Annotated in this window: 49 protein-coding genes, 1 rRNA gene and 1 riboswitch (1 of these 51 running past the window's edge); of the genes, 26 read left to right on the forward strand and 24 right to left on the reverse strand. The window is 40.8% G+C overall.

Annotated elements, in window-relative coordinates; translation table 11 throughout:
• Positions 1 to 22 precede the first annotated feature (22 nt).
• From AACV01_RS08265 to btuB, 3 genes are all read right to left on the reverse strand, one after another.
• Positions 23 to 1,565 (reverse strand): 16S ribosomal RNA (locus AACV01_RS08265).
• A 397-nt stretch (positions 1,566 to 1,962) separates the two neighbouring features.
• Positions 1,963 to 2,829 carry a glutamate racemase gene (gene murI / locus AACV01_RS08270; protein ID WP_012368686.1) on the reverse strand — a complete coding sequence of 289 codons (867 nt, stop codon included), beginning with the start codon at positions 2,827 to 2,829 and terminating at the stop codon, positions 1,963 to 1,965.
• Positions 2,774 to 4,627: a TonB-dependent vitamin B12 receptor BtuB gene (gene btuB, locus AACV01_RS08275; protein ID WP_126656226.1), complete on the reverse strand. Its 1,854-nt coding sequence runs from the start codon at positions 4,625 to 4,627 to the stop codon at positions 2,774 to 2,776. The genes murI and btuB overlap by 56 nt, the downstream gene beginning before the upstream one ends.
• A 69-nt stretch (positions 4,628 to 4,696) precedes the next feature.
• A riboswitch (cobalamin riboswitch) is annotated at positions 4,697 to 4,899 on the reverse strand.
• A gap of 113 nt (positions 4,900 to 5,012) precedes the next feature.
• Here btuB and trmA point away from each other — a divergent pair.
• Positions 5,013 to 6,110 carry a tRNA (uridine(54)-C5)-methyltransferase TrmA gene (trmA, locus tag AACV01_RS08280; protein ID WP_049196677.1) on the forward strand — a complete coding sequence of 366 codons (1,098 nt, stop codon included), beginning with the start codon at positions 5,013 to 5,015 and terminating at the stop codon, positions 6,108 to 6,110.
• A gap of 121 nt (positions 6,111 to 6,231) precedes the next feature.
• Here the strand turns inward: trmA and AACV01_RS08285 are convergent, their stop codons facing one another.
• Together AACV01_RS08285 and fabR are read right to left on the reverse strand one after the other, a co-directional pair.
• Complete coding sequence (locus AACV01_RS08285) at positions 6,232 to 6,633, reverse strand: YijD family membrane protein (protein ID WP_004249699.1); 402 nt, start codon at positions 6,631 to 6,633, stop codon at positions 6,232 to 6,234.
• Positions 6,633 to 7,313 carry an HTH-type transcriptional repressor FabR gene (fabR, locus tag AACV01_RS08290; protein ID WP_004246383.1) on the reverse strand — a complete coding sequence of 227 codons (681 nt, stop codon included), beginning with the start codon at positions 7,311 to 7,313 and terminating at the stop codon, positions 6,633 to 6,635. Before fabR ends, AACV01_RS08285 begins: the two co-directional genes overlap by 1 nt.
• Before the next feature lie 200 nt (positions 7,314 to 7,513).
• Here fabR and sthA point away from each other — a divergent pair, with 200 nt between their 5' ends.
• Entirely contained in the window at positions 7,514 to 8,911 is a 1,398-nt protein-coding gene (sthA, locus tag AACV01_RS08295; protein ID WP_161682690.1) for a Si-specific NAD(P)(+) transhydrogenase, read from the forward strand.
• Here the strand turns inward: sthA and oxyR are convergent.
• The 5 genes from oxyR to argC all read right to left on the reverse strand — a co-directional run bounded on the left by oxyR (position 8,903) and on the right by argC (position 14,599).
• On the reverse strand, positions 8,903 to 9,820 hold the full coding sequence (gene oxyR, locus AACV01_RS08300; protein ID WP_004249700.1) for a DNA-binding transcriptional regulator OxyR: 918 nt from the start codon (positions 9,818 to 9,820) through the stop codon (positions 8,903 to 8,905). The two genes, sthA and oxyR, sit on opposite strands and share 9 nt — an antisense overlap.
• 229 nt (positions 9,821 to 10,049) lie before the next feature.
• Positions 10,050 to 11,432 (reverse strand): argininosuccinate lyase, encoded by a 1,383-nt coding sequence (gene argH, locus AACV01_RS08305; protein ID WP_064497124.1) that lies wholly within the window; start codon positions 11,430 to 11,432, stop codon positions 10,050 to 10,052.
• A gap of 92 nt (positions 11,433 to 11,524) precedes the next feature.
• Positions 11,525 to 12,736, reverse strand: a complete 1,212-nt coding sequence (locus AACV01_RS08310) for an argininosuccinate synthase (protein WP_004246387.1) — start codon at positions 12,734 to 12,736, stop codon at positions 11,525 to 11,527.
• A gap of 64 nt (positions 12,737 to 12,800) precedes the next feature.
• Positions 12,801 to 13,574 carry an acetylglutamate kinase gene (gene argB, locus AACV01_RS08315; protein WP_004246388.1) on the reverse strand — a complete coding sequence of 258 codons (774 nt, stop codon included), beginning with the start codon at positions 13,572 to 13,574 and terminating at the stop codon, positions 12,801 to 12,803.
• A 20-nt stretch (positions 13,575 to 13,594) separates the two neighbouring features.
• Positions 13,595 to 14,599, reverse strand: coding sequence for an N-acetyl-gamma-glutamyl-phosphate reductase (argC, locus tag AACV01_RS08320; protein ID WP_012368682.1), 1,005 nt, complete (start codon positions 14,597 to 14,599; stop codon positions 13,595 to 13,597).
• Positions 14,600 to 14,699: 100 nt separating this feature from the next.
• Here argC and argE point away from each other — a divergent pair, with 100 nt between their 5' ends.
• Positions 14,700 to 15,863, forward strand: coding sequence for an acetylornithine deacetylase (gene argE, locus AACV01_RS08325; protein ID WP_004249893.1), 1,164 nt, complete (start codon positions 14,700 to 14,702; stop codon positions 15,861 to 15,863).
• A 91-nt stretch (positions 15,864 to 15,954) separates the two neighbouring features.
• Here argE and poxB read toward each other — a convergent pair whose 3' ends face one another.
• Positions 15,955 to 17,679, reverse strand: coding sequence for a ubiquinone-dependent pyruvate dehydrogenase (gene poxB / locus AACV01_RS08330; RefSeq protein WP_004246391.1), 1,725 nt, complete (start codon positions 17,677 to 17,679; stop codon positions 15,955 to 15,957).
• Between the two features lie 564 nt (positions 17,680 to 18,243).
• Here poxB and AACV01_RS08335 point away from each other — a divergent pair.
• From AACV01_RS08335 to AACV01_RS08345, 3 genes are read left to right on the forward strand one after another with little or no spacing between them, the layout of a single operon-like run.
• Positions 18,244 to 19,065: a DUF3100 domain-containing protein gene (locus AACV01_RS08335; RefSeq protein ID WP_004246392.1), complete on the forward strand. Its 822-nt coding sequence runs from the start codon at positions 18,244 to 18,246 to the stop codon at positions 19,063 to 19,065.
• Positions 19,062 to 19,511, forward strand: a complete 450-nt coding sequence (locus AACV01_RS08340) for a hypothetical protein (protein ID WP_004246394.1) — start codon at positions 19,062 to 19,064, stop codon at positions 19,509 to 19,511. Before AACV01_RS08335 ends, AACV01_RS08340 begins: the two co-directional genes overlap by 4 nt.
• Positions 19,511 to 20,692: a M20 metallopeptidase family protein gene (locus tag AACV01_RS08345; RefSeq protein ID WP_004246396.1), complete on the forward strand. Its 1,182-nt coding sequence runs from the start codon at positions 19,511 to 19,513 to the stop codon at positions 20,690 to 20,692. Before AACV01_RS08340 ends, AACV01_RS08345 begins: the two co-directional genes overlap by 1 nt.
• Before the next feature lie 75 nt (positions 20,693 to 20,767).
• Here the strand turns inward: AACV01_RS08345 and AACV01_RS08350 are convergent, their stop codons facing one another.
• Positions 20,768 to 21,781: a LysR substrate-binding domain-containing protein gene (locus AACV01_RS08350; RefSeq protein WP_004246397.1), complete on the reverse strand. Its 1,014-nt coding sequence runs from the start codon at positions 21,779 to 21,781 to the stop codon at positions 20,768 to 20,770.
• 768 nt (positions 21,782 to 22,549) lie between these two features.
• Here AACV01_RS08350 and proP point away from each other — a divergent pair.
• Genes proP through AACV01_RS08365 form a run of 3 tightly spaced genes read left to right on the forward strand, consistent with a single transcriptional unit; the run spans position 22,550 to position 26,516 of the window.
• Positions 22,550 to 24,052 carry a glycine betaine/L-proline transporter ProP gene (gene proP, locus AACV01_RS08355; RefSeq protein ID WP_161682692.1) on the forward strand — a complete coding sequence of 501 codons (1,503 nt, stop codon included), beginning with the start codon at positions 22,550 to 22,552 and terminating at the stop codon, positions 24,050 to 24,052.
• Between the two features lie 10 nt (positions 24,053 to 24,062).
• Positions 24,063 to 25,493: a deoxyribodipyrimidine photo-lyase gene (phrB, locus tag AACV01_RS08360; protein WP_161682694.1), complete on the forward strand. Its 1,431-nt coding sequence runs from the start codon at positions 24,063 to 24,065 to the stop codon at positions 25,491 to 25,493.
• A 39-nt stretch (positions 25,494 to 25,532) separates the two neighbouring features.
• Entirely contained in the window at positions 25,533 to 26,516 is a 984-nt protein-coding gene (locus AACV01_RS08365) for a glycosyltransferase (protein WP_161682696.1), read from the forward strand.
• Between the two features lie 56 nt (positions 26,517 to 26,572).
• On the opposite strand, the gene ppc is transcribed toward AACV01_RS08365, so the two are convergent.
• The 5 genes from ppc to metB form a co-directional block, all read right to left on the reverse strand.
• Positions 26,573 to 29,209: a phosphoenolpyruvate carboxylase gene (gene ppc, locus AACV01_RS08370; RefSeq protein WP_004246402.1), complete on the reverse strand. Its 2,637-nt coding sequence runs from the start codon at positions 29,207 to 29,209 to the stop codon at positions 26,573 to 26,575.
• Between the two features lie 472 nt (positions 29,210 to 29,681).
• Positions 29,682 to 29,843, reverse strand: coding sequence for a hypothetical protein (locus AACV01_RS08375; protein ID WP_004246404.1), 162 nt, complete (start codon positions 29,841 to 29,843; stop codon positions 29,682 to 29,684).
• A 78-nt stretch (positions 29,844 to 29,921) separates the two neighbouring features.
• On the reverse strand, positions 29,922 to 30,440 hold the full coding sequence (locus AACV01_RS08380) for a TIGR00645 family protein (protein WP_004246405.1): 519 nt from the start codon (positions 30,438 to 30,440) through the stop codon (positions 29,922 to 29,924).
• 122 nt (positions 30,441 to 30,562) lie between these two features.
• Complete coding sequence (locus tag AACV01_RS08385) at positions 30,563 to 33,001, reverse strand: bifunctional aspartate kinase/homoserine dehydrogenase II (protein ID WP_161682698.1); 2,439 nt, start codon at positions 32,999 to 33,001, stop codon at positions 30,563 to 30,565.
• 9 nt (positions 33,002 to 33,010) lie between these two features.
• Positions 33,011 to 34,171 carry a cystathionine gamma-synthase gene (gene metB / locus AACV01_RS08390; protein WP_017628678.1) on the reverse strand — a complete coding sequence of 387 codons (1,161 nt, stop codon included), beginning with the start codon at positions 34,169 to 34,171 and terminating at the stop codon, positions 33,011 to 33,013.
• A 285-nt stretch (positions 34,172 to 34,456) separates the two neighbouring features.
• Here metB and metJ point away from each other — a divergent pair, with 285 nt between their 5' ends.
• Complete coding sequence (metJ, locus tag AACV01_RS08395) at positions 34,457 to 34,774, forward strand: met regulon transcriptional regulator MetJ (protein WP_004246409.1); 318 nt, start codon at positions 34,457 to 34,459, stop codon at positions 34,772 to 34,774.
• A 133-nt stretch (positions 34,775 to 34,907) separates the two neighbouring features.
• Here metJ and AACV01_RS08400 read toward each other — a convergent pair whose 3' ends face one another.
• Both AACV01_RS08400 and rpmE read right to left on the reverse strand, forming a co-directional pair.
• Positions 34,908 to 35,159, reverse strand: a complete 252-nt coding sequence (locus AACV01_RS08400) for an ArsR family transcriptional regulator (RefSeq protein ID WP_237585006.1) — start codon at positions 35,157 to 35,159, stop codon at positions 34,908 to 34,910.
• A gap of 577 nt (positions 35,160 to 35,736) precedes the next feature.
• Positions 35,737 to 35,949 carry a 50S ribosomal protein L31 gene (rpmE, locus tag AACV01_RS08405; protein ID WP_004246411.1) on the reverse strand — a complete coding sequence of 71 codons (213 nt, stop codon included), beginning with the start codon at positions 35,947 to 35,949 and terminating at the stop codon, positions 35,737 to 35,739.
• A 203-nt stretch (positions 35,950 to 36,152) separates the two neighbouring features.
• Here rpmE and priA point away from each other — a divergent pair, with 203 nt between their 5' ends.
• The 9 genes from priA (at position 36,153) to AACV01_RS08455 (ending at position 45,114) form a co-directional block, all read left to right on the forward strand.
• Positions 36,153 to 38,354, forward strand: a complete 2,202-nt coding sequence (gene priA, locus AACV01_RS08410; RefSeq protein WP_004249709.1) for a primosomal protein N' — start codon at positions 36,153 to 36,155, stop codon at positions 38,352 to 38,354.
• Positions 38,355 to 38,606: 252 nt separating this feature from the next.
• Positions 38,607 to 39,638: a DNA-binding transcriptional regulator CytR gene (cytR, locus tag AACV01_RS08415; protein ID WP_004249710.1), complete on the forward strand. Its 1,032-nt coding sequence runs from the start codon at positions 38,607 to 38,609 to the stop codon at positions 39,636 to 39,638.
• 70 nt (positions 39,639 to 39,708) lie between these two features.
• On the forward strand, positions 39,709 to 40,503 hold the full coding sequence (ftsN, locus tag AACV01_RS08420; RefSeq protein ID WP_004246415.1) for a cell division protein FtsN: 795 nt from the start codon (positions 39,709 to 39,711) through the stop codon (positions 40,501 to 40,503).
• A 110-nt stretch (positions 40,504 to 40,613) separates the two neighbouring features.
• A complete protein-coding gene (gene hslV / locus AACV01_RS08425) occupies positions 40,614 to 41,144 on the forward strand; it encodes an ATP-dependent protease subunit HslV (RefSeq protein ID WP_004246416.1) in 531 nt (176 codons plus the stop codon).
• A 12-nt stretch (positions 41,145 to 41,156) separates the two neighbouring features.
• Positions 41,157 to 42,497: an HslU--HslV peptidase ATPase subunit gene (gene hslU / locus AACV01_RS08430; RefSeq protein ID WP_004246417.1), complete on the forward strand. Its 1,341-nt coding sequence runs from the start codon at positions 41,157 to 41,159 to the stop codon at positions 42,495 to 42,497.
• Positions 42,498 to 42,595: 98 nt separating this feature from the next.
• Positions 42,596 to 43,513: a 1,4-dihydroxy-2-naphthoate polyprenyltransferase gene (locus tag AACV01_RS08435; protein WP_020946557.1), complete on the forward strand. Its 918-nt coding sequence runs from the start codon at positions 42,596 to 42,598 to the stop codon at positions 43,511 to 43,513.
• 108 nt (positions 43,514 to 43,621) lie between these two features.
• Positions 43,622 to 44,140: a ribonuclease E activity regulator RraA gene (gene rraA / locus AACV01_RS08440; protein WP_004246419.1), complete on the forward strand. Its 519-nt coding sequence runs from the start codon at positions 43,622 to 43,624 to the stop codon at positions 44,138 to 44,140.
• 575 nt (positions 44,141 to 44,715) lie between these two features.
• Positions 44,716 to 44,967 (forward strand): helix-turn-helix domain-containing protein, encoded by a 252-nt coding sequence (locus tag AACV01_RS08450; protein WP_041701484.1) that lies wholly within the window; start codon positions 44,716 to 44,718, stop codon positions 44,965 to 44,967.
• Positions 44,968 to 44,970: 3 nt separating this feature from the next.
• Positions 44,971 to 45,114, forward strand: a complete 144-nt coding sequence (locus AACV01_RS08455; RefSeq protein ID WP_155195850.1) for a hypothetical protein — start codon at positions 44,971 to 44,973, stop codon at positions 45,112 to 45,114.
• A gap of 13 nt (positions 45,115 to 45,127) precedes the next feature.
• Here AACV01_RS08455 and zapB read toward each other — a convergent pair whose 3' ends face one another.
• Positions 45,128 to 45,370, reverse strand: a complete 243-nt coding sequence (gene zapB, locus AACV01_RS08460) for a cell division protein ZapB (RefSeq protein ID WP_012368679.1) — start codon at positions 45,368 to 45,370, stop codon at positions 45,128 to 45,130.
• 296 nt (positions 45,371 to 45,666) lie between these two features.
• Between zapB and AACV01_RS08465 the strand changes: the two genes are divergently transcribed.
• Both AACV01_RS08465 and glpK read left to right on the forward strand, forming a co-directional pair.
• On the forward strand, positions 45,667 to 46,482 hold the full coding sequence (locus AACV01_RS08465; protein ID WP_004246421.1) for an MIP/aquaporin family protein: 816 nt from the start codon (positions 45,667 to 45,669) through the stop codon (positions 46,480 to 46,482).
• 42 nt (positions 46,483 to 46,524) lie between these two features.
• Positions 46,525 to 48,057: a glycerol kinase GlpK gene (gene glpK / locus AACV01_RS08470; protein ID WP_004246422.1), complete on the forward strand. Its 1,533-nt coding sequence runs from the start codon at positions 46,525 to 46,527 to the stop codon at positions 48,055 to 48,057.
• A gap of 109 nt (positions 48,058 to 48,166) precedes the next feature.
• Here the strand turns inward: glpK and emrD are convergent, their stop codons facing one another.
• Positions 48,167 to 49,351 carry a multidrug efflux MFS transporter EmrD gene (gene emrD, locus AACV01_RS08475; protein ID WP_004246423.1) on the reverse strand — a complete coding sequence of 395 codons (1,185 nt, stop codon included), beginning with the start codon at positions 49,349 to 49,351 and terminating at the stop codon, positions 48,167 to 48,169.
• A gap of 338 nt (positions 49,352 to 49,689) precedes the next feature.
• On the opposite strand from emrD, the gene fpr reads away from it, so the two are divergent.
• Entirely contained in the window at positions 49,690 to 50,433 is a 744-nt protein-coding gene (gene fpr / locus AACV01_RS08480) for a ferredoxin--NADP(+) reductase (protein WP_161682700.1), read from the forward strand.
• A 60-nt stretch (positions 50,434 to 50,493) separates the two neighbouring features.
• Here fpr and AACV01_RS08485 read toward each other — a convergent pair whose 3' ends face one another.
• Positions 50,494 to 50,922 carry a DUF805 domain-containing protein gene (locus AACV01_RS08485; RefSeq protein WP_046334943.1) on the reverse strand — a complete coding sequence of 143 codons (429 nt, stop codon included), beginning with the start codon at positions 50,920 to 50,922 and terminating at the stop codon, positions 50,494 to 50,496.
• Between the two features lie 111 nt (positions 50,923 to 51,033).
• On the opposite strand from AACV01_RS08485, the gene AACV01_RS08490 reads away from it, so the two are divergent.
• Complete coding sequence (locus AACV01_RS08490) at positions 51,034 to 51,669, forward strand: DUF1454 family protein (protein ID WP_071233998.1); 636 nt, start codon at positions 51,034 to 51,036, stop codon at positions 51,667 to 51,669.
• A gap of 106 nt (positions 51,670 to 51,775) precedes the next feature.
• A complete protein-coding gene (gene tpiA, locus AACV01_RS08495) occupies positions 51,776 to 52,546 on the forward strand; it encodes a triose-phosphate isomerase (RefSeq protein ID WP_004249716.1) in 771 nt (256 codons plus the stop codon).
• A 95-nt stretch (positions 52,547 to 52,641) separates the two neighbouring features.
• Here tpiA and AACV01_RS08500 read toward each other — a convergent pair whose 3' ends face one another.
• Together AACV01_RS08500 and pfkA are read right to left on the reverse strand one after the other, a co-directional pair.
• Positions 52,642 to 53,646: a sulfate ABC transporter substrate-binding protein gene (locus AACV01_RS08500; protein WP_004249900.1), complete on the reverse strand. Its 1,005-nt coding sequence runs from the start codon at positions 53,644 to 53,646 to the stop codon at positions 52,642 to 52,644.
• A gap of 293 nt (positions 53,647 to 53,939) precedes the next feature.
• Complete coding sequence (pfkA, locus tag AACV01_RS08505; protein WP_004246429.1) at positions 53,940 to 54,917, reverse strand: 6-phosphofructokinase; 978 nt, start codon at positions 54,915 to 54,917, stop codon at positions 53,940 to 53,942.
• 538 nt (positions 54,918 to 55,455) lie between these two features.
• On the opposite strand from pfkA, the gene fabG reads away from it, so the two are divergent.
• Together fabG and AACV01_RS08515 are read left to right on the forward strand one after the other, a co-directional pair.
• Positions 55,456 to 56,211, forward strand: a complete 756-nt coding sequence (gene fabG / locus AACV01_RS08510) for a 3-oxoacyl-ACP reductase FabG (RefSeq protein ID WP_060555800.1) — start codon at positions 55,456 to 55,458, stop codon at positions 56,209 to 56,211.
• Between the two features lie 313 nt (positions 56,212 to 56,524).
• Positions 56,525 to 57,671, forward strand: the 5' portion of a protein-coding gene (locus AACV01_RS08515) for a phosphoethanolamine transferase (RefSeq protein ID WP_161682702.1). Its footprint extends 221 nt past the window's final position; the window shows 1,147 of its 1,368 coding nt (coding positions 1-1,147); its start codon is at positions 56,525 to 56,527; its stop codon lies off the right edge, out of view.

Here is a 57,671-nt window from a genome sequence, read left to right on the forward strand (position 1 = left end):
CACATAACACGTATCTCTTAGGTAAGGAGGTGATCCAACCGCAGGTTCCCCTACGGTTACCTTGTTACGACTTCACCCCAGTCATGAATCACAAAGTGGTAAGCGCCCTCCCGAAGGTTAAGCTACCTACTTCTTTTGCAACCCACTCCCATGGTGTGACGGGCGGTGTGTACAAGGCCCGGGAACGTATTCACCGTAGCATTCTGATCTACGATTACTAGCGATTCCGACTTCATGGAGTCGAGTTGCAGACTCCAATCCGGACTACGACAGACTTTATGAGTTCCGCTTGCTCTCGCGAGGTCGCTTCTCTTTGTATCTGCCATTGTAGCACGTGTGTAGCCCTACTCGTAAGGGCCATGATGACTTGACGTCATCCCCACCTTCCTCCGGTTTATCACCGGCAGTCTCCTTTGAGTTCCCACCATTACGTGCTGGCAACAAAGGATAAGGGTTGCGCTCGTTGCGGGACTTAACCCAACATTTCACAACACGAGCTGACGACAGCCATGCAGCACCTGTCTCAGCGTTCCCGAAGGCACTCCTCTATCTCTAAAGGATTCGCTGGATGTCAAGAGTAGGTAAGGTTCTTCGCGTTGCATCGAATTAAACCACATGCTCCACCGCTTGTGCGGGCCCCCGTCAATTCATTTGAGTTTTAACCTTGCGGCCGTACTCCCCAGGCGGTCGATTTAACGCGTTAGCTCCAGAAGCCACGGTTCAAGACCACAACCTCTAAATCGACATCGTTTACAGCGTGGACTACCAGGGTATCTAATCCTGTTTGCTCCCCACGCTTTCGCACCTGAGCGTCAGTCTTTGTCCAGGGGGCCGCCTTCGCCACCGGTATTCCTCCACATCTCTACGCATTTCACCGCTACACATGGAATTCTACCCCCCTCTACAAGACTCTAGCCAACCAGTTTCAGATGCAATTCCCAAGTTAAGCTCGGGGCTTTCACATCTGACTTAATTGACCGCCTGCGTGCGCTTTACGCCCAGTAATTCCGATTAACGCTTGCACCCTCCGTATTACCGCGGCTGCTGGCACGGAGTTAGCCGGTGCTTCTTCTGCGGGTAACGTCAATTGACAAGGGTATTAACCTTATCACCTTCCTCCCCGCTGAAAGTACTTTACAACCCTAAGGCCTTCTTCATACACGCGGCATGGCTGCATCAGGCTTGCGCCCATTGTGCAATATTCCCCACTGCTGCCTCCCGTAGGAGTCTGGGCCGTGTCTCAGTCCCAGTGTGGCTGATCATCCTCTCAGACCAGCTAGAGATCGTCGCCTAGGTGAGCCTTTACCCCACCTACTAGCTAATCCCATATGGGTTCATCCGATAGTGCAAGGTCCGAAGAGCCCCTGCTTTGGTCCGTAGACATTATGCGGTATTAGCCACCGTTTCCAGTAGTTATCCCCCTCTATCGGGCAGATCCCCATACATTACTCACCCGTCCGCCGCTCGTCAGCAAGAAAGCAAGCTTTCTCCTGTTACCGCTCGACTTGCATGTGTTAGGCCTGCCGCCAGCGTTCAATCTGAGCCATGATCAAACTCTTCAATTAAAAGTGTTTGATGCTCAAAGAAATCGAAAACTTAGCTTATTCATTATATGAATTAACTTGTTAGTCACTCTTCAAGACTTGATACATCTAATTTTTTAGAAGATATCGTCTCTGCGAGTGCCCACACAGATTGTCTGATAATTTGTTAAAGAGCAGTGCAACTATCGCTGCCGTTTCCGGTCTTCTGCGTTGTTGCGAGGAGGTGCATTCTACATCTTCCTCATTCAGTGTCAAGCGCTAATTTATCAGGCTTTTCACTTTTTCTTTTGTTCTCTCAACCGGTTCGCTTAGCGCCCTGTGCCGTGACAACGAGGGCGCATTATAGGGAGTTTTGTGAAGCTGGCAACACTTTTTTTTGATTTTTTTACCGACCGTTTAATTTTCCAACAAATTTAACTTAAAGCGCCAATTTTCTGAGCATTTTAAAGCCAAAATCGGCTAAAACCGGTTTTAATAATTCACTATACTCATCTTCTTTAAGACAGTAAGCAAAACTAATTTCTTTTGAACCTCTGATTTTATCTTGATTTACAACTAACCACGCAGTTCTTCTTGCAATTGCACCACCAGAATCAATAATTCGAGTACCATCAGGCAAAACAGAAAGTAACTCTTCTTCTAATAGAGGAAAATGGGTACACCCTAATACTACCGTATCTGGTGGCTCTTTCATTTTAAGCCAAGGGGCTAAAATTCTACGTAGCTCATCGCATGACACCTTTTCGCCATGCAGTTTTTTTTCAGCCAACTCCACCAGCTCTGCTGAACCTAATAGATGCACTTTACACTCTGTCGCAAAGCGTTCGATAAGCTCATGAGTATAAGGTCGCTTAACCGTTGCTCTTGTGGCTAATAGACCGACCACACCATTACAGGTAAGTTTTGCTGCAGGTTTAATCGCAGGAACAACACCAACAATGGGGATATCAGTAAATTTAGCACGTAAAGCAGGCAGACTTACTGTACTTGCTGTATTACAAGCGATCACAATCGCTGCTAACTCATGCTGTTGCGCGACAGCACTGACGATACGAACGACACGCTCAATAATAAACTCTTGTGGTTTCTCACCATAAGGAAATGCTTCATTATCGAAAACATAGATATAGTGAGCATCCGGCAGTTTTTCACGGATCTCTCGATAAATAGATAAACCGCCAACCCCTGAGTCAAAAACTAAGACAGTGGGATTAGCGGTAGATTGTGCATCAGAAGTTGTAGCTTCCGGTGAGGAAATATTCACGTCCTGGCGTGCGATAGCCATAAGCTGTCTCATAATCTTTATCAAACAGGTTGGCTATTCTACCACGAATTGAGAGATGAGATGTAATAGGATATGACGCAGTTAAATCCCAAAGACTTACCCCACCTAGTTTTATTCTTTTCGTAGGATATTGGTTAAAGTCCGTATCATAGCGCTTTCCTATATATTGATAATTAATTCCAATATCTATATCTGCGATATTCCAATCTACTTGATACTTAAGCTGTTGCTTTGCTCTTCTGCTTAATAGTTTATTATCACTATCTCTAGCATCAAGGTACTGCAATGTTAATTGATGATGTAATAATCCAGTATCCATCTCACCAACCCATTCAGCACCTTTTATTTTAGCTTTATTGTAATTAATGTAAGTGTTATCTCTAAAAGCAATCAGATTATCAATATCATTTTGATATAGAGATAAACGCCAATCAATCCCTTGAGTTAACCCTTCAACGCCCACTTCCCACTGCTTACTTTTCTCTGGTTTTAAGTTGGGATTACCTTTTGTGTTCCATGCAGGATTATCCGCATAAAGTTGCCCCAATGTAGGAGCCTTAAATGCCGTACCATAAGAAGCAATTACTCGATAGTTATCGACGAACTCCCAACTTGCACTGGTTTGCCATGTAGTATGCCAGTTAAATTCATCGTGGTGATCAGAACGAATAGCACCTTCGACGATAACTGAACTAAGTTGTTTTTGAGATGTGAGATATAGCCCAGTATTATCAATTGTTCTTTGATGAGGTACTGATGCTGAATTCGCTTCAATCGTTTGTCTTTGCCAATCCATTCCAGCGCTGATCATGCCACTTGGAATTAAAAAGGTGTTCCCCCATTGAACATTATATTGTTTAGAATTATCTACAGAAGAGCCCTTACCATCACGGCCATTTGTTGAAATGTAGTTATAGTCTTTAGTTTGGCTATACACCGTAATTAATTGACTAAAATAGGAATCACCACTGAACTTAATACCCGCTTCATAATTACGATTATAAGTTTTACTTTGATCTGTATTACCGGGATAAGATGCAACATAAGTAGTACGATTATCATAACCATACCCTTTCATGTAGCCTTGAAAGTTATCATTAAAAATATGGTCGATACCAAACCAATAGGATTTATTCATAAATCCATGTCTGTCATGAAAAGGGGCGGCAACAGGGACAGAATCATCCGTTGCATGTATTCCCTTAGTATAAGTATATCCACCTGCCGCAGATAATGTGGTTCTCTCACCTACCTTTTGTTGTATTGAACCATTGTAATTTTGATATCCATGGCTTCCTATTCCTGCATTTAACGTTAAGCCATCATTTGGGCGTTTCGTTATAAAATTAATGACCCCACCAATCGCATCGGAGCCATAAACAGCCGAACGAGGGCCTCTTATATATTCAATACGTTGTACTAAAGAAAGAGGCAGTTGACTCATATCGTAAGAGCCAGAAATCCCTGCTTGGTTAGTACGTACACCATCAATTAATATTAATACATGTCTTGAGTCAGTTCCTCGCACAAAGACTGAACTCATCTGCCCTATACCACCACTTTGTGCTACATCAATCCCTGGCATTCTACGCAATACATCAAGCACACTATTGCTCTGCCAGCGATCGATCTGTTCACGATCAACAATAGTCACTGGCGCTAAAATAGAGGAGGTAGGTTGTTGAAAACGATTAGCAGTCACACTCAATGTATTATCAGCCTGTGCAAATAGGTTGAAACTGCTCGTCATAACACTTAAAGCAACACTTGAAAGAAAAAATACTTTTTTATTATTCATGAAATCTGCATCCAACAGAAATAAGTAGCAGGATGCCGCCAAAATTAAATAAAACGCGTACTTAATTTTACATGCGACAAATGTTCGGCAGGTCTTCGGACTCTAGGTTAAATACTCTGAGCATTTAAGATAATGACTTCCCACAGCACTGATTTTGGTGCATTGCAGTGTCTTTTATTATCCTTGATCCTATTACCGCTGCGCGTCAGTTCTGGCTTTGCACCAGATTCCCTTTTCACTCCATATCGGAGACCGAATCGCTATGCTACGATGCCAACTTCACTGAGTCCAGAAATTGAACATGAAGAATACTGGACATCTTCATGAGGATCTCTACAATTTCGCTCGCTTAACTTTATTACTGCCAAAAACAAGGCGAGATACCATGCAAAATTCATTACCAACGCAAACATACCAGTCTCAACTGAATGAAAAGACCGAACGCCTACAAAAGATGATGGCTCCTTTTAATGCGCCTAATGTGGAAGTTTTTTCATCACCAGAACAACATTATCGTATGCGTGCAGAATTTCGCATCTGGCATGAGCAGGACGCTCTGTATCATATTATGTTTGATCAAGAGACTAAGCAGCGTATCCGCGTTGACCAATTTCCAGTGGCGAGTCAACTGATTAATCAGATGATGGTAGCTTTATTGGCAGAAATAAAAGATAAACCAACACTGCGCCATAAATTATTTCAAATTGATTATCTTTCAACCTTAAGCAATAAAATCATTGTATCGTTGTTATATCACAAAAAAATTGATGAGACTTGGCAACAAGAAGCGACAGCATTACGCCAAACATTAATTGCTCAGGGGTTTGATGTGCAATTAATTGGCCGTGCATATAAAACTAAAATTATGCTCGATAATGATTTTGTCGATGAAGTATTACCTGTTGCTGGTCAACAGATGATCTATCGTCAAGTAGAAAATAGCTTTACCCAACCTAATGCACAGGTCAATATTAAGATGTTGGAATGGGCACTATCAGTCACTGAAAACTCAACCGGTGATCTGTTAGAGCTTTATTGTGGTAACGGCAATTTCTCTCTCGCCCTTGCGCGTAATTTTAAGCGAGTGCTGGCCACTGAGATAGCGAAGCCTTCAGTGCATGCAGCGCAATATAATATCGCGATGAACCATATTGATAATGTTAAAATTATTCGTATGTCAGCAGAAGATTTTACTCAAGCAATGAATGGCGTAAGGGAATTTAAACGCTTAGAAGGGATTAATCTACAAGATTACCAATGTGAAACTATTTTTGTTGACCCACCACGCAGTGGTTTGGATGAGAAAACTATTGAGTTGGTTAAGAATTACTCGCGCATTTTATATATCTCTTGTAATCCGCAGACTCTGTGCCAGAATTTAGAAACGCTGATCAAAACTCACAAAATCAGTAAGTTAGCACTTTTTGACCAATTCCCTTACACCCATCATATGGAATGTGGTGTGTTATTAGAGAAAAGATAACTTTTAGTTTTAGAAGTTATAGCAGAAATTACCACCAAAACCCCAATAAAAACAAAACACCAGTAAGTGCACTTACTGGTGTCAAAATCTCGCTGTGTTTACAACCAAAAGCTGATAACAATTAATATTGCTCTGCTTGCGATGCTTTCTCAGCGTCTTCTTCCTGTTCACGTAGACGTTTACGCTGTTTAATTTGACGATAAATCCATAGAGCAATAATCACAATACATACAGAAGAGAAGAAGTTAGAGCCCATTTCAGGGTTAGAGGTTTTTAAATAAGCATTGTAACCAAATAGCCCTAATAAAAAGAATGAGAAAATTAACTTAGGCATACCATCAGTCATTGGTTGATTTAAATAACGTTGGTATAAGCAGTAAACAGCTAGAACTAAACTAATCAGTGGAAAAATAGACCAAGGTCCAGTAAGTGGGTTAAATAAAGTTGAGTAACTACCATGTAAAGCAACACCGATAACTACGGAAAGTAATAGTGTGCTTTTTTCACAGCGATTTTGTTCCATCATTTATCTCCTTTCTGATGCATTTTTTTCTTTATTTCGGGGTTATTTTGTAGAGGTGTTTCTAAATCACGTCGATACCAATAGTAAGCGCCTTTGGCAATCATCCGTAGTTGTATTACTAATCTTTCTTCTAATTGTTGGCGTTTTTCAATATCAATATCTAATGCTTCTGCCCCTGCACTAAATACGATAGTCACCATCGCTTCAGCCTGCATTTCAGTAAAATAACGAGGCATATTACTTTCTTGCTCAAGGTAGTCTGCCAGTTCTGCAATAAAATGTTGGATCTCTCGTGCGACAGCGGCACGAAATTCAGCAGATGTGCCAGAGCGTTCACGTAACAATAATCGAAAAGCATTCGGATTATTACCAATAAATTCCATAAAGGTAGAAACCGATGTACGGATCACACTTCCACCTTTAGCGATACGCTGTCGTGCTTGTCGCATCAATTGACGTAGCATCAGTCCACTTTCATCGACCATAGTTAACCCCAACTCATCAACATCTTTAAAATGACGATAAAATGAGGTAGGTGCAATACCCGCTTCTCGCGCCACTTCTCGTAAGCTTAGGCTAGTAAAACTACGTTCTGCACTGAGTTGGCTAAAAGCTGCTTCAATCAAAGAACGGCGGGTTTTTTCTTTTTGTTTCGCTCTGATGCCAATATTATTACTCACAGCAATCCTGATAATCCAAATGTGGTTTATAACCAATATATCAAATTTTTACAGAAAATAAGTACGTACCGTTATCCATAACGACACATTCAGATAAAAAACTAAATAAAGTGTGACTAATGCCCCTAATGTCAATTGGGCTATTATTCATTCTAATGTTAATATGTCGTTGTCGTTTTGTATAAAACAGGTCTCTTCCTATGCAACATTCTCATTTCGATGCAATTGTAATCGGTTCAGGTCCTGGTGGTGAAGGCGCGGCCATGGGGCTGGTTAAACAAGGAAAACGCGTCGCCGTCATTGAACGTTATGATCAAGTCGGTGGTGGTTGTACTCACTGGGGAACTATCCCTTCAAAAGCTCTACGCCACGCGGTCAGTCGTATTATCGAGTTTAATCAAAACCCGCTCTATAGCGACCAATCTCGCCTGATCAACTCCTCTTTTTCTCAAATACTACGCCAAGCCAGCACGGTAATCAGTCAACAGACTAAAATGCGTCAAGGCTTCTACGAGCGTAATCATTGTACGATGTATTCAGGCGAAGCTACTTTTATTGATGATCATAGAATTAGCGTACGTTATCCTGATGGTACTTGTGATATTCTCAGTGCAGATAATTTTATTATTGCCACAGGCTCTCGCCCTTATTGCCCACCGGATGTTGATTTCTCACACTCTCGTATTTATAACAGCGATACCATACTCGACCTTGAGCATGAACCTCGCCATGTCATTATTTATGGTGCTGGGGTCATTGGTTGTGAATACGCTTCTATTTTCAGAGGTCTAAGAGTAAAAGTTGATTTAATTAATACTCGTGATCATCTACTGTCATTCCTTGATCAAGAAATGTCAGATGCACTCTCTTACCATTTTTGGAATAACGGTATTGTTATTCGACACAATGAAGAGTACGACACCATCGAAGGCGTTGATGATGGCGTTATTGTTCATCTAAAATCCGGTAAGAAAGTCAAAGCCGATTGTCTGCTTTATGCTAATGGTAGAACGGGTAATACCGATACGCTTGGTTTAGAAAATGTTGGGATCAAAACCGATAGCCGTGGACAAGTGGCAGTTAATGCGCATTATCAAACCAGTTGTGAACATATCTATGCAGTGGGTGATGTGATTGGCTATCCAAGCTTAGCCTCTGCGGCTTATGATCAAGGGCGCATTGCGGCACTTGCGCTTACCACTGGCACCTCGGAAACGCATTTAATTGAAGATATTCCAACGGGTATCTATACCATTCCAGAAATCAGCTCTGTGGGTAAAACGGAACAGCAACTCACCGCAATGAAGATCCCCTATGAGGTCGGTCGTTCACAATTTAAGCATCTTGCCAGGGCCCAAATTGCGGGTATGAATGTCGGTAGCTTAAAAATTCTTTTTCACCGTGAAACCAAGCAAATTTTAGGTATTCACTGCTTTGGCGAGCGCGCTGCTGAAATAATTCATATCGGCCAAGCAATTATGGAGCAGAAAGGAGAAGGCAATACTATCGAATACTTCGTTAATACCACCTTCAACTATCCAACCATGGCGGAAGCCTATCGCGTTGCTGCTTTAAATGGTTTAAATCGCTTATTTTGATGCTGCTTTCTTAGCCTCATAAAATGCGGTCATATGATCACGGATTGTCTCTGCTAATTGTTCATAACGATTACGCAAAGGCGATCCGGGGCGATAAGCCAAAATAATAGAACGTGATGGGTTAGGTGAAGTACAATCTAAATAGCAAACGCCATCGCGTTTTTGTGCTTGAGGTACCGCTAAATCAGGTAAAAGTGTAATACCACTTCCTGCAGCGACCATATTACGCAATGTTTCTAAACTAGTTGCTCTAAAATGGGTATCTTCTTTAGCCCCTGCTTGGAAACAAAAACCTAAAGCTTGATCACGTAAGCAATGCCCATCTTCTAACATTAATAAACGTTGGCCTGCTAAGTCCCCCATCGGCACTGATTTGCGATCATGCCATGGATGCTCATCATAAATAGCTAATTTCATCGGCTCTTCAAACAAAGGCACTTCTATAAAAGGGGCACTCTCTTTTACCATGGCTAAAATAGCACAGTCGAGTTTACCGCTATCTAACTGAGCTAATAAGCTATTGGTTTGTGCTTCGTGAAGATACATCTCTAACTTAGGGTAGTTTCTATGTAATTCGGGAATAATATGCGGTAATAAATAAGGTCCAACAGTAGGAATAAGCCCAATATGTAACGGCCCTGCCATACTCTCACCTTGTAGTGATGCCATTTCTTGTAGCACTTTCACTTCACGTAATACCGTTTTCGCTTGCTCTACTAGCAATAATCCCTGCTGGGTAAACAGTACTTTGCGACTGGTTCTTTCAAGTAACATAACGCCTAATTCGTCCTCAAGTTTACGAATTTGGCCACTTAATGTTGGCTGGCTCACATGGCAAGAATCTGCCGCACGGCGAAAATGTTTATGCTCAGCTAGAGCCACCAGATATTCCAAATCACGGATATTCATTGCAGATCCCATACTTATTACTGATAGTTAATAGCTATAGATAATATAACAACTGATAAATTTTTCTATCAATCGTGCGTTATTGTAACGTGATTTTTTCATCTTTTATCAATAAATGGTGATATATCAATTGATTAAACTATTATTATCGGTAAGCGTCCATAAAAAAGCAGGGCATGAACCACCCCGCTTTTTTTGAATAATCTGTCAGTTATACAATGGGATAAAACTACTCATCCATATTAAGCTGTTTTTTGGCCTCAGTAATGGCATAAGAAACCTGCTGTTGAGATACCCCTCCTTTTGCTAATCGTTTATCTAAACAAGATTGCAATGAAAGGATCTCGTAAACTTCAACGGTAATTTTGCTACTAAACTTCTGTAATTCAGATAGCGCCAATTCTTCAAGCGCTTTACCTTGCTCAATTGCACTAACAACAACTTCACCGACAATATGGTGAGCTTGGCGAAATGGCACCCCTTTTGCGACTAAATAATCAGCAAGCTCTGTCGCATTGGCATAACCTTGTTTTGCGGCCTCTTCACAACGAGGACGGCGAACCTGCAACCCATCAAGCACTAATGTTGCCATATGCAAACAATCAGACCAAGTATCAACGGCATCAAACAGCCCTTCTTTGTCTTCTTGCATATCTTTATTATAAGCAAGAGGCAACCCTTTTAGAGTCATCATCATTGCAGTTAATGCCCCTTGTACACGCCCGCACTTACCACGAATAAGTTCTAATGCATCAGGATTTTTCTTCTGTGGCATTAATGAAGAGCCAGAAGTGACTTTATCTGAAAGCTCAATAAAACCTGCTTCCCCACTATTAAAGAAAATCAAATCTTCAGCAAAACGAGAAAGATGCACCATACCAATAGCGGCCGCAGATAATAGCTCTAACACATGATCTCTATCTGATACGCTATCTAAACTATTGTTTGTTGCACTGGCAAAACCCAACCATTGAGCTAATTGTTCACGATCAATATCATAAGCGGTACCCGCCAAAGCGCCACTACCCAGTGGACTTACATCTAAACGCGTTAATGCATCCGCTAAACGACTCTCATCTCTTGCTAACATCTCTTTATAAGCTAAACACCAATGCGCAAAAGTGACGGGTTGAGCACGTTGTAAATGAGTATAACCGGGCATCACAGCATGTTGATTTTGCTCAGCGGTTACCACTAACGCCTTTTGTAATTCAATAATAGCCTGACGTAAGTGGACGACTTCTTCTTTACACCACAATTTTAAATCTGTCGCGACCTGATCATTACGGCTACGTCCAGTGTGCAACTTCTTACCTAAATCACCCACTTTGGCAATCAGTTTGCTCTCTACCCAACTATGAATATCTTCCGCATCACTTTGTAAAATAGAATGAGGATTAGCTGTTACTTCCTCAGACAGTTCATAAAGTGCCTGTTCAAGTTGAGCTTGTTCATCCTGCGATAAGACACCTACTGTGACTAACGCTTTAGACCAAGCTACTGAACCAAAGATATCTTGTTGTGCGAGTCGATAGTCAAACCGCAGTGAATCATTGAATTGTTTAAACCGTTGATCAGCTTGCTGACTAAAACGTCCACCCCAAAGTGCCATAATCACATCCTATTTTGTCTTTGTTAAAAGTCATGCTTGATAAAAATGTATAGAGTGATGCCTTTTGTCACATCACTCTTATTGGTCTCACCTTATTTCTTTTTACTTAATGCCCGAATACGTGATGGCAAAGAGTATAGGCGGATAAACCCTTCTGCATGGCTGTGATCATAGACTTCATCTTCACCAAAGGTGGCGAACTCTTCCGAGTAGAGGCTGTTGTCAGATTTTTTCTGAATAGCATTTACATGGCCTTTATAAAGCTCTAACACCACTTCGCCATTTACCTCTGTTGCCAGCGAGTCAGCGGCAGCTTGTAATGAAGCCCGAATTGGCGTAAACCAACGACCGTCATAAACAACATAAGACATTTCTAAACCCAACTGTTGACGCCATTTAAAAGCATCTCTATCCAAAACCAGTTGCTCAACACCACGCAGTGCCGCCATCATAATGGTGCCTCCCGGGGTTTCATAGCAACCGCGAGATTTCATACCGACCAGACGATTTTCCACAATATCAATACGACCAATACCGTGTTTTACGCCTAGCGTATTTAATGTAGCTAAACACTCATAAGGGGATTGAGCTTTGCCATTGATAGCAACCACTTCACCTGCTTTTACCGTTACAGAAACCTGTTCAGGTGTATCAGGGGCTTTTTTCGGATCTACCGTCCATGCCCAGCAATCTTCATTAGAAGCATTCCATGGACTTTCTAACACTCCGCCTTCTGTTGAGATATGCCATGCGTTTTCATCACGACTATAAATTTTCTCAAGTGTCGCCGTGGTTGGAATATGACGAACTTTTAGATAATCCAGTAGAGCTTCACGGGAGCGCAAGTCCCACTCTCTCCAAGGTGCAACCACTTTAAGTTGCGGTGCCAGTGCGGTATAAGTACTTTCAAAACGAACTTGGTCATTACCTTTACCTGTTGCGCCATGCGCCAAGGCATCAGCCCCGAGTTTTAATGCCAATTCAACTTGTGCTTTCGCAATCACAGGACGTGCCATTGAAGTGCCTAACAAATAGCTCCCTTCATATAATGCCCCTGTTTTTAATACTGGATACACATAGTCTTTAATAAATTCTTCTCTTAAATCAACCACATAGCATTCACTAGCCCCTGACGCCAATGCTTTTTGCTCTACGCCTTCCAGATCTTCACGGCTTTGTCCCACATCAGCAACAAACGCAACCACCTCGCAATTGTCATAATGCTCTTTTAACCAAGGGATGATAGCCGATGTGTCTAGACCACCTGAATATGCCAGTACAATTTTTTTAATACCTTTCGTCATAGTGATAACCTTTATTCTCAATTGTGTTTGTTTCGCCAATATACAAAGCGTTATGTGGTTGTGTTTAAGCTAAAATACGTGTCCCGATCGCCATACCATTAAATAAATCAGTCAGTTTTTCCGCGTGACGCCAACTGGCTATTTCAACAGGACGTCTAAGCGTTTTTGCCGCTTCTAACGCAGCATTAACTTTAACAATCATGCCGTCGGTGATAATGCCTTGGTCGATTAATGCTTGCGCTTTTGTGGCAGATATTTCTGTGAGTTTTTGTCCTTTGCCATCCAAAATGCCACTTACATCTGAGAGCAACACCAAATCTGCGCCTAAGGTTTCAGCAATCGCTGTTGCCGCTTGGTCGGCATTAACATTCATCAGTTCACCTTGGATACTCACACCTATAGAACTAATAATCGGGAGATACCCTGCATTCAGTAATAGATTTAATAACTCAGGAGAACCAGGTTCAGCATTTCCTACATGACCTAGTTCATCACTAATTTTTGTTACTTTGGCTAATTGGCCATCGCCCAAACAAAGTCCGACACCATTTAAACCAAAGCGTGTGGCCCATGACAGCAATGTTTTATTGGCACTTCCTGCCAACGCGCCAGTAATAATGTCAATTTGATCGGCGGGGGTAACTCGTAGGCCTTGTTTTTTAACAACGGGCAATTGCAGCTTTTTCATCAGAGAATCAACCAAACAGCCACCACCATGAACAATCACTAATGGACGGCTATGACTAGTGCGATATTCTTGTAGTGCTGTAAAAAAACGTGTTAACGCTTTTTCGTTATCTAGCAGTACACCGCCTAGTTTGATAATTAATGGTTCCATAAAACGTCCCTACTCATTATTTAGATAAGTGTTTCGGTTGGTGCAAAACCGAACCGAATGTTCATACATTGCACCGCTTGTGCTGCGGCCCCTTTTAATAAGTTATCTTCCGCACCGACAATAATTAAATGCTCACCTTGTTGTGCTAACCCGATATCACAAAAGGCGGTACCGACAACGGCTTTTAATGCAGGTAGACCTTTGTCATACACACGTACCAACGGTTGGCCTTGATACGCTGTTTCAAATGCCTGCCTTACCTCATTTTCTGTGACACCTTGTTTTAACTTACAGGTGATAGTGGCTAAGATCCCCCTAGCAAAATTACCAAGATGAGGAGTAAAAATGACATCAATGCCAAGGTGAGTAGCAATTTCCGGTTGGTGACGATGCGTAAAAACACCGTAAGGTTGTAAACTCACTTCACAAAAGCTGTTTGTTAAAGACGCTTTTCTGCCTGCGCCACTTACACCGCTGGTGGCATTGATAACAGGCCAGTGAGTGCTGTCTAATAATCCCGCTTCAACTAATGGCTTTAACGACAGCTGAGAAACGGTGGGATAACAACCCGGCACAGCAATAAGTTGAGCCTGACTAATCTGATCAGCGTTCCATTCGGCAAGACCATAAACCGCCTGTGATAACCAATCAGTATTCTTATGCTCGAATCCATAGTATTGTTGGTAGAAATGCTTATTTTGTACTCGGTAGGCGCCAGATAAATCGAACACCACACACCCCTGAGCGAGAAAAATAGGGGCAATGTCATGACTGACTTCATGTGCGGTGGCTAAAAAAACGATATCGATATTTTCAGCGGCATTAGCAACATCGACCATAGGCTCAAGTGGCAAATCAACTAAGCCACGATATTGTGGGTAAAGCTCAGAAAAGCACTTCCCTGCATCTACACTTTGAGCGGATACCATCAGTCTGCTCAAATTCACATGGGGATGCTGCTGAAGATAGGCTGCTAATTCAGCACCGGTGTAACCACTTGCTCCTACAATCAGAGTATTTAACATGTCATTCTTACCTTGTACTATGAACACAAACCGATTAATGTATTTTTATTCAAAAAAAGTGCATGAATATTGATACTATTATGAAGAAAGGCTGTCAACAGTGAATATTAAATTACCTACATTTATTGAGCTTTATCGACAATTAATTGCAACGCCCTCAATTAGTGCAACAGATGCTAAGACAGACCAAAGTAACGAGGCATTGATTAATCTATTGGCTAATTGGTTGGAAACACTCGGTTTTTCAATTGAAATACAACCAGTACCTGAAACCAGAGGGAAATTTAACCTACTTGCTACCCTTGGCAGTGGAACCGGCGGGTTATTACTCTGTGGGCATACGGATACGGTGCCATTTGATGAAGGGCGTTGGACTCAAGATCCCTTTACCCTAACGGAAAAAGAAGGCAAGTTATATGGTTTAGGTACGGCAGATATGAAAGGCTTTTTTGCCTTTATTATTGATGCATTGCGAGATATAGATACCTCTCAACTCACACATCCTCTGTATATTCTTGCTACAGCAGATGAAGAAACGTCGATGGCTGGTGCACGTTATTTTGCCGCTAATACCGCTATTCGTCCTGATTTTGCTATTATTGGCGAACCCACCTCATTACAACCAATACGTGCTCACAAAGGGCATTTATCTAATGCTATCCGTATTACTGGGCAATCCGGTCACTCTAGTGATCCGGAAAAAGGTGTCAACGCTATTGAGTTAATGCATGAATCTATCACCCATCTCAGTACACTGCGCGATAGATTAAAAACCCGTTATAACAACCCGGCGTTTGTTATTCCCTATCCCACCATGAACTTTGGTTATATTAACGGTGGTGATGCTGCTAATAGAATTTGTGCTTGCTGTGAATTACATATGGATATTCGCCCATTACCGGGATTAACGCTGCAAGATCTTGATGATCTGCTGCACGAAACATTAGCCCCGGTAAAAGCGCGCTGGCCGGGACGTTTAAGTGTCGAAGCATTGCACGAGCCTATTCCCGGCTACGAGTGTCCGACCGATCATAAAATGGTTGCCGTGATTGAAAAACTACTGGGTGAGAAAGCGCAAACTGTTAATTACTGTACCGAAGCACCTTTTATTCAAGCGCTATGCCCTACGCTAGTGCTTGGTCCGGGCTCCATTGAACAAGCCCACCAGCCTGATGAGTTTATTGATATGGCTTTTATTGAGCCAACTCGTGAATTAATGGGACAATTAATTGAAAACTTTTGTTTAGCAGAGAAAGCGAAATAATAAAAAATCCTATCGACTTATGTTGAAATACAAGTTGCAGGTAGGCGATTAGCCCCTGCAACTTGCAATATAACGATTATGCGTTTAATGATTAGCGCAACCAGTTGGTTTTCGCTAATTGCACTATTTCATCGCCACGACCATTAATAATCGCTTTCATCATATACAAGCTAAAACCTTTGGCCTGCTCAAATTTAATTTCCGGAGGCATGGAAAGCTCTTGTTTTGCGGTTACCACATCCACAATAACAGGGCCATCATGTTCAAAGGCTGTTTTTAATGCTTCATCAAGATCTTCGCCTTTCTCAACGCGAATACCTTTAATTCCCGCCGCATTGGCAATAGCGGCAAAATCAGGATTATGTAAATCGGTGCCGTCAGTCAAATAGCCCCCCGCTTTCATTTCCATCGCCACAAAACCTAATACGCTGTTATTAAAAATCACCACTTTCACCGGTAAGTTCATTTGAGCCAATGAGATGAAATCACCCATTAACATGGTAAAACCACCATCACCGCACATCGCCACAACTTGACGTTTTCTGTCCAGTGCTTGAATACCAATAGCTTGTGCCATCGCATTCGCCATTGAGCCATGGTTAAACGAACCAATTAAACGACGTTTACCATTCATTTTCACGTAACGTGCCGCCCAAACTGTTGGCGTGCCAACATCACAGGTAAATACCGCATCATCGTTGGCTAATTCACTTAATCGACGTGCTAAATACTGAGGGTGGATCAACTCACGCTCACTAGGTTGAGCCAATGCATCTAAATCTTTGCGTGCTTTAGCATAATGTTTTAACGAGGCATCAAGATGTGCGGTATCTGTTTTCTCTTTTAATCGCGGTTGTAATGCATTAAGGGTTGCTTTGACATCTCCAACAAAAGCCATATCCACATGGCAATGTGAGCCAATGCTACTTGGATTAAGGTCAATTTGAATAATATTAGCTTTGGCAGGATAGAAAGCGCGATAAGGGAATTGAGTACCTAACAGTACTAAAGTATCGGCATTCTCCATTGCGTGATAACCCGATGAAAAACCGATAAGACCCGTCATTCCCACGCTACATGGATTATTCCACTCAAGATACTCTTTACCACGTAGTGCATGCACAACAGGGGCTTTTAAGGTTTGTGCTAGTTTCACCACTTCATCATGTGCTTGAGCACAACCGGCACCACACATTAAGGTGATATTTTTAGCGTTATTCAGTGCCTCAGAAAGTTTTTCGATTTCAAAACGATTCGGCATAATCAGTGGTGATTGTAGTGGATACCAATTTTCATGGGCATCTTCTGGAGCGGGTTTTAACGCTACATCACCGGGTAATACCACCACCGCAACACCCTTTTTCAAAATAGCGGTGCGCATAGCGATAGCCAGAATTTGTGGGATCTGATCGGGATTAGAGACTAATTCACAATAGTGACTACATTCACGAAACAACTCTTGAGGATGAGTTTCTTGAAAGTAATTACTACCAATTTCAGCAGAGGGAATATGAGCGGCAATTGCTAACACGGGAACATGATTACGATGACAATCAAAAAGTCCATTAATTAAGTGTAAGTTACCTGGTCCACAGGAGCCGGCACAAACGGCTAATTCACCATTGATAGCCGCTTCTGCTCCGGCGGCAAAAGCCGCGACTTCTTCATGGCGTGTGCCCATCCATTCAATGGTACCCATTTTGCGCAAGCTATCACTTAATCCATTCAATGAATCGCCCGTCACCCCCCAAATACGTTTCACACCTGCATTATGGAGCACTTTAGCAATATAGGTTGCAACTGTTTGCTTACTCATGTGACGCATTTCCTTTTTATTTTAGTGGGTAATCTCTCTACATGCTGCCCCAGATATAACAACCGACTCTTTTACCACATCATATAGAGAATACCGTGTTATTAAATCAAATATTAAGAATAACATCTCTTGATTGATTGTCACGGTAGATAGGTCAATTAATAAAGGAAATTAACTATAAAAAATAATACTATTGATAAATGCACTTATCGCTTTTATGACTCATTTCGCATTAAATAAGAATCTATCTCATTTATATTGTATTAAAATCATCAAGTGCTAGACAAAATAAACTTATAGGATTATTTTAATAATTAAACTAATTTTTAATTGCTCTTTTTCTACTATCATTTTATTTAACAATATAGCTGACACATTTCAGCCTTACTCTCTGTCTTTCCTCAATAATTTCAGTTAACTCAAATTGTTAATAAATTTATTACTATTATTTTATTTCATGTCCCATGAAAAAGAGGTATGAAGTAAACATGACATTGGTCACGCTACCTTTTGCTTTTTGTCCTCTAGAATAAAGCCTGTTTATTTTTCTACGGAGATTAACGGATGGACAAAAGTAGAAGTCCGATAAAGGTTTTCTTTATTAGTATTCTGGCAGTCCTTTTCTTAATTTTTATTTCACAATATGTGATTGGTAAAAAAGAAATTAAGATTGGCATTGCAGTCATTCCTATTCTACCAATGTTATTTGCAGTTATTATTGGTATGTTTATGTCGGCTGGATTTACCCGCAAAAAAATTAAAGTTTGGGGTAAATTATTTACAGAAAAAGAAGAAGGCTTCTGCGGTAAAATGGTAGGTTTCAGCCTACTTATTTTAGGTACGCAATATGCTGGCATGATCGTCCCAAATATAAAAATGATTTTAAGTGTCGGTATTCCTTTATTTGTTCAAGAGCTAGGAAACTTATTACCAGTATTAATTGCCGTACCATTAGCCATTAAATTTGGTTTTGGTCGCCGTGCAATTGGTGCATGTTCATCTATTAGTCGAGAACCTTCTATCGCCGTTATTCAAGGTAGATTTGGGACTGGCTCACAAGAATATATTGGTGTATTAGCTATTTACTTATGTGGTTCTGTTATCGGGACTTTATGGTTTAGCGTATTAGGTAGTCTTGCACCATTAACAGGCTTACACCCACTTGCTCTAGCAGCAGGCTCCGGCGTAGGTTCAGGTTCAATGTTAAGTGCTGCATCAGGGGCATTAATTAACGGTTTAGACGAAGCTTTAGCACAACAAGTATTAAGTGTTGCGGCTGCATCTAACTTATTATCTTCTGCACTTGGCGCACTCTCATTAACCTATTTAGGTTTACCTCTTTCAGAAAAAATTTATAAAGTTTTCACCAGAGGCAAAACTGCATGAAAAATATAATTATAGATATGAAATTAGTATTCGTTGCTATTTTACTGGCAATGTTTACTCAAACGTTAACATCAGGGATTGCTATTTATGCAATGTGGGATAGCTTTATTGCTATGTCTGTAGTGGTTTTTATTTCACTCGTTGCTAAACAATATTTACCTTCATCTCTACCAACATTTGCTTATGCAACTATTATCGGGATACTTATTTGTTTACCTGAAACACCTGTAAGAGAGTTTTTTATTAGTTCTATTGGTAAAGTCTCTTTCTTATCTTGTTGTGTACCTTTATTAGCATTTGCTGGTTTATCCGTTGGTGGCCAATTAGAAGAACTGAAGAAAATGTCATGGAAAGTGATCCTTATTTTCATGATTGTTTCTACCTGCTGTTTCTTCGGCGCATCAATCGTCGCACAAATTGGATTTACTATCCAGGGAGTTATCTAATGAATAATATTTATAATGTCAGCGAAAAACTCTTTCAATTAAATGACTTTAGTAAAAAAACACGACAAGATCTGCACAAAATTCCTGAGTTATCAGGTGAAGAATATAAAACATCAAAGTATTGCCGTGAATTGATGGAAAGCTTTGGCTATCAAATTAAAACCTTTGATGGCTATACTGGATTTACTGCCGATTTAATTGTTAATGCTGATTTTCCACTAATTGCCATCCGTGCAGATATGGATGGATTAGAAATGCCAGACTTAACGAACAACGAACACAGCTCTATCCATCAAGGTTGTGCACATAATTGTGGTCACGATACTCATATGACCATTGCATTAACGGCCGCTAAATACCTTGCTGAAAACCAAGCAGAAATGAGCGCTAATGTGCGTTTTATTTTCCAAATGGCAGAAGAGGATATGCGTGTTCCTGGTGCTGACAAAATGGTTGAGTTAGGTTGCATGGAAGGCGTTGATGAAACTTACGCACTACATAATGATGCAGCTATCGAAACCGGTTGTGTACGTTTTAATGATGGTGTCATGTCATCTTACGGCTCAGCATGGACATTAGATGTTTATGGTGTTTCTGCGCACGGATCTACACCGCATAAAGGTTTAGATGCTATTCGTGAAGCAACTCGCTTAATTGATTATATGGATTATGTGGTTGCCAAAAAAACTGATCCCTTTAGCCCTGCGGTATTTGGTTGCGGCATGATCAATGGCGGTACTATTCCTAATGCGTTAGCAGATCACGTTCAAGCCCGTGGTACTATCCGCTCTATGGATGAAAATACCGACAAAGTATTAAAAGAAAGCTTTAATGAAATCGTAGCGCGCAGTACAGCGGGTGGATTTAAAACAACATTAACAGCAACAGGCTACCCTGCTGTTATTAACCATCCTACGGCTTATCAGCGTTTACTAGAAGCCACTCGCCAATTTTTACCAGAAGAGAATATCGAATCTAACGGTAAACCAATGACGGGTAGTGAAGACTTTAGCTATATGGTGAATGCCACTAAAGGTAAAGTTGGCGCAATGTTCTTTTTAGGCAGTGGTAATCAAGCTAAAGGTATCAATAACTACCTTCATGCTAATCCTTATTTTGTTGATGATGATTGCTTATTAGTGGGTGCACAGATTTTTGTTAATCTGCTAACTCGCAAATAATTACTTATTCTGCCCTAAGCCCGTTTTTTGCCCCCGCAAAAACGGGCTTTTTAGTCCCTCATCTTAACTGAAGATTTATTCTATTATTTTCTCTTTGCTATTTACCGAAATCAGATCAGGTAACCCCTGATACACTTCTTTGCTATGCCACTGGGTTTCCCACTGCTCTGGCATCTGAATAATATTTCTATCAATATGCGGAGCATAGAGTGAAATAAACTCATGCATATAATCTTTCATATGCGTATGTTTACTTAGACATATATGTGTATAACTGGGCTGTACTAAGTGATCGATATTGATGCACTTTAATGCTTGGCTATCTTCTATTTCATCATAAGCAACCGTGGCAATCACACCAATCCCAAGGTGGCGCTTGACATAATATTTAATAATTTCGGTATCTGTCGCCGTCAATGCCACTTGAGGTTTAAGATGGTTTTTATAAAACACTTTATCGAGTTTAGAGCCTCGAGTGAAACCAAACACATAGGTAATAAGGGGATATTGACCAAGTTGTTCAATGGTAACCTGTTGATCATCAGGTAATGATGCAAGAGGGTGATCATAAGGTACTAATAAACTGCGAGTCCAGCGATAACAAGGCAAAGTAATTAAATCTTCATATAAATGCATCGATTCTGTGGCAATGGCAAAATCGACATCGCCATTCTTTACCATTTCTGCTAACTGAGCAGGAGCACCTTGGTGAAAATGGAGTGAAATATTAGGGTAATAGCGGCGAAAATGATCAATGACGTTGGGTAAGGAGTAACGTATTTGCGTATGTGTTGTGGCAATGTGCAAATCTACTTTTTTATTACGATCTTCTTCTGCCACAATACTTTTAATTTTATCAACCTGTCCAAGAATATCGCTAGCTATTTTATGGACCTCTTTCCCCATAGGACTAAGTGCTAATAAATTATTATTTTTACGGACGAATAAAGAAACACTGAGTTCGTCTTCTAATATCTTAAGTTGCTTACTAATCGTTGGTTGTGAAGTATAGAGTTTCTCTGCCGCATTCGTAATGTTAAAGTCATTTCGCACTACTTCAACAAAGCTTTTCAGTTGATTAATATTCATGAGGAGTACCTGGGTTAATTGGCACAAGCATGCCGTTAATTATTGATTTTATAAAAATAATTATTGTTAATATTTATACTACAATGCATTACTCAAATTATCTGCTCTTATGCCTAGTGGATATTATGACATCTCCTCTCTTTTTGCTCTCTTAATAAGAATAGTGATATCTACTTAATTATCCACTGACTTACCTTATCTATTTGCTAGAATAGAAAAGTGACTGCACCAAATCTAGCAATGACTGTTTTTATTTCTGTGTTTTAGCACAACGAATAATAGATGATTTCATCCACATTAAAGCAGATATTAACTATTTATTATGCATAATTTGACTATCAATATATTATTTCTAATCAAAAAATAAAAACCCAACATAACCCATTGTTATATAATAATATTTACTATTAGCTTTTTATCGCCATCTTCATCTAACTTAATTCAAATTTACAACCATTAACATCATGGATTTTACACAAAAGCCATATTCAGCTATGATATAGGTCACATTTTTTACTTAGAGGCTTCGTTTTGTTATATCAAAACAACGACAAAAAATCCCTAATCTTTCATTTAACCTCATCTATACTTAATAAGTGTTCCATAAGCTATTAGTTCACCCTCACTATTTAACTATGTAGAAGTAAACTGTTTTTTAGTGAATTATTACCACTCTCTTTTCTCGCTATAAAATAGTCACTTCATTTCGTTTAATTATTAATTGAATAACAACAATTTACTAATACCTTAATTGAAAGGTCACTTAATATGAAATTGAAGAAAAAAAGAAATAAACCATTAAGAATCAATGATATAACCATTATTAATGATAGCAAACTTAAAAAAGCCATTACTGCGGCAGCGTTAGGTAATGCAATGGAGTGGTTTGATTTTGGTGTATATGGCTTCTTGGCTTATGTATTAGGTCAAGTGTTTTTCCCTGGTGCATCACCTGGCGTACAAATGATCGCAGCACTTGCGACATTCTCAGTCCCATTCCTTGTTAGACCATTAGGTGGGGTTGTATTTGGTATGTTGGGGGATAAGTTTGGACGACAAAAAGTCTTATCTGTCACCATCATAATTATGGCATTAAGTACTTTTGCTATCGGTCTTATTCCTGGGTATGACACCATTGGGATTTGGGCACCCGTCTTACTGTTATTAGCAAAACTAGCCCAAGGCTTCTCAATTGGTGGTGAGTACTCAGGTGCGGCGATTTTCGTTGCCGAATATTCACCAGACCGTAAACGGGGCTTTATGGGAAGCTGGTTAGATTTCGGCTCTATTGCCGGCTTCGTTATGGGGGCGGGTGTTGTTGTCCTTATCTCAACCATTATGGGTGAAGCTGCATTCCATGAGTGGGGATGGCGTATTCCATTCTTCTTGGCATTACCTTTAGGTCTGATTGGCTTATATTTACGTCATGCCTTAGAAGAAACCCCGGCATTCCAACAACATGTTGATGAAATGAACAGCGATGATCGTAAATCTATCGAAAATCCGCCACGTGTTTCATTACGAGAAATCGCTTCCAAGTATTGGAAAAGTTTAACGGTATGTGTGGGCTTAGTGATTGCGACCAACGTCACCTACTACATGTTGCTAACCTATATGCCAAGTTATTTATCCCATAACTTAAATTATTCCGCCGATCATGGGGTCTTGATCATCATCGCGATTATGATAGGGATGCTATTTGTTCAGCCTGTGATTGGATTACTGAGTGATAAAATTGGTCGTAAACCTTTTGTTATCGGGGGTAGCGTTGGACTGTTTATATTGGCATATCCGGCCTTTATGATGATTAACAGTGATGAAATCGGCTTAATTTTCTTAGGATTATTAATTCTTGCGGTTTTATTAAACTGTTTTACTGGGGTGATGGCCTCTATTTTACCGGCTATTTTCCCAACCCATATTCGTTATAGTGCCTTAGCTATTGCATTTAATATCTCGGTATTAATTGCTGGTGCCACACCAACAGCAGCGGCTTGGTTAGTTGAAGCGACTGGCAATTTATATATGCCCGCCTATTATCTAATGGTAGTTGCTGTTGTCGGTTTGATAACGGGTATAAAAATGATTGAAACAGCCAACAAACCATTACGCGGAGCAACACCGGCAGCATCAGATAAATCAGAAGCAAAAGAGATTTTATCTGAGCATTATGACAATATCGAACAACGTGTTGAAGATATCGAAGCGGAAATTGAAGCATTACAGAAAAAACGCCAAGCGCTTATCGATCAACATCCAAAATTAGATTAAGAGAGGTTACATGCACTCAGCGCCTGTTCATTTAGTTTGGTTCCGTCATGATCTAAGAGTGACCGATAATAAAGCGCTCTTTTATGCTTGCCAAAATACACAGGCGCAGGTGCATGCCATTTTTACCGTCACGCCTGCACAGTGGAAAGCCCATCATATGGCTTTATCACAGCAGGCGTTTATTCATGATGCATTGCTTAATCTTTCCCATGCGCTAGCTAAATTAAATATTCCACTGACACTTATCATCAGTGATACATATGCTGATGCGGCACAAAGTATTGTGGATTATTGTCAGCAACATCAGGTCACTGCGCTATTTTTTAATCATCAATATGCGCTTAATGAGCAAAACCGTGATAAAAAAGTAATGGAATTACTCGCCCATAACACCACGGTTTATTGTTACCACGATAACGTTTTTGTGCCACCGGGGAATGTCGTGACCCAACAAGGAGAGATGTACAAAGTCTTTACTCCTTTTAGAACCGCATTTTTACGGCTATTTCTGTCGCAAGATAATGCTTCATTACCAGCCCCCGAAATAAGAGCACACCAAAAAGCCGTTTCACCGTTAAGTGCACCACTTTTTGCACTACCAATATCATCAACCAAGATGTTCCCAGCAAGCGAACAAGCAGCGTTACAGCGTTTAAAACAGTTCTGCTATGAAAGGGTGATACATTATGCAAAATGGCGAGATATTCCTGCTATTGATGGAACCAGTCAATTATCCCCTTATCTTGCCATAGGCCTAGTGTCTGTGCGCCAATGTTTTAATCGCCTTTACCAAACAGAGCCTGATTTCTTAGAAAATAACCATTCCAGTGCATTTGTTTGGTTTAATGAGTTAGTTTGGCGCGAGTTTTATCAACATCTAATAGTTGCTAACCCGAGTTTATCCAAACAGATAGCTTTTCAACCATGGACAGAAAATATTCGCTGGCGTAATGACCAAACTGAATTTACCGCTTGGACACAGGGCTTAACAGGCTTTCCTATTATTGATGCCGCGATGCGACAACTGAATCAAACCGGCTGGATGCACAATCGCTTACGTATGCTGACGGCAAGTTTTTTAGTCAAAGATCTACTAATTGATTGGCGCTGGGGGGAAAATTATTTTATGTCACAATTAATTGATGGTGATTTCGCGTCAAATAATGGTGGCTGGCAATGGGCAGCATCAACAGGCACTGATGCTGTGCCTTATTTTCGTATTTTTAATCCGACCACCCAAGGACGTAAGTTTGATCCTGATGGTGAGTTTATCCGCCACTGGCTACCAGAGCTTGCTGATGTCCCAGATCGCTATATCCATACTCCTTCTGAATGGGCAATCAAAACAGGTCACTACCTCGATTATCCACAGCCAATTGTTGATCACGCCAAAGCACGAGTAACTGCAATTGCGTCTTATGAAGAGGCCAAAAAAAGGTAAAATAGCGCGATATTATCTCTCAATCCTTGGCGGGCTATTGTGAAAACACCGATTATTTCTGTTATCGTTCCTATGTTTAATGAGGCATCTCGCATTACGCGATTATTAGAGAGCCTACTTTGCCAAACCTTTCACGACTTTGAAGTGATCATTATAAATGATGGCTCAACGGATAATAGTGTTGACATCGCTATGCTCTATTGCCAACAAGATAATCGTTTTCACCTTTATCACCAAACTAACCAAGGGTTATCTAGCGCGAGAAATACTGGCTTAAAATATGCTCAAGGTGATTGGATAGTCTTTTTTGATAGCGATGATTTTATTAAACCTCAATTACTGGCACATTGGCATCAATTAGCCTGCGAACAACATATCGATGTATTAATTGGCAATGGTGAACGCTATGATGTACATAATCCACAAAAGCATCAAACTACCATCCATCAACGTCAACCTTATCAACAAGTGATCAGCGGCCAAGAGTGGGTGATCCATGCCGTTACGCAACATCAATGGCCACATTTTGTTTGGTTACAATTTATTCGCCACGAAATAATCAAAAAACATCACCTACGCTTTATTGATGGCCTTTATCATGAAGATATTTTGTGGACGACACAACTTGCACTGGTCACTCAACGTATCGGCTTTGATGATCAACCTCTTTATTACTATTGCGCTAATCCTAACTCTATTACGCGTAAACCTAATCCACAAAAAGAAGCCAAGCGCGCACAAAGTTATTTGCAAATTGTTATACAACTCTTGCAGCTTGCAGATAAACAACATCAACCACTATTAGCCAACGCGTTGCGCCAACAAGCACTACGTGAACTTGGCAGTTTCTTTATTCTTTTTCGTAAACGCTGTGATACAAAAAACCAAGCCATCATTGCACAGCAATTTAGTACTTATCACCTTTTTCCAGCCCTTAATAAAGGCGCCCAAAATTGGCGTCAACGTTGGTTTATTTGCCGTGTTTATTGCGTTCTTTATAGGCATCGTTGGAAAAAAAGATAAAAAAACAGCGCTAAATTTAGCGCTGTTTTACTAATAAAATAACCCTATTGCGACCACTAACCGGTATTACGCATACCCGCAGCAATACCTGCGATAGTCACCATCAACGCTTGTTCAATACGTGGATCAGACTCGCTATGAGTACGAGAGCGTTGCAATAGCTCTGCCTGTAGGACGTTAAGTGGATCAGTATAAACATTACGCAATGCGATAGATTCAGCAACCCACGGTAAGTCCGCCATTAAATGCTCATCTTTGGAAATCGCTAATACACTCTTAATATCATCAGAGAGTTGTTGACGTAATTTCGCCCCTAATGGCCATAAATTTTCTTCGACTAAACGCTGATCGTAATACTCCGCAAGCCATAGATCCGCTTTTGCATACACCATCTCTAGCATAGCAATACGAGTATTAAAGAAAGGCCAATTCTCACACATATCATCCAATACGGCTTGTTTTCCGTTATCTATCTCATGCTGTAAAGCAGCACCGGCCCCTAACCATGCGGGTAACATTAAACGGTTTTGAGTCCAAGCGAAGATCCACGGAATAGCACGCAATGTTTCAACGCCTCCAGTTGGACGACGTTTAGCAGGTCGAGAGCCTAATGGTAATTTACCTAATTCACCTTCTGGCGTCGCTGCTCGGAAATAAGGCACAAAATCTTTTTCGCCTCTGACATAGCCACGATACATCTCGCAAGATACATCAGATAAAGCATCCATAACCTCAATCCAAGCTGTTTTTGGCTCTGGAGGAGGCAATAAATTAGCTTCTAAAATCGCACCAGCATAGTGAGCCAAACTACTGATAGTCACTTGCGGTAAGCCAAATTTAAAGCGGATCATCTCCCCTTGCTCTGTCACCCGCAACCCACCTTTTAAACTACCCGGTGGTTGTGATAATAATGCAGCATGTGCCGGCGCACCTCCACGGCCGATAGTGCCTCCACGGCCATGAAATAGCGTTAATGTCACGCCAGATTTCTCACATAACTTAATTAAAGCATCCTGTGCTCGATATTGCGCCCACGATGCCGCCATCACACCCGCATCTTTCGCTGAGTCAGAATAACCAATCATTACCATCTGTTTGTTATCAATTAAATCGCGATACCACGGAATATCAAACAGACGGGTCATCACACTTTCTGCGTTATTTAAGTCTTCTAACGTTTCAAATAATGGTGCTACCGGTAAACGAATATCTGCCCCTGCTTCTTTTAATAATAGTTTAACGGCTAATACATCCGAAGGGACTTTCGCCATGGAAATCACATAAGAAGCAATAGAATCTTTTGGTGACTCAGCAATTACCCGACAGGTTTCAAATACCTCTTTAGTTGCTTCACTCGGTTGCCAATGAGTAGGGATCAATGGGCGTTTAGAGTTAAGTTCTGTCAGTAAAAACGTCTGTTTTTGCTCTTCAGACCAACTAGCATAATCACCAAGCTCTAAATATTGCGTTAATTCAGACAGCGCTTCGGTATGATTAGTGCTTTCTTGGCGAATATCGAGTCGCACCAGTTGTAATCCAAAACAACGGATACGGCGCAAAGTATCTAATAACTGTCCATTGGCAATAATGCGCATACCACACTGATGCAGTGATTGGTAACAAGCATATAAAGGTTCCCAAAGTGCTGAATTATCAATCAGTAAGCCTTCAGGAGGTAATGATTGCTGACCTTTGATACGTTGTTCTAAATAATCACGAGTCACTTGTAAGCGAGTGCGCAATTGTTTGGCTATTTCACGATAAGGCTCGGCAACATCGGCACCGCCCGCTAATTCACGTAATTCTGGTGTGCTTTCTGTCATAGACAGCTCAGAAACGAGCACCTGAATATCATTTAAAAATAGATCGGCGGCTTTCCAGCGACTAAGTAATAATGCATGACGGGTAATTTCAGCGGTAACATTTGGGTTACCATCACGATCTCCCCCCATCCATGAAGTAAAGCGAATAGGAGAAGCTTCTACCGGTAAATTGTAGTCAATAGACTCTTCTAACTGTTCATTAAATTCACGTAAGAAAGCAGGCACACCTTCCCATAAGCTATTTTCGACCACCGCAAAGCCCCATTTCGCTTCATCAATAGGGGTTGGGCGAATTTTTCTGATCTCATCGGTATGCCACGATTGCGCAACCAATTGGCGTAAACGGCGCATAATATTGGTACGTTCATAATCGGCAAGATCATCATGATCAAGCTGAGATAAGCAAGTATTGACTTCCACTAGCTTATGAATAAGCGTACGGCGAGCAATTTCCGTTGGATGAGCCGTTAAGACTAATTCAATCGAAATTTGTTCAACGGCTTGTTTGAGTTGCTGATTAGTAAAGTTTTTATCTTTCAGCCGTTCAATTAATTTAGCCAATGCCACAGGATTACTTGCCGCCTCGCCATGAGGAGAAATGCTATGGTATTGCTCTGCTACATTAGTCAGGTTTAAGAATTGGTTGAATGCTCTAGCAACAGGTAATAACTCATCATTAGAGAGATTTTGTAAGGTTAATAGTAGCTTTTGTCGCTGAACTTCATTACCTGCTCGTGATGACTTAGATAACTTTCGGATAGATTCCACTTTATCTAAAATTTCTTCACCGAGTGCCTCTTTTATTGTGTCGCCGAGTAGTTTGCCAAGCATGCTGACATTACTACGCATAGCAGAATATTGTTGATTCATAAGACTCCTGACCTTGGCTTTGTGTCGGTAACAACATACTTTTTACTAAGAAAAAGTCATGTCCTTCCAGTTGTGTAATTAATTTTCATTTTTTATGTGACTTTATTGTGATTTTTGTGATAAGCCACACTGCTTTTTACTTATAGCCTACTATTCATATCAGAAAATAAGCGTTTTGGGGGAATTTTCTGAAATTTAATTACGGCTTTAGTGTTATAAGAATGGCTAATATCGACGTTGTTTTTGCTCAATATTAACCATAATAAGGACATTTTTTTGTTTCTTATCGTCTAAGAAGCGTTTTTTACTAGAAAGGGTGAAATAAGTAAAAATTTATCTGGCGAAAAATTTAGATGAATTTTTTTAATATTGATAAATTGTCTGGTGTTTTTTCTCCAATTTCACCCTATCGATACCCCTTAAATAGAAAAGGCGCTGACTATGCAGCGCCTTGTGTTAACAAATAGCACATTCATTTTTTCAATGAATCAATCTTTTTTTCTACGTTTTCTTTAAGATCAGATGCACCATGTTTTAAATCGTGGGCAACTTCAGATAATTTTTCTTCTGTCCGATGCTTCACCTCCGTCGCTTTATCTTTTAGCTGATCAACATGTTTTTCAATTTTTGACATTAATCGCTCCTTTGTGACTAGAGATGATTTAAGTATAGCCAAGGTTAAAAATAACGACGTGCTGTAGCTCTCATTTTATCACCCTTGATTGGCTTTATTTGCTCGCTTACTTCGTTTAGAGATCTTCTCTAAATAGCCCATCACAAAAGCGGAAAAAACAAAAGTCAGATGTAGCACCACATACCATAATAACTTGTTATCGGGGATATTTTTTAAGTCCATAAACACCCCTAACAAATGAATAGAAGAGATAGCAACAATAGAAGCAGCAACTTTATTTTTCAGCGATTCTGCATCCATGTTACCTAACCAAGAGAGTTTATCCTTCGCTCCTTCGATTTCCATATTGGTAATAAAATTCTCATAACCTGAGAAAATAACCATTATCAATAACCCCCCCACTAATGCCAAATCAATTAGCGATAATAAACGTAAAACTAAATCAGCTTCAGATAAGGCAAATATATTGGGTAAGATCTCGTACATTGACTGAAAAAACTTAATCGTTAATGCCAACAATCCAAGAGATAAGCCAATATAGACAGGTGCAAATAACCAACGAGAGCGATACATCCATTTTTCAACAATTCTATTCATATTTCCTCTCTATCTACACAATTAATCATCATCTTTTTCAGTATAGAAGAGAAAAAAATACACAGAAAACTATCAGCAATAAAAAAATCACTGATAGTTTTGATTAAAAAGAAAATAGTCTTTTACAATAGTTGAGAAAGGCGATTGAGATCAGACTGAATAGCCCCCGCAGTCACATCACGTCCAGCACCAGGACCTCTAATGACTAATGGGTTATCACGATACCAACGGCTTTCAATAGCAAATAGGTTATCCCCCGGTAATAGTGATGCCAGAGGATGATCTTTTCTCACCGCTTCAACCCCAACCTTCGCTTTGCCGTTAGCATCAAACCGCGCAATATAACGCAGTACCATATCCATCTCATTGGCAGCCGCTAAACGTTGTGCCATTTGTTCATTAATCACACTGCTATTTTCAAAGAAGGCTTCTAATGATCCACTTTGCGCTTGAGCAGGAACCAGCGATTCAACACGGACTTGCTCAGGTTCAATATCATAGCCAGCTTCACGGGCTAAAATAATCAATTTGCGCATCACATCTTGTCCTGATAAGTCGATACGCGGATCAGGCTCGGTTAGGCCTTGTTGCCATGCTTGTTCTACCAAATCACTAAAAGGTACGCTGCCATCAAATTGTAAAAATAGCCATGACAATGTGCCGGAGAAAATACCACTGATAGATAAAATCGTATCACCGCTTTCACGTAGATCACGTACCGTATGATTAATAGGTAATCCCGCACCAACTGTCGCATTATATAACCAGTGGCGTCCTGTTTTAGAGAAGGCATCACGAGTTGCGCGATAGCGTAAACTTGATGCTGAGCCAGCGATTTTATTCGCACTAATCACATGAAAACCATAGCTGGCAAAATCTTCATAACAGGCGGCAAGCTCTTCATTAGCGGTAATATCGACCACCACTAAATCATCAAAAGGATGCGATCTCATCCATAAATGAAGCGACTCTTCACTATGCACTGTTGCTTCATCATCAAAAAAGGCCAGTGCGCGACTAGGATCAATACCTTGGTGATCTAGTAGGCTGCGACGACTATCTACCACCCCCGCCAGAATAAATTCAAAATCACTACGCGCAGATAATGGCTCTTGTTCACGAGCAAACAGCTCTAACCAACGTGAGCCAATATTCCCTTTACCAAACAGCACTAAACCAATCTGTTTTTCTGCCCTGAATAATGTTTGATGTAAACCTTGCAATAATGAAGCCGTATAGTTACGTAATACCGCAACTAAACTGATGTTATCTTCCGCGTGCCAAATAAACTCTACCGGTTGATCTTTAAGTTGTTGGTAGAAACGGTGGCAATGGAGTGGATTTTTACATACCCCGGCGCCAACTAAAGCAACAAGAGAAAAGCCTTCTCGCAGATGTAATTTACCCGGTAAGGCCGCATCTTGCAGAACATCTAACGCACTATTAGCGACTTCACTGGTGTAACACAACTGTAGCAACTGACTATCTCTATCAATACCTGTTGCCAGTGGACGAATTTGTACCCGCTGAAGTAATGCATCCACTTCTTTAGCGATTTGTTCAAAATTTTGATGTGCGGCTAATTGAAGCTCGATTAAACAAACATCATCATGGCTAGTGACAATTTTTGCCCCTGTGCCAGATGCTAATACCCGTTCAATTCGAGTTGAACCCTGCTCTGGTTGGTAACTGCAACGTAATTGTAAATCGATATTGCTCCCTGAGACGGGTTGTAGTGTGCGTGTATGCAAAACGGGTGCCGCTAATCTTGCCAGCTCGCTCGCCTCATCTAAACGTAATAACGGTAGCAAACAGGCATCTTTCACTTTTCGGGGATCGGCACTATAAACCCCTGCAACATCGCTCCAAATGGTCACTTTACCCACATCCGCTAAAGCACCTACTTGGGTCGCTGAGTAGTCACTACCATTACGGCCTAATAGCACCGTCTCACCCTGTTGATTACGACTAATAAAACCCGTTACCACAAAGCGACATTGAGGATATTTAGCCAGCAGTGATTGTAACAAAGGACGCGATAAGGCTTCATTAACTTGAGGCTGTGCGGCGCGCTCTGCACATAAAAACTCTCGCGCATCTAACCACACACTAGGTAAACCCTGCTCCGTTAATAAGCTTGCCATTAATCTCGCTGACCAAATTTCACCATGACCAACGACTTCAGCATAAGTTGCATCCGTTATCGGCTTATCAAGTAAGTAACTTAGTCTTTCTAAATCAGCAATAAAGGCCTGTGAAAGAGCTTGTGCATGCTCTTTTGGTAATAGTCCTTCAATCAAGGATAGCTGATAACGACGTAATTCTTGCTGAGCTTGATGGGCAGAAATACGATCACTTTGACTCAGTTTTAACCAGTTAATCAGCTGATTTGTTGTCGAACCTGCTGCAGAAACCACCATTAAATCATTAGGTTGGCTATAATTTGTCATGATATTCACGACTCGCTGATAACATTTTATGTCTGCAAGACTGCTACCACCGAATTTATGTAACTGACGGCAAGTTGGTTGCGCCTGTTGTTTAATCGCCACTACGCTCATGATCCATGGTTACCTTTTCGTTGCTGCATTAAACGCATTTTGTAAATCGTTGATGAGATCCAGACTATCCTCAATCCCCACGGAAATGCGCAATAAAGCGTTACTGATCCCAGCGGTTTTTCTCGCTTCTTCAGACATTCCTGCGTGTGTCATGGTCGCCGGATGACAAATTAATGTTTCTACACCACCTAAAGACTCTGCCAGTGTAAAGAGTGTTAAATGAGATAAAAAGGATTTAATTGTCTCAATCCCCCCTTTTAACTCAAAACTTAACATCGCACCAAAACCTTGTTGCTGTTTTTTCGCTATCACGTGACCGACATGATGTTCTAGTGCTGGGTAATAAATTTTATCCACTAAGGGTTGTGTTTGTAGATAATCCACCAATGCTTGAGTATTTTCTTGTTGTAATCGAATTCGTGGTACTAAGGTTCTGATCCCTCGTAATAACAAATAACTATCAAACGCCCCAGCAGTAACACCAATATTATTTGCCCACCAGCTTAAATCCTCAAGCTGTTTCCTACACTGACTAATCACAACACCCGCGACAAGATCAGAATGTCCATTAAGATACTTAGTGCAAGAATGCACCACTAAATCAGCCCCTAAAGCCAATGGCTTTTGCAATACCGGGCTCATAAAGGTGTTATCCGCCACCACCAACGCCCCAACTTGGTGAGCTAATTGGCTTATTTTCTCAATATCAGTGATGCGCAATAATGGATTACTAGGTGTTTCAATAAATACTATTTTTGGCGCTAATGCCAACGCCTGTTGTAACGCTTGCTCATCGTTTTGATCAACAAATACCACACGATAAGCACCACGTTGCTGCTGACTATTAAACAGACGATAACTGCCCCCATAACAATCATGGGGCGCCACAATGACATCACCCGGTTTTAAAAAAGTCGTACAAATTAAATGAATTGCTGACATCCCACTGCTAGTAACAACTGCTCCCACCCCACCTTCAAGCTCTGCTAATGCATTTTGCACCATATCGCGCGAGGGATTGCCCCGACGAGAGTAATCATGTTCACGAGGTTGATTAAATGCTAAGAAATTATAGGTGCTAGAAAGATAGATTGGCGGTACAACACAGCCATATTGCTTATCTTCATTAAGCCCATTGTGAATGGCAATGGTTGCGGTTTTCTTCGTCATACAGACACCTTGTTACAGCGCTAAGTGGAAAAGTCGCTTACAGCATATCCAATTAGACACCAAGACGTCAATACATCTAGACATCTAAACTCCTTTACGGATAGACCAACAAATGGAATAATATAAATATTAAGGATATCGCCAGGTAACTATTGCTTTTTCTCACACCTTTAGCCAGTAACAGTCGGTGGTTTTAGAAAAGTCATGATAAACTGGCATGGCTCGTCAGAATAGGGCATCAACCCTAAACTGGCTTCAACTAAATGATATTAATTAAGGTAATCCATGGCTGAATGGAACGGTGAATATATCAGCCCTTACGCTGAGCATGGTAAAAAAAGCGAACAAGTCAAAAAAATTACAGTTTCAATCCCATTGAAAGTGCTAAAAATTTTGACAGATGAGCGCACTCGTCGTCAGGTCAATAACCTAAAACATGCCACCAATAGTGAATTATTGTGTGAAGCATTTTTACACGCATTTACCGGACAGCCTCTCCCCAATGATGAAGACTTACGCAAAGAGCGTAACGATGAAATCCCTGAAGAGGCAAAAGAAATAATGCGCCAGCGGGGTGTTGATCCCGAGACTTGGGAATATTGATCAGAAATTATTTTTGATAGCAAAAATATAACCAGAAGCCCAAAGCCAACACTTTGGGCTTCAATTTGTGCATTACTCTAGACGAGAGATACGCGAACTCGCTTCATAACAAAACCGGCTGGATAAGCTGGTGTCATTTACCCAACAATTTAATTTTACCTTCTTCATTTATGCGATAAATAGTTACAGAGTTGAAGCCACGCAAACCATCACGTAAAGCATATTGAATAGAACGACCCGAACCAATTCGAACAATATCATTAGACAACATTTTTAATGCCCTCGACAGGGTTGGCTGACTAATATTCATAATATTAGCTAGTTGCCTTGCTGACTCAGATCCATTACGTAGTATTTTTCGTATAACTTCTGCTCGTTGTGTCATGATATTCGCTACTTATAAATAGGTTAATGAATAGATAAGTGAATAGAACGACCCGAGCCAATTTGAACAATATCATTAGACAACATTTTTAATGCTCTAGACAGGGTTAGCTGACTAATATTCATAATATTAGCTAGTTACCTTGCTGACTCAGATCCATTACGTAGTATTTTTCGTATAACTTCTGCTCGTTGTGTCATGATATTCGCTACTTATAAATAGGTTAATGAATAGATAAGTGAATAGGATTATGAATAGCTGTGATCTGTCTTGTCACTATTAAAAGCGCGAACATTGGCGACGATATTACATAAAAAACGCATACAAAAGAGCGCTATCGCTTTGAGGTATATTCGATATGTTATTTTATCATTGGGAGATCACGCTAGGTGATGAATAGAGATAGGGAAGCTTACTATCAATAAAAAAATCAAGCGGTTAAAGTGTGATACAAAGTGACCATAATTTGGACGATACACAATAACAAAAAGCCCAAAGCAAATACTTTGGGCTTTCTTCAATTCCGTTTTCCCTACACGTTTTCAGTGTTACCTGAAAAGTTGTGGTAACAAATATCTTATTTGCTGCCTGGGATTTTGAAACGTTTGTTGAACAGATCAACACGACCACCGGTTGCAACATCACGTTGTTTACCAGTATAGAATGGGTGGCATTTATCACAAACGTCCAGATTCAGGTTGTGGCCTGCTGTGGAGTTGATTTTCATAACGTTACCGCAAGAACAAGTTGCAGTAATTTCTTCGTATTTAGGATGAATATCTTTTTTCATGGAAAACCTCTGCTAAGGCCGTGTCGCTATTCAGCCCTCAGCCGAACACCACACGTCGTGTTGATTGAATTAAATTGTTTGGTATTTTATCTACCAAAGGGGGCGGATCATACAGAATATCCGCCAAACGCGCAATGAAATCTGCACACTTTTTGTGATATTCTTAATACTATCTTTTCGCTAAAACACTCGGAAACCCTGATATGACTATAGTTCAGGTAATATTACCTGTACCACTGTTTTCTTCCTTTGACTACCTGCTTCCAGAAGGTTGTGCCATGCCAACAATAGGTTGTCGCGTGGTCGTTCCCTTTGGCAAACAGCGTCGCTCTATCGGTATTGTTAAAGGTTTTAGTTCACACAGTGAGTTTCCCATTGAAAAACTGAAACCTATTGAAGAAGTACTTGATACAGAGACACTGTTTCCGGGGATCTTATGGGATATGCTTAATTGGGCAAGTGCTTATTATCATTATCCTTTAGGTGAAGTTCTCTTTCATGCGATGCCAATTCTACTACGACAAGGGAAACCGGCTGAATTTACGCCCTTATGGCAATGGTATGCCACTCAAGAGGGAGAAGCGCTTGATCTTAACAGTCTAAAAAGCGCTAAAAAGCAACAACAAGCTTTAGCGGCATTACGCCGTGCCCCTTTGTATCGCCACCAGTTAGATGAATATGAAATTACAACAGCGACACTAAATAACTTAAAAAAGAAAGCATTAGCGGATTTACGTCCTATTCAACCCGCCCCTATACAGTGGCAAAGCACTTTTGCCGTACAAGGCGAACGATTTAAACTTAATGCCGAACAGGCGGTTGCTGTTGGTGCTATCACGGCACAAGCAGACCAATTTTCGCCTTGGTTATTATTGGGGATCACCGGCTCTGGTAAAACAGAAGTGTATCTCAGTGTACTTGAAACTATTCTCGCTCAAGGTAAACAGGCACTGATCTTAGTCCCTGAAATAGGTTTGACCCCACAAACCATTCGCCGTTTTAAAGCACGTTTTAATGCCCCCGTCGATGTTCTTCATTCTGGGCTCAACGATACGGAACGCCTTGCGGTATGGCTACGAGCGAAACGGGGAGATAATGCCATTATTATCGGTACGCGCTCAGCATTGCTCACCCCTTTTCAGCAATTAGGGATTATTATTATTGATGAAGAGCATGATGGCTCTTATAAGCAACAAGATGGCTGGCGTTACCATGCACGGGATTTAGCGGTCTTTCGCGCCAAGCAAGAAAATATTCCTATCGTGATGGGCACAGCCACCCCATCGATTGAAACCAGCTATAACGTTGCACAAAAAAAATATCAACAACTGACGTTAACGCAACGAGCGGGAAATGCTAAACCTGCCACAGAGCATTTAATCGACCTAAAAGGGCAACCGCTCACAACCGGACTCTCTCCAACACTCATTAAAGCCATAAAAGAGCATCTTAATGCCGGTAACCAAGTGATGTTGTTTTTAAATCGCCGTGGCTTTGCGCCTGCGTTACTCTGCCATGAGTGTGGTTGGATTGCCGAATGCCCTCGCTGTGATCACTATTATACCTTACATCAAAAACACGGCATGCTACGTTGCCACCAGTGTGATAGCCAACGTCGTATTCCATCACAATGCCCTCAATGTGGTTCAACTAATTTAATGCCAGTAGGATTGGGCACAGAACAACTTGAACAAGGCATTGGCGAGTTATTTCCTAATACCCCCATAACCCGTATTGATAAAGATACCACCAGTCGTAAAGGAGCATTAGAGCAACAACTAGAAGACATCTATCAAGGTGGATCACGTATTCTAATTGGCACACAGATGTTGGCTAAAGGTCACCACTTCCCAGACGTTACGCTGGTGGCGCTACTTGATGTTGATGGTGCTTTATTTTCTAGTGACTTTCGTGCTGCTGAACGTTTTGCTCAGCTTTATACTCAAGTATCAGGTCGTGCAGGAAGAGCTGGGAAACAAGGTGCCGTCTATTTACAAACTCACCAACCCGATCACCCGCTATTATTAACGCTGTTAGAAAAAGGCTATGATGCTTTTACTAAAGAGGCGTTACAAGAGCGACAAGCAACCTTTTTACCCCCTTATTCCAGCCATATTATGATCCGCTCTGAAGATCATAATAACCAAAAAGCCCCCCAGTTTTTACGCCAGCTTAAACAGTTCTTCGAGCAACATCCGATGAGAGATAGTCATTTATGGGTGATGGGCCCCATTCCGGCCATTCAGGCAAAACGAGGAGGAAATTTCCGTTGGCAACTATTATTGCAACATCCTTCAAGGGGTTATTTACAAAAGTTAATGTCTGTTACTTATCCTCAGATAGTGGCGCTTCCTGAGAGTAAAAAAGTGAAATGGAATATTGATGTTGATCCAACTGATTGCTAAGCCTACTGATATTTAGCGCGCTTATAATTCAAAACTATTTATCAATTTTGCGAACTACCTCATAAAAACGATTGGTATCACACTTTTTATGCAAACTAGGTAACAGTATCTATTCAAAAAGTGGGTAAAATAACAATTTAGAATATTTCTTGAATTAAAAAACCGTCGCATCTTTGTATTTTGGACAACGACGGTTTTTTTGCAACAAAAAAGCAATCGTTTAACCAAACCATCAGTACGGAGGTATGGGGTTTGCAACAGAATAATAAAGAGAGCGCACAAGCAACAATGAAAGATGTTGCTTTTGCTGCTGGCGTGTCAACAGCCACGGTGTCACGCACATTAATGAATCCAGAAAAAGTATCCTCACAAACCCGTCAAAAAGTTGAGCAAGCTGTTCTTGACGTGGGTTATTACCCACATAATTTGTCAAAAAACCTGAAACGTAACGAGTCAAAAACGATCCTCGTGATCGTCCCTAACATCAGTGATCCCTTTTTTACAGATGTTGTATGTGGCATTGAAGAAACCGCAGCTCAACACGGCTATCTTGTGTTAATTGGTGACTGTAAACACCAACAAAAACATGAAAATGCCTTTATTAATTTAATTATTACTAAGCAGATTGACGGCATGTTACTGCTTGGCTCTCATATCCCTTTTGATGTTTCTAAAGAAGAGCAAAAAAATCTTCCTCCTATGATCATGGCAAATGAATTTGCGCCAGAGCTTGAATTGCCAACCGTTCATATTGATAATTTGACTGCTTCTTTTAGAGCCACCCATTATCTACAACAGATGGGACATAAGCGTATTGCCTGTATTACTGGCCCTGAAGATATGCCACTATGTCGTTATCGCTTACAAGGTTATATTCAAGCTATGCGTAGAACAGGTGTCCCTCTACGCGAAGATTATATTATTAGAGGTGATTTTACCCACGAAAGCGGTGCAGAAAGTCTGAAAAAGTTAATTTCGTTACCTGAACCACCGACAGCGGTATTCTGTCATAGCGATATTATGGCGATTGGAGTGATGTGGCAGGCTAAAAAACTTGGCTTACAATTACCTGACGATCTCTCTGTGATTGGCTTCGATAACCTTGATATTACACGCTATAGCGAGCCTGCATTAACCACCATGGAACAGCCACGTTACCAAATTGGTCGTCAATCCATGTTGTTACTGCTTGATCAGTTACAAGGTAGACCTGTTGCACCCGGCTCTCGCCTATTAGATTGTGAGTTAATAGTAAGAGAAAGTGTCTGTCGGCTTAAAAGCTAGGCAAAAGACACTATGTTAAGTAACATATCGGTTGTGATACCTATTCATTTAATTATCAGCGAATCGAACTGTGGCACAACGAGACTATGTGGGACGAGGACAGTCATCTGCTCGTCGTAAAAAGACAACGAAAGGCAAAGGTAAAAAGGCGGCCAGTGGGTTGCCTTTAACCACACTTATTGTAGCAATTGCGCTTGTGGCGCTATTTGTTGGCGGCCTCTATTTTATTACCCATAATAAAAAAGAGGTTGTCGAACCAACGTCATCAAGTGCAGGGCAACAACCAACTAACAACTTACCACCTAAACCGCAAGAGCGTTGGCAATATATCAAAGAGCTCGAGAATCGACAGGTGGGGAACCCATTACAGCCACCAGCGACCTCTTCAGGGAGCCAGATTAATCCGAAAGCGACACTTTCACCGGAGCAATTACGTTTTTTACAACAAATTGAAGCGGATAAACGTCAACCGGCGGTAGAGTTACCAGAAGTGCCTTATAACGGTGAAGTACCACGTTCACAGGTTGTCATTACCCCACCGACAACTACCGCACCTTCGGTACAACCCTCGCAACCTTCAGCACCGGTAAAACAGGAGCCTGCACCTGCGATAACGACACCAAAACCTGCGACGACTGAAGCGCGATTTTTAGTCCAATGCGGTTCATTTAAAACCAATGAACAAGCCGAATCTGTACGCGCAACCTTAGCATTTTCCGGTATCGAAAGCCGTGTGACCAAAGGAAATGACGGCTGGATCCGCGTTTTATCTGGCCCATTTAATAAAGAGCAAGCCAATACGCTAAGCCGTCAAGCTGCAGGCGCAGGTGTATCAGGTTGTATTCTTCGTACTGCGGGGGGTTGAAAAATAAAATTTCTCCCCCACCTATAAATCTAATTCACATAATGGGCTGTGTTTTTTCTGATATTAAAGCACAACCCACTTCTTTTTATTGATAAACCAGGGGCTGACTCATGACTACAATCGTAAGTGTTCGCCGTAATGGCCAAGTCGTAATCGGTGGTGATGGACAGGCGACGATGGGTAATACCGTCATGAAAGGCAATGTTCGCAAAGTACGCCGTCTTTATAACGACAAAGTGATTGCGGGATTTGCCGGCGGCACTGCTGATGCTTTCACGCTTTTTGAACTTTTTGAGCGTAAATTAGAGCTCCATCAAGGCCATTTAACTAAAGCCGCTGTTGAACTTGCGAAAGATTGGCGTACAGACAGAATGTTACGCAAACTAGAAGCATTACTGGCTGTGGCAGACGAAACAACATCTTTGATTATCACCGGTAACGGTGATGTTGTGCAGCCAGAAAACGATCTGATTGCAATTGGTTCTGGTGGCCCTTATGCACAAGCAGCGGCGAGAGCGATGTTAGAAAACACCGATCTAAGTGCACGCGAAATTGCGGAAAAAGCACTGAATATTGCCGGTGATATCTGCATCTACACCAACCATAATGTCAACTTTGAAGAAATCTCTTCAAAAGAGTAAGGATTTGAGAGCATGTCCGAAATGACTCCTCGCGAAATTGCCAGCGAACTCGACAGATTTATTATTGGTCAAGATAAGGCCAAACGTGCGGTTGCTATTGCACTGCGTAACCGCTGGCGTCGCATGCAGCTTGATGAAGCGCTGCGTCATGAAGTAACCCCAAAAAATATTTTGATGATTGGACCTACAGGGGTAGGTAAAACTGAAATTGCACGTCGCTTAGCAAAATTAGCCAATGCACCTTTTATCAAAGTCGAAGCCACAAAATTCACTGAAGTGGGTTATGTAGGTAAAGAAGTCGATTCTATTATCCGCGATTTAACTGATTCTGCTGTTAAAATGGTACGTAGCCAAGCGATTGAAAAAAATCGTTACCGTGCTGAAGAAATGGCAGAAGAGCGTATTCTTGATGTACTGATCCCACCAGCCAAAAATAACTGGGGAGTCACAGAATCGGCATCATCCTCAGAGCCTTCAGCAGCGCGCCAAGCGTTCCGTAAGAAACTCCGTGAAGGCCAATTAGACGACAAAGAGATTGAAATTGAATTAGCGGCCACCCCAATGGGGGTTGAAATTATGGCACCTCCAGGCATGGAAGAGATGACTAATCAATTACAATCCATGTTCCAAAATTTAGCGGGACAAAAGCAAAAAGCGCGTAAGATGAAAATCAAAGAAGCGTTTAAACTGATTGTCGAAGAAGAAGCCGCTAAACTGGTTAATCCTGAAGAGTTAAAACAACAAGCCATCGATGCAGTTGAGCAACATGGTATCGTGTTTATTGATGAAGTAGATAAAATCTGTAAACGTGGTGGTCAAAGCTCTGGCCCTGATGTTTCTCGTGAAGGTGTACAACGTGACCTATTACCACTGGTAGAAGGTTGCACCGTATCCACTAAGCACGGTATGGTGAAAACAGATCATATTCTGTTTATTGCCTCAGGTGCATTCCAAGTCTCTAGTCCTTCTGACTTAATTCCTGAGTTACAAGGCCGTCTGCCTATTCGTGTTGAACTACAAGCACTGACTGCAGAAGATTTTGAACGTATCCTTACTGAGCCAAATGCATCATTAACAAAACAGTATCAAGCATTAATGGCTACCGAAGGGGTAAGCATTAACTTTAGCCAAGACGGTATTCGCAAAATTGCTGAATCTGCATGGCGTGTAAATGAAACCACTGAAAACATCGGTGCACGTCGTCTACATACGGTATTAGAGCGTTTAATGGAAGAAATTTCCTATGATGCGAGTGAACGTCAAGGCGAAACTATTCTTATTGATGCAGAATATGTGAAACAGCATTTGGATGAGCTTGTAGCAGATGAAGATCTGAGTCGATTTATTTTATAATCAACTTATGCGATCCTTAATCAGCAATATTAACGTGGGAGGCTTGCCTCCCATTCTTATTTTTATAATAACAACGAACATGAGTATTGAATTTCAGCATGAGCGCTCAACATTCCATTAGCCGGACACAAGCCTGGCTTGAAAGTTTACGACCCAAAACCCTACCTTTAGGGTTAATTGCTATTGTGACAGGCTCCGCCTTAGCGTATTGGACGGGTCATTTTGAGCTACCTATTGCGTTACTGGCGATTTTAACTGCTGGCACACTACAAATTCTCTCTAACTTAGCGAATGACTATGGTGATGCCGTTAAAGGGACAGATACTGAAGAGCGATTAGGGCCACTGCGTGGAATGCAAAAAGGGGTGATCACCCCTGCTCAAATGAAAAAAGCCTTAATTATCAATGTAATTATCTCCTGTGTTTCAGGTATCGCCTTAATAATTGTCGCATGTAAAAAACCCGAAGATGCTATTGGCTTTTTAGTGATGGGCTTATTGGCTATCGTGGCTGCCATTACCTATACCGTAGGGAAACGCCCTTATGGCTATATGGGATTGGGCGATATTTCGGTATTAATTTTCTTTGGCTGGCTAAGTGTGATTGGCACTTATTATTTGCAAGCTAATGCTTTTAATATTGTGACACTACTGCCTGCCACCGCTTGCGGACTGCTCTCGGTCGCAGTACTTAACATTAACAATATGCGTGATCTTGAAAACGACATTCAAGCCGGTAAAAATACCTTAGCGGTGCGTTTGGGGGCTTCTGGCTCACGGATTTACCACACCTGCGTGATTGCCATAGCCATTATCTGTTTGATTGTGTTCACCCTGATTTATATGCACCGTTGGACGGCGTGGCTATTTTTATTAGCCGTACCGATGCTATTACTGCATATTAAACGCGTTAATGCCGATCTTAGTGGCGAAGCCATGCGACCACTGCTTGAACATATGGTCAAAGCGGCGCTGTTAACCAATATTCTTTTTTCTTTAGGTTTAGTTTTAGAGTAATTTACCGCTATTGTTGATTTGACTCACTGAATTGTCAGTGAGTCTTTTGCCAACACCCCCTGTTAAGGGATATACTGGACTTTCCTGAGGCAACCTGACGTAAATCCTATGAAATATGATACTTCTGAACTCTGTGATATCTATCAAGAAGATATCAATGTCGTAGAACCGCTTTTCTCAAACTTTGGTGGTCGTAGCTCTTTTGGTGGACAAATTACCACTGTCAAATGTTTTGAAGATAATGGTCTGCTTTATGACTTACTAGAAGAAAACGGTAAAGATCGTATTCTATTAGTTGATGGCGGAGGCTCTGTCCGCAAAGCGCTAGTCGACGCTGAATTGGCGCAACTGGCGGTACTCAACGAATGGGAAGGTATTGTTGTTTATGGTGCAGTACGCCAAGTGGACGCTTTATCTGAGCTTGATTTAGGCATTCAAGCGATGGCTGCCATTCCTGCAGGTTGCCCAAGTGAAGGCATCGGCGACAGTGATATCCGCGTAAACTTTGGTGGTGTTACTTTCTTCTCCGGTGATTACCTTTATGCTGATAATACTGGCATTATCTTATCTGAAGAGCCTTTAGGCTTAGATGATGACGATTTAGATGATGATTTATTAGAAGAATAATAGACCATTCTCTTATTAACAAAGATAACGCATAAAGCGACAAAAGCCACTTTATCAGCAGTCTCTTGATCACAAGTCCAGTTCAAAAGAGTTAGCAAATTTGTAGCCTTCCACATGGCTTGTAATTTGAACAAACCTTCCCTGAGCGTCTTCACTGACGCTCTTCCATTTCTTTTATTATCTTTCCAACCACTAAGCCTCCTAAGCCATCTTGCTATGGGTATTCTTTCTGGAAGTACTATTGTTAATCTTTTAAGCCAAAGTAATTTTCATACTTTGGATAACAAATATTTCTCACAACTCATGTCTTCAACTTGCTCATTGACAAACTTTAATGGGCATATGTTACATCCAATCGCTTTATCACCATCTGTTTGAATTAACTGAGTTTGGTGTTGTTCAACACTTTTAAGCGCTGATGCAAAGTGTACGCTCTTGTTTTATACGCTTTATCGTATATTTTTTATTTATACTCTATAGAGTATATTGTGACATTATACGCTATGGAGTATAATTTGATTTTATTCGCTATAGCGTATATAAACATAGCTGAAATGATTATCTCTGAGGGATAAATGAAAATTACAACGCCATCAATGTTAGCCGCTGCAATACATGACTTGCGCAAACAAAGTAAATTAACCCAAGCTCAAACGGCTGAACAAGTCGGTCTCAGGCAAGCAACTGTCTCTGAATTTGAGAACAACCCAGAATCAACAAAACTCGAAACGCTTTTTAAAATCCTTGCCTCTTTGGAACTGGAACTACATGTAGTGAAGCGAGGAAAAAACCTGAGTGAGGGTAAGGTTTGGAATAAGGAGTGGTAAGGAATGAAAGCTCAAATACTATCTGTTGCTATGAATGGTGATTTGGTTGGTAAACTAACCAAAAATACTGATGGTGGGATGTCATTTCAGAGACTTTGTCAGCAATATGAAAGCCACTTTATCAGTGGCTTTGTTTTTAACTGGTGAAAACGGTGGACGATTATTGTACGTCTTCCATTTTTCCTAGCAGAGCACGTAAACGCTCTTGCCAGCTTGATTGCTCTTGTTTCAGCTCTTCGTTTTCACGAACCAAGGCTTCTCTTGATTCTCTTGCGCCCTGCACTTCTTGATTCAGTGCATCATTTTTCTCTTTTAGCTCTTCAATTTCCATCTGTAATAATGTGATGGTATCTAGTGCTTGTTGTACTTTTGACTCTAATTTTTCAAAAACTTCAAATGACATACTGTAATCCCCCATATAATCGATACTCCCGATTGTAAGTAGCCTATCAACAACTGTCTAGCATCTTCCGTGGAATTACCTGCTTTTTTCAATTTAACAAAAATACTGGTCTGATCACACTCCTAGTGTTGTACAAGTCACTATTTAAGAGCGTTTTCACTCATTTTCATGATGGGACACACAAAATTCAATTTCGCTTATTCTCGTTTACGCTCATTAACGATAAATTTACAGTTATCTTTTCAATACGAAAAGAATACTAACAATTAAAATCACCCTCTTTCAGGATAGAATATATGAGCCAGACGAAAACCTCTCTTATGGGTCAATGCATTTCCGAGTTTATCGGTACTGCATTGCTAGTCTTCTTTGGTCTTGGTTGTGTTGCAGCAGCACGTATCGCAGGCGCTCAACTCGGTCTTTGGGAGATAAGTATTATCTGGGGCTTAGGTGTTGCCTTAGCCGTTTACCTTACTGCGGGTACCTCTGGTGCTCACCTCAACCCGGCGGTCACAGTCGCATTCTGGTTGTTTGCGTGCTTTGAACGTAAAAAAGTTATCCCTTATATTGTTGCACAAATGTTAGGTGGTTTTTTTGCCGCCGCTGTTGTGTACTTTATGTATTACAATTTATTTATCGACTACGAACAGGTCAACGGAATTGTACGAGGATCACAAGAAAGCCTCTTTACTGCGGGCGTCTTCTCTACTTACCCAGCAGCCCAAATCTCTGTGATCCACGCATTTTTTATCGAAGTAATTATTGCCGTTATTCTCGTTGGCTTAATTTTAGCCTTAACAGATGATGGTAACGGTGTACCTCGTGGGCCTTTAGCACCATTACTTATCGGTATCCTGATTGCGGTTATCGGTGGTGCATTTGGCCCATTAACTGGATTCGCCTTAAACCCTGCCCGTGATTTTGGGCCAAAATTAGTCGCATTCTTTGCCGGATGGGGTGATATTGCTTTAACAGGTGGACGCGATATTCCTTATTTCTTAGTCCCACTCATTGCTCCAATGATTGGGGGTATTTTAGGCGCACTTGCTTATCGTAAACTTATTGGCCGTCACTTACCTTGTGATACCTGCAAAATTGAAAACGACAAATAACGATGCAAGCAATATCGTTGATTATGAAAACAGGTTACTAACATGACAACAGAAACAAACAAATCGAATAGTGAAAAAAAATATATCGTTGCTCTGGATCAGGGAACAACCAGTTCACGCGCTGTCGTAATCGATCATGACGCCAACATTGTTAGCATCTCACAACGCGAATTTACCCAAATTTATCCTAAGCCCGGCTGGGTTGAGCACGATCCAATGGAAATTTGGGCAACTCAAAGCGCAACGCTAATTGAAGTATTGGCCAAAGAAGACATCCCTTCTGATCATGTTGCCGGTATCGGTATTACCAACCAACGTGAAACGACTATCGTCTGGGAAAAAGAGACCGGTAAACCTATCTATAATGCTATTGTGTGGCAATGTCGCCGTACTGCAGACTTTTGTACTCGCTTAAAAGATCAAGAAGGGGTTGAAGAGTACATTCGTCAAAATACTGGGCTTATGGTTGACCCCTATTTTTCAGGCACCAAATTAAAATGGATCCTCGATAATGTTGAAGGCGCTCGTGAACGAGCAGAAAAAGGAGAGTTACTCTTTGGTACCGTTGATACTTGGTTAGTCTGGAAAATGACACAAGGTCGTGTTCACGTAACAGATTATACCAACGCTTCACGTACTATGTTGTTTAATATTCACTCTTTAGATTGGGATCAAAAAATCCTCGATCTGCTGAATATTCCCCGCAATATGCTACCTAAAGTGGTGCCTTCTTCTGAAGTTTATGGTCAAACCAACATTGGTGGTAAAGGTGGTACACGTATTCCTATCGCCGGTATGGCTGGTGACCAACAAGCGGCACTCTATGGTCAGCTCTGTGTACAAAGCGGTATGGCAAAAAACACCTACGGAACAGGCTGCTTCTTGCTGATGAATACAGGTAAAGAAGCCGTGCGCTCTAACCACGGTCTATTAACCACTATCTGCTGTGGCCCACGTGGTGAAGTAAACTATGCCTTAGAAGGTGCGGTCTTCGTCGGTGGTGCTTCCATTCAGTGGCTACGTGATGAGCTAAAATTAATTGATGAAGCAACTGACTCAGAATACTTTGCCACTAAAGTTAATGACACCAACGGTGTTTATGTCGTACCTGCATTTACTGGCTTAGGTGCACCTTATTGGGATCCGTATGCCCGTGGCGCTATCTTCGGTTTAACCCGTGGCGCTAACCGTAATCATATTATTCGAGCTACTTTAGAATCTATCGCTTATCAAACCCGCGATGTCCTTGATGCGATGCAAGCAGACTCCGGAGCACGCTTACAAGCACTACGTGTAGATGGTGGTGCCGTTGCCAATAACTTCTTAATGCAGTTCCAATCTGACATCTTAGGTACCCGTGTTGAACGTCCTGTGGTACGTGAAAGTACTGCGTTAGGGGCTGCGTTCCTTGCAGGCCTTGCGGTAGGTTTCTGGTCTGATCTGGAAGAGGTAAAAAATAAAGCTGAGATTGATAAAGAGTTCCGCCCAGGTATTGAAACCACAGAGCGTAATTATCGTTATAACGGCTGGAAAAAAGCGGTTGCCCGTGCACAAGAATGGGAAGATCGCGGTTAATCGCTAATCCCCCCTATGAGAGAGAAGTCGCCTAGGCGACATAAAACAAATGCCGATAGTAGGTATTACACTATCGGCATTTTTATTGGCGAAAACTTAAAGGCAGTCATTAAACCGTATTCTGCTGGTGACTAAAACGGTGTGATAACGGGATCCAACACAACATAATAGCCACTGACATAATAAACATAATCATTCCTAAGCTAAATTGATTATGTTGTGGCAATAGTGCAGAGAACCAGGTTGCTATCCCTGAGCCAACATTTTGCAATCCGCCCACCAACGCACCAGCCGCTCCGGCTAAATAAGGGAATGGCTCCATCGCCCCTGTCGTTGCCAGCGGAAATAGCATCCCAGCGCCAAAGAAAAACAGGGCAGCGGGCACCAGTAAAGTCCAAATATTAATAATATTCAGCCAGCCGGGAAGCCACATTAAAATACCTGCCGCTACACAGCAAAATACGGAGTGCCACATCAATTGCACAAAGGTTTTACCTTCACGCCCTGCGTACCACGCACCAAAGAAGGCCGCGGGAATAGGTAAAATAAATAGAATACTGATAGTAATACTATTTAAACCCAACACGCCTCCCATCAACACACCGCTGGAAGCTTCAAATACGGCAATACCTGATAATGCACAAATCAACATGATCAAAAAGGCACTAAAAGTACTGTTGGACAGCAATAAATAAAAAGATGACAACATACTGCGTCTTTCAGCCTGTACAGGTCGGGTTTCTGGCATCCAGTGATACATACTAAAGAGTACACTTCCTCCTAATAATAATAGGAAGATATAACAGGCATGCCAGCCAAAGAAGTGCGCCACCACCCCACCGATCATCGGCGCTAAGAGTGGACTGACTAACACCCCCATATTTAATAAGCTATTTGCATAGCGTAACGCAGTACCGGTATAGAGATCACGAGGCTGAGTACGGGTCATTACCCCTGCTACCCCAGTCCCCATTCCTTGTAAGGTACTGGCGATCACTAAGGTAGTTAAGTTCTGTGAAAAAATAGCCACGATCGTCGCTAAACAGAAAATACTCATCCCCACTAAAATAACCGGACGACGCCCTACTCGGTCAGAAATAGGGCCATAAATTAATTGTGAAAAACCATAAGAAAACAGATATGCGCCCATTACTTGCTGTACAGCACCTGTTGGCTCACCAAAATAGACAGCCATATCAGCAATCACAGGAACATAAATCGTCTGTGTCATTTGACCGACAGCAACCAGTGCAATAATCAGTAATAACAGATTTGCATGTTCTAACTTTCTCATTTCTTTTCTTTGCTCAGAAATTAAAAATTAACCGATTAACGGACAGGAAAGTGCTACAGAGCTTTGATAAAATAAACTCTGCAAAATGCACTTGCGCTAAATAATGAGACTAAGGTAACAAATCTAGCAAAATTTGCGAAGTAGTCAGCCATTTTTATCTCGTCAACGATGTCAGTGAAAAACACCATCGTTGTCAATATAAATGTACATTTTGTATTAACGATTAACGAAACTACAGATTAATATCGCCATCACATCATCTTGATAAATAAAAACGCCCTTCCTCTTTAGAATAAATTATCGACATAAGCGCTTTCCTAAAAAGGAGATAAGAGATTATGGCAAATTGGGTTACTGGAAAAGTCATTCAAGTTAGGTATTGGACAGATACATTAATCAGTTTAGTTGTACACGCCCCTATCGATAAGTTTACAGCAGGTCAATTTGCCAAACTGGCACTCGAAATTGACGGTGAACGTATACAACGCGCCTACTCTTATGTTAACTCCCCGCAAGATCCCAACTTAGAGTTCTATCTAGTCACTGTACCTGAAGGTAAACTCAGCCCACGCTTAGCGGCGTTAACTGTTGGTGATGAACTCTTAGTGACAGAACAAGCCAGTGGCTTTTTTGTTTTAGAAGAGGTGCCTAGCGCGAATACCTTATGGATGTTATCAACAGGTACGGCGATCGGGCCATTTCTCTCTATTTTACAACTTGGTGATGATCTCGACCGTTTCGAAAATATTGTTTTAGTCCATGCAGTACGCTACGCCCGTGATTTAAGCTATCTACCATTAATGGAGCAGTTAGCTGAACGCTACCAAAAACTGCGTATCCAAACTATTGTCAGCCGTGAAAATCATATAGGTTCACTAACCGGGCGCATTCCAGCATTAATTGAAAGTGGTGCATTAGAAAAAACCGTAGGATTAACCATTTCCCCAGAAGAGAGCCATATTATGCTATGTGGTAATCCAGAAATGGTAAGAGACACGCAACAGTTACTGAAAACACAGCGTGATATGAGAAAACATTTACGCCGTAAACCGGGACATATCACCAGTGAACAGTATTGGTAATGATAACATCAGGGCTGAATAGCACTTTATTCAGCCCTGACTGTTTAGCAGTTACACACTTTAACGAAAACTTGAGTAGTCGACCTTTTCAGTCGTGGCACCAAAATAGTTTTCTCCTTGGGTGCCAATAAACACCCCACAATCTAACAACATGATCATCATAATAAATGATGGGAGAAAACGACCTATCGCCCACTGCCAAAAGGGCTCTAAACTACTGGTATCAGTCAATCCTAGCATCACCGCCAGCAACAATAGTAACAGCCATGCACCACGTTTATTTCTATCGTGAAGTCGCTTAGTAAAAATGGCACATAACGGATATAAAATAGCCAGCGAAATTATCCCCACCAGCACAGCAGGCAATGAATAGTGCTGATTAACTGTATATAATACGCAAAACAGCACAAAACAGAGTGCAAAACCCGCCCAAAAGTCACGGCGTCCAATTCGCCCTTTGAATGAAAAGGCCCAATGTTGTAAGGTCATTAATAATTTCTCAATATAGACTTATTTTAGTGAATTAAGCTGTCCATTTAACATCAAATAATACAGAGTGATTTTATAATATTCTATCGCACAACAGACCAAGGAGGACAGATGATAAAAAAAAGCACGCTTACTCAGTTAGCGCTTATCATAATAAGCATTGCTTTATCTTTGCCAACCCTTGCTATGGCAGCGTCGCCCTCTATTGCTCATCAACCCCCAACTAAAGATGATATTCTTTACCTTAAACAGGATGCCCCTGTTTTTGAAACCACCATTCCTGAGATAAGAGCTAAATTCAATCAAAATAATGCGACGTTATTTCTCAATGAATATAAAATTATCACCAACAACGATATTACTATTCCGTTAGTCAGGGCCGCGACACGAATAACCCCTTATTTATACTCATCAGCCGTATTAGAGCGTGGCAGTGAAAAAATTAAGAGTCTACAGCTCACCCTGATCCATTCACTTGATACGCCACAAATCGAAAAAGAGCATCAAGATACGGCAATGCGCTATATCACTGCATTAGTGACACAGTTTGATCCCTCCATTAATGCAGCGCAAATTCAAGAGGTGCTCAATTTATTTGCTGTTAAACAAGATGTGCCTGCTTATATTAGCCATAATGTCGGTGCTATTCGCTATATTATTGCCCACGAGGACAATCAACTAACGACCTTTGCCATTGAACCGATTAAGCTTTCACTTAATAGCAATATCGATTCAGCTATTCCGTGATAAAAAACAAAGCTATTCTATTCAATGTTCTCTATACTGTTGTGCATCAACAGAATTTGAGTTTATCGATAAATTAAATTTAAACCACTCAGTTGGAGGAAAAGTTATGCGCCATCCATTAGTCATGGGTAACTGGAAACTTAACGGCAGCATTCATATGGTTCATGAATTAATCGCTGCATTACGTAAAGAAATCAGCGGTGTTGCTGGATGTGATGTTGCTATTGCACCACCAACAGTTTATCTGTGCCAAGCTCGTCATGAAATCGGTGGAAGCCGTATTGCGTTAGGTGCCCAAGATACCGGTGTTAACTTATCTGGTGCTTTCACTGGCGAAACTTCCCCAGAAATGCTGAAAAACGTTGATGTTAAATACGTGATCATCGGTCACTCTGAACGTCGTACTTACCATAAAGAATCTGATGAATTTATCGCACAAAAATTTGGTGTGTTAAAAGAGTTAGGCTTAACACCTGTGTTATGTATCGGTGAAACAGAAGCAGAAAATGAAGCTGGTAAAACACAAGAAGTGTGCGCACGTCAAATCGACGCGATTTTAAATGCACATGGTGCACAAGCATTCAAAGATGCAGTGATCGCTTATGAACCTATTTGGGCGATTGGTACAGGTAAATCAGCAACGCCTGCACAAGCACAAGCGGTACATAAATTTATTCGTGATCATATCGCTAAACAAGATGCGGCTATCGCTGAGCAAGTCATTATTCAATACGGCGGTTCAGTCAACGATAAAAACGCAGCAGAGCTATTTAGCCAACCTGATATCGACGGTGCATTGGTTGGTGGCGCGTCACTGAAAGCAGATGCCTTTGCCGTTATCGTGAAAGCAGCAGCAGAAGCGAAAGCGAAAAAATAACTTTGATAGCAAATCGTTATCTTACCGATAAATAACTATCACGAAAATCACCTTACTGTGTCTTAACAGAAGGTGATTTTTTTATGCGTTACTCATTAATCACGTCGGCTGATTTCATCAAATACTCCCCCGGTGGCAAAATGAGTTTGTTGTGCTGATTGCCAATCGCCAAAAAGCTCATCAATAGTGAATAATTGCAGGGTTGGAAAACGTTTTTGATATTTTTCAGCAATGCTTTTATCTCTTGGACGATAATAGTTTTTAGCAGCAATTTCTTGCCCTTGAGGTGAATAAAGATACTCTAAATAAGCGGTTGCCACTTCCCGCGTACCTCGCTTATCAACCACTTTATCCACCACAGAGACGGTTGGCTCTGCCAAAATAGAGACGGAAGGGGTGACTATTTCAAACTTATCTGTACCTAACTCATTAATCGCCAGTAGCGCTTCATTTTCCCATGCAATTAACACATCACCAATACCACGCTCAACAAAAGTATTTGTCGCGCCTCTCGCGCCGGAGTCTAAGACTTCAACCTGTTGATACAGTGACTTTACAAAGGCTTTCGCTTTTTCACTGTCTTGCTGATTGGCCTTTAATCCATATCCCCATGCAGCCAGATAATTCCATCTTGCTCCACCGGAGGTTTTAGGATTAGGTGTGATAATCGATACGCCGGGTTTAATTAAAGAATCCCAGTCGGTTATCTGTTTGGGATTACCTTTTCTCACTAAAAAAACAATGGTTGAGGTGTAAGGTGCTGAGTTATCAGGTAAGCGGGTGATCCACTGCTTATCTATACGCCCTCTTTGTGCAATGGCATCAATATCATAAGCTAATGCGAGGGTGACAATATCCGCTTCAATACCATTAATTACGGCGGTTGCCTGTTTACCAGAGCCACCATGAGATTGACGAATAGTCACATGATCGCCGGTTTTTTGTTGCCAATATTGACTAAATGCGTGGTTATATTGTTGATAAAGCTCTCGAGTCGGATCGTAAGAGACATTTAATAACTGAATATCCTTCGCCCAGATGCTTTGTGTAAACAGTGCCGTCAGCGCTAGCGTCGTCAATAATCCCCATCGTTTTAACATCGTTATCTACCCCTATCCTATTTCTAGTTGGTTTATTTGTTTTGTTTAACTAGGCTGACAGAAAGATTTATAACGATGAAATAATAAAAAACAGACTGTTATACGTAACAGCTATATAGTTGAGAAAACGGGGACTCACACAGTCATTACCCATCAGATAAGAGAAGAAAAGCGCGTAGAATGAAATGTTTTCACTCGGGAAGCTGTTCTGATACAAGCTGATATTGCATCAGAACAGTCCACGAATAAGGATATAACTCAGAAAGGCTCTGGTAATAGAGTAAAACTATGGCTTAATACAGTTTTTTCGCAGTTTCATACCAATCGGCTTTAAAGACACGTTTCATATTCATAACCGCATCAATAATATCATGGTGAACCAGTTTTTCATTTTGGATCCCTACACAACGACCACCATAACCTTCAAGTAGCAGTTGTACAGAGTAAGCACCCATACGAGAGGCTAAAATACGATCGTAAGCAACCGGAGAGCCGCCACGCTGAATATGGCCTAATACAGTGGCACGTGTTTCATGTTTGGTTTCTGCTTCAATAAAACGTGCTAGCTCATGTACATCACACACATGTTCAGTAATTGCCACGATAGCATGACGTTTACCACGCTCAATACCCGCTTTAATTTCTGCTAATAATTCATCACGATCAAAAGGTAATTCGGATTCAGGCAACACCACGAACTCACAACCACCCGCAATAGCAGCGGATAAGGTTAAATCACCACAATAACGTCCCATCACTTCAACGATAGAGATACGTTTATGCGATGTTGAGGTATCACGTAAGCGGTCAATCGCTTCTACCGCCGTTTCTAACGCCGTGAAATAGCCAATAGTGTAATCAGTACCCGCAACGTCATTATCAATGGTGCCCGGTAAACCAATACATGGGAAACCCGCTTCAGTTAATTTTTTCGCCCCCAGATAAGAACCATCACCCCCGATAACCACCAGTGCATCTAGCTCATTTTGCTTCATATTTTCAATAGCAACGGCACGCACATTATCTTCGCGGAATTCTGGGAAACGCGCTGAGCCTAAAAAGGTACCACCACGGTTGATCATGTCTGACACACTAAAGCGATCGAGTTTTTTCATACGGTTTTCATATAAGCCCATATAGCCATCAAAAATACCGTACACTTCTAAACCTTCGCTGAGTGCTGCACGGACAACACCACGGATCGCGGCATTCATACCCGGTGCATCACCACCACTTGTTAAAACCCCAATTCTTTTGATCCCATTAACCATGATTACCTCTGATTCTTATTCGATATCATTATTGCAATATATTGTTGGAATAACTGTTATCTTAATACCGGCTTCACGAACGTAATCCACCGATATCTCAAATGCTGAATTGATTCAACAACCCCATTGTACGCATATTTTTTATCACTTCATCATCAACGTACATTTTTTTTTATAAACTTGATGCGCATTAAATTAATTGAGTAGCCTGTATAAATACTATACTAGTCTATCGTCTCTGTATTACACCGATAAGTTAACACTTTTTATACAGATACTTTACAGCCTTTTGCTATCTATCTCAAAAAACAGTGTGTTAGCCATATATAGCTATCAACATATCACATAAAGTGTAATGGGCTTATTGACTGTTTGCTTAACACTTTGCGCGCTGTTATCGATACTTTTGTGTTATTCGGCATAAATAGAAAAAGCGCCCACCCTACACAATTGTGACTGATGACAAAAATTTTGCGTTAATTTACCGTTTATACAATAAGGCTGATACAGTATAACAAACAGTACAGTAGGAGGTTTTATGTTTGATTTAACGGGTAAAATTGCTTTAGTTTCCGGCGGAGCAAAAGGTATTGGTAAAGGCATTGTTAGCGCATTAAAAAACAGCGGTGCACAGGTTATTATTGCTGATATTGATGATGTAGCAGGTAACGCAACCAAACAAGCACTTGGTGTTGATTTTATGCACCTTGATGTCACCTCTCAAGCAGCCTGTGAACAAGTAGTCAATGATATTGTTAAACAGTATGGCAAACTCGATATTCTTTGCTCTAATACCGGTATTTTCCCCCAAGCGACAATTAAAGAGATGACCGAAGCTGATTGGGATAAAATGCATACCGTCAATTTAAAAGGGATGTTTTTCTTAGTAAAAGCGGCCCTTGCGGTAATGGAAAAACAACAATATGGCCGTGTGATCATCACCTCTTCTATTACAGGCGCCATTACTGGCTATCCGGGCTGGAGCCATTACGGAGCAAGCAAAGCAGGTCAGTTAGGCTTTATGCGCAGTGCTGCACTAGAATATGCACGCCACGGTATTACCATTAATGCCGTTATGCCCGGCAATATTTTAACCGAAGGCTTACAAGCCCAAGGAGAGACGTATCTTAATCAAATGAAGGCCTCTATCCCAACCCATACCTTAGGGGAGCCTGAAGATATCGGCTATGCCGCCGCATTTTTTGCCTCTAATGAAGCAAAATATATTACCGGTCAAACCATTATTGTCGATGGCGGCCAGATTTTACCTGAATCTCCAGAGGCGTTGTTGTAGTTGATTAGATTAATTAAGGAAGAATGAATCGATTCTTCCTTCTTGCTCTATATAAATTTAGGCTTTTAGATTATAATTTTTAACCTTTTATTTAATCTTACGATTTTCTCTATTTGCCTTATATAACTACATTATGAAAAAACTCTTTACTAACAAAATATTGCAATGCCTTATTTTGCTTATATTTGTTTTATTACTACATATCTCATTAGGATATAAATTACGCCCCTTCTATGTTCTGACTTTTACCGCTTTTCTTCTATGCTTATCTGGATATTTTAAAAGAACCTATTTCATCTTTATAATATTATTGATGATGGTTGGTGCTATTTATTCACCAATAGGTTTAAAGTATGGCTCACCAAATATCAACTCTATCATCTCTATCTTCTATACCAATACACATGAGAGCTTAGAGTTTATCTTATCTGTTTCTCCTATAAGCTTAGCATTTAGTTGTTTACTTATATTATTTGGCTTACTTAGTCTTAAAGTGAACCTCTTAATTGGAAAGAAACTATCACTATTTACCGTCTCTATTTTTATCTTGACCAGTGTTACATGGCCGGTAAAAGCCCTTATTACTCATGATGATTACTCTTTTGAAGCCAAATTACCTATAATTCGCTTTTTTAGTGATATAAAAAAACATTATGATACAGTGATAATAGAAAATAATTGGATAAATACAGAACTTAACAAAAAAGATAGTTGGTTACCTATTAATAATAGTAAATATAAAAATTATATTTTAGTTATCGGCGAAAGTGCCAGAAAAGACTTTATGCAAAGCTATGGTTTCCCAATTCAAAATACACCATTTTTAGAGAAATCTCCTGTAATACAGTTTGACGACTATATTTCATCAGCACCATCTACTTTATTTTCCCTTCCTCCTTCATTAACCTTAAAAAATGATAAAACAGGTGATATGGAGTTACAAAACAATATCATCACGTTAGCTAAAAAAGCAGGTGTCTATACTTATTGGTTTTCTAATCAAGGTTCTATGATTGGCTCTGATTCTATTATTTCTACTATAGGTAAACGTGCTGATGTATATCACTTCTTAAGCAAAGGTGATTATCATAATAACGGAAGAACCACTGATGATGATTTATTGCCTGATATCAAAGCAGCTCTTTCAACAAATAGCCATAAAACCAACCTCATTGTTGTACATTTAATTGGTTCCCATTCACAAGCCTGTGCTAGAACCCAAGGACAATACGATGAGTTTTTTCAATCAACCGAAGTCTCTTGTTATGTGCAAAGTATAAAAAATACAGATAAGTTATTAGAAAAAATCGTCGCGATGTCAAATGCAACGGGCAATTCATGGTCTTTACTCTATTTTTCTGATCACGGATTATCTTATGAACATAAGGGGGAAAGCTATACTAAACTTACCCATAATGATCAATTTAAACAAAATTTTGAGGTACCACTCTTTATACTTT

The organism is Proteus sp. G2609 (genome assembly GCF_963896135.1).
GTDB classification, from domain to species: Bacteria; Pseudomonadota; Gammaproteobacteria; order Enterobacterales; family Enterobacteriaceae; genus Proteus; species Proteus mirabilis.

Coding starts and splice junctions, on each gene's coding strand:
- murI (WP_012368686.1), bottom strand. CDS start 2,829: ATGGCTATCGCACGCCAGGACGTGAATATTTCCTCACCGGAAGCTACA.
- btuB (WP_126656226.1), bottom strand. CDS start 4,627: ATGAATAATAAAAAAGTATTTTTTCTTTCAAGTGTTGCTTTAAGTGTT.
- trmA (WP_049196677.1), top strand. CDS start 5,013: ATGCAAAATTCATTACCAACGCAAACATACCAGTCTCAACTGAATGAA.
- AACV01_RS08285 (WP_004249699.1), bottom strand. CDS start 6,633: ATGGAACAAAATCGCTGTGAAAAAAGCACACTATTACTTTCCGTAGTT.
- sthA (WP_161682690.1), top strand. CDS start 7,514: ATGCAACATTCTCATTTCGATGCAATTGTAATCGGTTCAGGTCCTGGT.
- oxyR (WP_004249700.1), bottom strand. CDS start 9,820: ATGAATATCCGTGATTTGGAATATCTGGTGGCTCTAGCTGAGCATAAA.
- argH (WP_064497124.1), bottom strand. CDS start 11,432: ATGGCACTTTGGGGTGGACGTTTTAGTCAGCAAGCTGATCAACGGTTT.
- AACV01_RS08310 (WP_004246387.1), bottom strand. CDS start 12,736: ATGACGAAAGGTATTAAAAAAATTGTACTGGCATATTCAGGTGGTCTA.
- argB (WP_004246388.1), bottom strand. CDS start 13,574: ATGGAACCATTAATTATCAAACTAGGCGGTGTACTGCTAGATAACGAA.
- argC (WP_012368682.1), bottom strand. CDS start 14,599: ATGTTAAATACTCTGATTGTAGGAGCAAGTGGTTACACCGGTGCTGAA.
- poxB (WP_004246391.1), bottom strand. CDS start 17,679: ATGAGTAAGCAAACAGTTGCAACCTATATTGCTAAAGTGCTCCATAAT.
- AACV01_RS08335 (WP_004246392.1), top strand. CDS start 18,244: ATGGACAAAAGTAGAAGTCCGATAAAGGTTTTCTTTATTAGTATTCTG.
- AACV01_RS08340 (WP_004246394.1), top strand. CDS start 19,062: ATGAAAAATATAATTATAGATATGAAATTAGTATTCGTTGCTATTTTA.
- AACV01_RS08345 (WP_004246396.1), top strand. CDS start 19,511: ATGAATAATATTTATAATGTCAGCGAAAAACTCTTTCAATTAAATGAC.
- AACV01_RS08350 (WP_004246397.1), bottom strand. CDS start 21,781: ATGAATATTAATCAACTGAAAAGCTTTGTTGAAGTAGTGCGAAATGAC.
- proP (WP_161682692.1), top strand. CDS start 22,550: ATGAAATTGAAGAAAAAAAGAAATAAACCATTAAGAATCAATGATATA.
- phrB (WP_161682694.1), top strand. CDS start 24,063: ATGCACTCAGCGCCTGTTCATTTAGTTTGGTTCCGTCATGATCTAAGA.
- ppc (WP_004246402.1), bottom strand. CDS start 29,209: ATGAATCAACAATATTCTGCTATGCGTAGTAATGTCAGCATGCTTGGC.
- AACV01_RS08375 (WP_004246404.1), bottom strand. CDS start 29,843: ATGTCAAAAATTGAAAAACATGTTGATCAGCTAAAAGATAAAGCGACG.
- AACV01_RS08380 (WP_004246405.1), bottom strand. CDS start 30,440: ATGAATAGAATTGTTGAAAAATGGATGTATCGCTCTCGTTGGTTATTT.
- AACV01_RS08385 (WP_161682698.1), bottom strand. CDS start 33,001: ATGAGCGTAGTGGCGATTAAACAACAGGCGCAACCAACTTGCCGTCAG.
- metB (WP_017628678.1), bottom strand. CDS start 34,171: ATGACGAAGAAAACCGCAACCATTGCCATTCACAATGGGCTTAATGAA.
- metJ (WP_004246409.1), top strand. CDS start 34,457: ATGGCTGAATGGAACGGTGAATATATCAGCCCTTACGCTGAGCATGGT.
- AACV01_RS08400 (WP_237585006.1), bottom strand. CDS start 35,159: ATGACACAACGAGCAGAAGTTATACGAAAAATACTACGTAATGGATCT.
- rpmE (WP_004246411.1), bottom strand. CDS start 35,949: ATGAAAAAAGATATTCATCCTAAATACGAAGAAATTACTGCAACTTGT.
- priA (WP_004249709.1), top strand. CDS start 36,153: ATGACTATAGTTCAGGTAATATTACCTGTACCACTGTTTTCTTCCTTT.
- hslV (WP_004246416.1), top strand. CDS start 40,614: ATGACTACAATCGTAAGTGTTCGCCGTAATGGCCAAGTCGTAATCGGT.
- hslU (WP_004246417.1), top strand. CDS start 41,157: ATGTCCGAAATGACTCCTCGCGAAATTGCCAGCGAACTCGACAGATTT.
- AACV01_RS08435 (WP_020946557.1), top strand. CDS start 42,596: ATGAGCGCTCAACATTCCATTAGCCGGACACAAGCCTGGCTTGAAAGT.
- rraA (WP_004246419.1), top strand. CDS start 43,622: ATGAAATATGATACTTCTGAACTCTGTGATATCTATCAAGAAGATATC.
- AACV01_RS08450 (WP_041701484.1), top strand. CDS start 44,716: ATGAAAATTACAACGCCATCAATGTTAGCCGCTGCAATACATGACTTG.
- AACV01_RS08455 (WP_155195850.1), top strand. CDS start 44,971: ATGAAAGCTCAAATACTATCTGTTGCTATGAATGGTGATTTGGTTGGT.
- zapB (WP_012368679.1), bottom strand. CDS start 45,370: ATGTCATTTGAAGTTTTTGAAAAATTAGAGTCAAAAGTACAACAAGCA.
- AACV01_RS08465 (WP_004246421.1), top strand. CDS start 45,667: ATGAGCCAGACGAAAACCTCTCTTATGGGTCAATGCATTTCCGAGTTT.
- glpK (WP_004246422.1), top strand. CDS start 46,525: ATGACAACAGAAACAAACAAATCGAATAGTGAAAAAAAATATATCGTT.
- emrD (WP_004246423.1), bottom strand. CDS start 49,351: ATGAGAAAGTTAGAACATGCAAATCTGTTATTACTGATTATTGCACTG.
- fpr (WP_161682700.1), top strand. CDS start 49,690: ATGGCAAATTGGGTTACTGGAAAAGTCATTCAAGTTAGGTATTGGACA.
- AACV01_RS08485 (WP_046334943.1), bottom strand. CDS start 50,922: ATGACCTTACAACATTGGGCCTTTTCATTCAAAGGGCGAATTGGACGC.
- AACV01_RS08490 (WP_071233998.1), top strand. CDS start 51,034: ATGATAAAAAAAAGCACGCTTACTCAGTTAGCGCTTATCATAATAAGC.
- tpiA (WP_004249716.1), top strand. CDS start 51,776: ATGCGCCATCCATTAGTCATGGGTAACTGGAAACTTAACGGCAGCATT.
- AACV01_RS08500 (WP_004249900.1), bottom strand. CDS start 53,646: ATGTTAAAACGATGGGGATTATTGACGACGCTAGCGCTGACGGCACTG.
- pfkA (WP_004246429.1), bottom strand. CDS start 54,917: ATGGTTAATGGGATCAAAAGAATTGGGGTTTTAACAAGTGGTGGTGAT.
- fabG (WP_060555800.1), top strand. CDS start 55,456: ATGTTTGATTTAACGGGTAAAATTGCTTTAGTTTCCGGCGGAGCAAAA.